The sequence below is a fragment of the Alteromonas sp. KUL49 genome (assembly GCF_006538345.1).
GTDB lineage: Bacteria > Pseudomonadota > Gammaproteobacteria > Enterobacterales > Alteromonadaceae > Alteromonas.
Genome location: NZ_BJKL01000013.1, coordinates 1 through 57,671, shown reverse-complemented (window position 1 = coordinate 57,671; position 57,671 = coordinate 1). Strand labels below are relative to the sequence as shown.

General features: G+C 44.9%; 51 protein-coding genes (1 of these 51 running past the window's edge). 34 read left to right on the top strand and 17 right to left on the bottom strand.

Going from position 1 to position 57,671, the window contains the following annotated elements:
* The 8 genes from EYS00_RS18430 to EYS00_RS18395 form a co-directional block, all read left to right on the top strand.
* On the top strand, window positions 1-81 hold the 3' portion of the coding sequence (locus EYS00_RS18430) for a Slp family lipoprotein (RefSeq protein ID WP_130639302.1). It extends 633 nt beyond the left edge of the window; the window shows 81 of its 714 coding nt (coding positions 634-714); its start codon lies off the left edge, out of view; its stop codon occupies window positions 79-81.
* Window positions 82-201: 120 nt separating this feature from the next.
* Window positions 202-1,041, top strand: coding sequence for an alpha/beta fold hydrolase (locus EYS00_RS18425; RefSeq protein ID WP_130639300.1), 840 nt, complete (start codon window positions 202-204; stop codon window positions 1,039-1,041).
* Window positions 1,042-1,157: 116 nt separating this feature from the next.
* Window positions 1,158-2,810: a long-chain-fatty-acid--CoA ligase FadD gene (gene fadD / locus EYS00_RS18420; protein ID WP_130639298.1), complete on the top strand. Its 1,653-nt coding sequence runs from the start codon at window positions 1,158-1,160 to the stop codon at window positions 2,808-2,810.
* Between the two features lie 58 nt (window positions 2,811-2,868).
* Window positions 2,869-4,044, top strand: a complete 1,176-nt coding sequence (gene rnd, locus EYS00_RS18415; protein WP_130639296.1) for a ribonuclease D — start codon at window positions 2,869-2,871, stop codon at window positions 4,042-4,044.
* Window positions 4,041-4,343, top strand: a complete 303-nt coding sequence (locus EYS00_RS18410) for a YcgL domain-containing protein (RefSeq protein ID WP_130639294.1) — start codon at window positions 4,041-4,043, stop codon at window positions 4,341-4,343. Before rnd ends, EYS00_RS18410 begins: the two co-directional genes overlap by 4 nt.
* Complete coding sequence (locus EYS00_RS18405) at window positions 4,340-5,323, top strand: lytic transglycosylase domain-containing protein (protein WP_130639292.1); 984 nt, start codon at window positions 4,340-4,342, stop codon at window positions 5,321-5,323. The genes EYS00_RS18410 and EYS00_RS18405 overlap by 4 nt, the downstream gene beginning before the upstream one ends.
* Window position 5,324: 1 nt before the next feature.
* Window positions 5,325-5,993, top strand: a complete 669-nt coding sequence (locus EYS00_RS18400; RefSeq protein ID WP_130639290.1) for a fumarylacetoacetate hydrolase family protein — start codon at window positions 5,325-5,327, stop codon at window positions 5,991-5,993.
* Complete coding sequence (locus EYS00_RS18395; RefSeq protein ID WP_130639288.1) at window positions 5,990-6,484, top strand: YcgN family cysteine cluster protein; 495 nt, start codon at window positions 5,990-5,992, stop codon at window positions 6,482-6,484. The genes EYS00_RS18400 and EYS00_RS18395 overlap by 4 nt, the downstream gene beginning before the upstream one ends.
* A gap of 17 nt (window positions 6,485-6,501) precedes the next feature.
* Here EYS00_RS18395 and EYS00_RS18390 read toward each other — a convergent pair whose 3' ends face one another.
* Genes EYS00_RS18390 through nhaB form a run of 3 tightly spaced genes read right to left on the bottom strand, consistent with a single transcriptional unit; the run spans window position 6,502 to window position 9,170 of the window.
* The gene (locus EYS00_RS18390; RefSeq protein ID WP_130639286.1) at window positions 6,502-7,053 is read right to left on the bottom strand and encodes a GNAT family N-acetyltransferase; all 552 of its coding nucleotides are present in this window, start codon (window positions 7,051-7,053) and stop codon (window positions 6,502-6,504) included.
* Window positions 7,050-7,577, bottom strand: coding sequence for a disulfide bond formation protein DsbB (gene dsbB / locus EYS00_RS18385; protein WP_130639284.1), 528 nt, complete (start codon window positions 7,575-7,577; stop codon window positions 7,050-7,052). The genes EYS00_RS18390 and dsbB overlap by 4 nt, the downstream gene beginning before the upstream one ends.
* Window positions 7,578-7,589: 12 nt before the next feature.
* Window positions 7,590-9,170: a sodium/proton antiporter NhaB gene (nhaB, locus tag EYS00_RS18380; protein ID WP_130639282.1), complete on the bottom strand. Its 1,581-nt coding sequence runs from the start codon at window positions 9,168-9,170 to the stop codon at window positions 7,590-7,592.
* 829 nt (window positions 9,171-9,999) lie between these two features.
* Between nhaB and fadR the strand changes: the two genes are divergently transcribed.
* From fadR to EYS00_RS18360, 4 genes are all read left to right on the top strand, one after another.
* On the top strand, window positions 10,000-10,710 hold the full coding sequence (gene fadR, locus EYS00_RS18375) for a fatty acid metabolism transcriptional regulator FadR (protein WP_130639280.1): 711 nt from the start codon (window positions 10,000-10,002) through the stop codon (window positions 10,708-10,710).
* 157 nt (window positions 10,711-10,867) lie between these two features.
* A complete protein-coding gene (locus EYS00_RS18370) occupies window positions 10,868-13,045 on the top strand; it encodes a S9 family peptidase (RefSeq protein WP_130639278.1) in 2,178 nt (725 codons plus the stop codon).
* Between the two features lie 128 nt (window positions 13,046-13,173).
* Window positions 13,174-13,539: a phasin family protein gene (locus EYS00_RS18365; RefSeq protein WP_130639276.1), complete on the top strand. Its 366-nt coding sequence runs from the start codon at window positions 13,174-13,176 to the stop codon at window positions 13,537-13,539.
* A 75-nt stretch (window positions 13,540-13,614) separates the two neighbouring features.
* Window positions 13,615-14,220: a hypothetical protein gene (locus EYS00_RS18360; RefSeq protein WP_130639274.1), complete on the top strand. Its 606-nt coding sequence runs from the start codon at window positions 13,615-13,617 to the stop codon at window positions 14,218-14,220.
* A gap of 34 nt (window positions 14,221-14,254) precedes the next feature.
* On the opposite strand, the gene EYS00_RS18355 is transcribed toward EYS00_RS18360, so the two are convergent.
* A complete protein-coding gene (locus EYS00_RS18355; protein WP_130639272.1) occupies window positions 14,255-14,755 on the bottom strand; it encodes a hypothetical protein in 501 nt (166 codons plus the stop codon).
* Window positions 14,756-15,196: 441 nt separating this feature from the next.
* Between EYS00_RS18355 and EYS00_RS18350 the strand changes: the two genes are divergently transcribed.
* The gene (locus EYS00_RS18350; RefSeq protein ID WP_165399427.1) at window positions 15,197-16,663 is read left to right on the top strand and encodes a diguanylate cyclase; all 1,467 of its coding nucleotides are present in this window, start codon (window positions 15,197-15,199) and stop codon (window positions 16,661-16,663) included.
* Between the two features lie 99 nt (window positions 16,664-16,762).
* Here the strand turns inward: EYS00_RS18350 and EYS00_RS18345 are convergent, their stop codons facing one another.
* Window positions 16,763-17,443: a hypothetical protein gene (locus tag EYS00_RS18345; RefSeq protein WP_130639268.1), complete on the bottom strand. Its 681-nt coding sequence runs from the start codon at window positions 17,441-17,443 to the stop codon at window positions 16,763-16,765.
* 420 nt (window positions 17,444-17,863) lie between these two features.
* Here EYS00_RS18345 and EYS00_RS18340 point away from each other — a divergent pair, with 420 nt between their 5' ends.
* Window positions 17,864-18,739, top strand: a complete 876-nt coding sequence (locus EYS00_RS18340; RefSeq protein ID WP_130639266.1) for an AraC family transcriptional regulator — start codon at window positions 17,864-17,866, stop codon at window positions 18,737-18,739.
* 29 nt (window positions 18,740-18,768) lie between these two features.
* Here the strand turns inward: EYS00_RS18340 and EYS00_RS18335 are convergent, their stop codons facing one another.
* Window positions 18,769-20,202, bottom strand: a complete 1,434-nt coding sequence (locus tag EYS00_RS18335) for a hypothetical protein (protein WP_130639264.1) — start codon at window positions 20,200-20,202, stop codon at window positions 18,769-18,771.
* Window positions 20,203-20,247: 45 nt separating this feature from the next.
* Complete coding sequence (locus EYS00_RS18330; protein WP_130639262.1) at window positions 20,248-21,726, bottom strand: DUF3336 domain-containing protein; 1,479 nt, start codon at window positions 21,724-21,726, stop codon at window positions 20,248-20,250.
* A 236-nt stretch (window positions 21,727-21,962) separates the two neighbouring features.
* On the opposite strand from EYS00_RS18330, the gene EYS00_RS18325 reads away from it, so the two are divergent.
* Genes EYS00_RS18325 through EYS00_RS18315 form a run of 4 tightly spaced genes read left to right on the top strand, consistent with a single transcriptional unit; the run spans window position 21,963 to window position 25,300 of the window.
* Window positions 21,963-23,171, top strand: coding sequence for a DUF445 domain-containing protein (locus tag EYS00_RS18325; protein WP_130639260.1), 1,209 nt, complete (start codon window positions 21,963-21,965; stop codon window positions 23,169-23,171).
* A gap of 8 nt (window positions 23,172-23,179) precedes the next feature.
* The gene (locus EYS00_RS21100) at window positions 23,180-23,527 is read left to right on the top strand and encodes a TetR/AcrR family transcriptional regulator (protein ID WP_242618829.1); all 348 of its coding nucleotides are present in this window, start codon (window positions 23,180-23,182) and stop codon (window positions 23,525-23,527) included.
* Window positions 23,482-23,853 (top strand): TetR/AcrR family transcriptional regulator, encoded by a 372-nt coding sequence (locus EYS00_RS21095; protein ID WP_242618833.1) that lies wholly within the window; start codon window positions 23,482-23,484, stop codon window positions 23,851-23,853. The genes EYS00_RS21100 and EYS00_RS21095 overlap by 46 nt, the downstream gene beginning before the upstream one ends.
* A 1-nt stretch (window position 23,854) precedes the next feature.
* A complete protein-coding gene (locus EYS00_RS18315) occupies window positions 23,855-25,300 on the top strand; it encodes a wax ester/triacylglycerol synthase domain-containing protein (protein WP_130639258.1) in 1,446 nt (481 codons plus the stop codon).
* 21 nt (window positions 25,301-25,321) lie between these two features.
* Here EYS00_RS18315 and EYS00_RS18310 read toward each other — a convergent pair whose 3' ends face one another.
* Window positions 25,322-26,080, bottom strand: coding sequence for a DUF1439 domain-containing protein (locus tag EYS00_RS18310; protein WP_130639256.1), 759 nt, complete (start codon window positions 26,078-26,080; stop codon window positions 25,322-25,324).
* Between the two features lie 179 nt (window positions 26,081-26,259).
* Here EYS00_RS18310 and EYS00_RS18305 point away from each other — a divergent pair, with 179 nt between their 5' ends.
* Window positions 26,260-27,891 (top strand): GMC family oxidoreductase, encoded by a 1,632-nt coding sequence (locus tag EYS00_RS18305; RefSeq protein ID WP_130639254.1) that lies wholly within the window; start codon window positions 26,260-26,262, stop codon window positions 27,889-27,891.
* Window positions 27,892-27,984: 93 nt separating this feature from the next.
* On the opposite strand, the gene EYS00_RS18300 is transcribed toward EYS00_RS18305, so the two are convergent.
* Window positions 27,985-30,072 carry a TonB-dependent siderophore receptor gene (locus EYS00_RS18300; RefSeq protein ID WP_130639252.1) on the bottom strand — a complete coding sequence of 696 codons (2,088 nt, stop codon included), beginning with the start codon at window positions 30,070-30,072 and terminating at the stop codon, window positions 27,985-27,987.
* 210 nt (window positions 30,073-30,282) lie between these two features.
* Window positions 30,283-31,050, bottom strand: coding sequence for a ParA family protein (locus tag EYS00_RS18295; RefSeq protein ID WP_130639250.1), 768 nt, complete (start codon window positions 31,048-31,050; stop codon window positions 30,283-30,285).
* Window positions 31,051-31,273: 223 nt separating this feature from the next.
* Between EYS00_RS18295 and EYS00_RS18290 the strand changes: the two genes are divergently transcribed.
* The gene (locus tag EYS00_RS18290) at window positions 31,274-32,380 is read left to right on the top strand and encodes a diguanylate cyclase (RefSeq protein ID WP_130639248.1); all 1,107 of its coding nucleotides are present in this window, start codon (window positions 31,274-31,276) and stop codon (window positions 32,378-32,380) included.
* 29 nt (window positions 32,381-32,409) lie between these two features.
* On the opposite strand, the gene EYS00_RS18285 is transcribed toward EYS00_RS18290, so the two are convergent.
* Entirely contained in the window at window positions 32,410-35,157 is a 2,748-nt protein-coding gene (locus tag EYS00_RS18285; RefSeq protein WP_242618828.1) for a choice-of-anchor B family protein, read from the bottom strand.
* Between the two features lie 73 nt (window positions 35,158-35,230).
* On the opposite strand from EYS00_RS18285, the gene EYS00_RS18280 reads away from it, so the two are divergent.
* Both EYS00_RS18280 and EYS00_RS18275 read left to right on the top strand, forming a co-directional pair.
* Window positions 35,231-36,082, top strand: coding sequence for an MbnP family copper-binding protein (locus EYS00_RS18280; protein ID WP_130639246.1), 852 nt, complete (start codon window positions 35,231-35,233; stop codon window positions 36,080-36,082).
* Window positions 36,083-36,122: 40 nt separating this feature from the next.
* Entirely contained in the window at window positions 36,123-37,193 is a 1,071-nt protein-coding gene (locus tag EYS00_RS18275; protein ID WP_130639393.1) for an MbnH family di-heme enzyme, read from the top strand.
* Here EYS00_RS18275 and EYS00_RS18270 read toward each other — a convergent pair whose 3' ends face one another.
* The gene (locus EYS00_RS18270) at window positions 37,194-37,799 is read right to left on the bottom strand and encodes a TetR/AcrR family transcriptional regulator (protein WP_130639244.1); all 606 of its coding nucleotides are present in this window, start codon (window positions 37,797-37,799) and stop codon (window positions 37,194-37,196) included. It lies immediately after the preceding gene.
* Window positions 37,800-37,918: 119 nt separating this feature from the next.
* Here EYS00_RS18270 and EYS00_RS18265 point away from each other — a divergent pair, with 119 nt between their 5' ends.
* Both EYS00_RS18265 and EYS00_RS18260 read left to right on the top strand, forming a co-directional pair.
* Window positions 37,919-38,785 (top strand): crotonase/enoyl-CoA hydratase family protein, encoded by an 867-nt coding sequence (locus tag EYS00_RS18265; protein ID WP_130639242.1) that lies wholly within the window; start codon window positions 37,919-37,921, stop codon window positions 38,783-38,785.
* A gap of 22 nt (window positions 38,786-38,807) precedes the next feature.
* Window positions 38,808-40,850: an NADPH-dependent 2,4-dienoyl-CoA reductase gene (locus EYS00_RS18260; RefSeq protein ID WP_130639240.1), complete on the top strand. Its 2,043-nt coding sequence runs from the start codon at window positions 38,808-38,810 to the stop codon at window positions 40,848-40,850.
* Window positions 40,851-41,127: 277 nt separating this feature from the next.
* Here EYS00_RS18260 and EYS00_RS18255 read toward each other — a convergent pair whose 3' ends face one another.
* From EYS00_RS18255 to EYS00_RS18245, 3 genes are read right to left on the bottom strand one after another with little or no spacing between them, the layout of a single operon-like run.
* The gene (locus EYS00_RS18255; RefSeq protein ID WP_165399426.1) at window positions 41,128-42,303 is read right to left on the bottom strand and encodes a TIGR02281 family clan AA aspartic protease; all 1,176 of its coding nucleotides are present in this window, start codon (window positions 42,301-42,303) and stop codon (window positions 41,128-41,130) included.
* Window positions 42,304-42,307: 4 nt separating this feature from the next.
* On the bottom strand, window positions 42,308-42,775 hold the full coding sequence (locus tag EYS00_RS18250; RefSeq protein WP_130639236.1) for a thioesterase family protein: 468 nt from the start codon (window positions 42,773-42,775) through the stop codon (window positions 42,308-42,310).
* Window positions 42,772-43,476: a hypothetical protein gene (locus EYS00_RS18245; RefSeq protein ID WP_130639234.1), complete on the bottom strand. Its 705-nt coding sequence runs from the start codon at window positions 43,474-43,476 to the stop codon at window positions 42,772-42,774. The genes EYS00_RS18250 and EYS00_RS18245 overlap by 4 nt, the downstream gene beginning before the upstream one ends.
* Window positions 43,477-43,678: 202 nt before the next feature.
* Between EYS00_RS18245 and EYS00_RS18240 the strand changes: the two genes are divergently transcribed.
* The 6 genes from EYS00_RS18240 (at window position 43,679) to EYS00_RS18215 (ending at window position 48,076) form a co-directional block, all read left to right on the top strand.
* A complete protein-coding gene (locus tag EYS00_RS18240) occupies window positions 43,679-44,245 on the top strand; it encodes an elongation factor P hydroxylase (protein ID WP_165399425.1) in 567 nt (188 codons plus the stop codon).
* Window positions 44,238-45,368 carry an ATP-NAD kinase family protein gene (locus EYS00_RS18235; protein WP_130639230.1) on the top strand — a complete coding sequence of 377 codons (1,131 nt, stop codon included), beginning with the start codon at window positions 44,238-44,240 and terminating at the stop codon, window positions 45,366-45,368. Before EYS00_RS18240 ends, EYS00_RS18235 begins: the two co-directional genes overlap by 8 nt.
* Before the next feature lie 30 nt (window positions 45,369-45,398).
* Window positions 45,399-45,698, top strand: a complete 300-nt coding sequence (locus EYS00_RS18230) for a YfcL family protein (protein ID WP_130639228.1) — start codon at window positions 45,399-45,401, stop codon at window positions 45,696-45,698.
* A 169-nt stretch (window positions 45,699-45,867) separates the two neighbouring features.
* Window positions 45,868-46,632 (top strand): FlgO family outer membrane protein, encoded by a 765-nt coding sequence (locus EYS00_RS18225; RefSeq protein ID WP_242618827.1) that lies wholly within the window; start codon window positions 45,868-45,870, stop codon window positions 46,630-46,632.
* 4 nt (window positions 46,633-46,636) lie between these two features.
* Window positions 46,637-47,380, top strand: coding sequence for a FlgO family outer membrane protein (locus EYS00_RS18220; protein ID WP_130639226.1), 744 nt, complete (start codon window positions 46,637-46,639; stop codon window positions 47,378-47,380).
* A gap of 3 nt (window positions 47,381-47,383) precedes the next feature.
* Window positions 47,384-48,076, top strand: a complete 693-nt coding sequence (locus EYS00_RS18215; RefSeq protein ID WP_165399424.1) for a FlgO family outer membrane protein — start codon at window positions 47,384-47,386, stop codon at window positions 48,074-48,076.
* 40 nt (window positions 48,077-48,116) lie between these two features.
* On the opposite strand, the gene mnmC is transcribed toward EYS00_RS18215, so the two are convergent.
* Entirely contained in the window at window positions 48,117-50,132 is a 2,016-nt protein-coding gene (mnmC, locus tag EYS00_RS18210) for a bifunctional tRNA (5-methylaminomethyl-2-thiouridine)(34)-methyltransferase MnmD/FAD-dependent 5-carboxymethylaminomethyl-2-thiouridine(34) oxidoreductase MnmC (protein ID WP_130639224.1), read from the bottom strand.
* Window positions 50,133-50,414: 282 nt separating this feature from the next.
* Here mnmC and fabB point away from each other — a divergent pair, with 282 nt between their 5' ends.
* Window positions 50,415-51,629, top strand: coding sequence for a beta-ketoacyl-ACP synthase I (gene fabB, locus EYS00_RS18205; RefSeq protein WP_130639222.1), 1,215 nt, complete (start codon window positions 50,415-50,417; stop codon window positions 51,627-51,629).
* A gap of 39 nt (window positions 51,630-51,668) precedes the next feature.
* On the opposite strand, the gene EYS00_RS18200 is transcribed toward fabB, so the two are convergent.
* A complete protein-coding gene (locus tag EYS00_RS18200) occupies window positions 51,669-52,361 on the bottom strand; it encodes a Crp/Fnr family transcriptional regulator (RefSeq protein ID WP_242618826.1) in 693 nt (230 codons plus the stop codon).
* Between the two features lie 124 nt (window positions 52,362-52,485).
* Here EYS00_RS18200 and EYS00_RS18195 point away from each other — a divergent pair, with 124 nt between their 5' ends.
* From EYS00_RS18195 to EYS00_RS18185, 3 genes are all read left to right on the top strand, one after another.
* Window positions 52,486-53,646, top strand: a complete 1,161-nt coding sequence (locus EYS00_RS18195) for a 4-phosphoerythronate dehydrogenase (protein ID WP_130639220.1) — start codon at window positions 52,486-52,488, stop codon at window positions 53,644-53,646.
* Window positions 53,647-53,699: 53 nt separating this feature from the next.
* The gene (locus EYS00_RS18190; protein WP_130639218.1) at window positions 53,700-54,716 is read left to right on the top strand and encodes an aspartate-semialdehyde dehydrogenase; all 1,017 of its coding nucleotides are present in this window, start codon (window positions 53,700-53,702) and stop codon (window positions 54,714-54,716) included.
* A 430-nt stretch (window positions 54,717-55,146) separates the two neighbouring features.
* Window positions 55,147-57,671 (top strand): FimV/HubP family polar landmark protein (locus EYS00_RS18185; RefSeq protein ID WP_278044816.1); only part of this gene is annotated, 2,525 nt, incomplete at its 3' end.

Here is a 57,671-nt window from a genome sequence, read left to right as displayed (position 1 = left end):
CCAAGGACGACTCGTTCTCAAACAGCGATACGGGTGTCTAGTTCCGCTAACCGTTCAACAAACAGGTCGGTTGAGCATTAATAGAGCTTGTGGCTCTATGTAAAAACGTAAAAAGGCGGCTAATTAATGCCGCTTTTTTTTCGATCAATAACAGTTGTGTCGATAGAGGCGGCAAGTTTTTGCCCTCAAAGAGTCGGTAGTATGAAAGAAGCAAAATTCCAACTGGGCAGTCAGGTATTTACTGGGCTAATCAGTGGTGAAGACGGCCCAGTGGTGCTGGGGTTACATGGTTTTCTAGACAATGCAGCGAGTTTAGTCCCACTACAAAGTTTTTTTGAGGGGTTTCAATTTATTGCGCTAGACATGGCGGGACACGGACACTCACAACACCGTGCTGATGGCGCTCACTACAATCAACTGGATTACGTTCAAGACCTCCATGAACTCATTACCCAACAAGAATGGCGTGATGTTATTCTCGTTGGTCACTCTTTAGGGGGAATTGTTGCAAGTATTTACGCAAGCGTATTCCCGGAAAATGTGAAAGCCTTGGTCAGTATTGATTCTTGCGGGCCTCTTACCCAACCTGAAACGGCTACCGTTGAGCAAATCCGATCGTCTATTTTAAGTCGCCAAGGAAAGTACCGCTCTAAGTTTGTGATGGTTGACCATGATGCTGCTGTAACCGCAAGATGTCGTGTTACAGATATGCGTGAATCCGATGCAAGTGCTATTATCAATCGAAGCATCGGCGTAAACGGTGCGGGAGAGTCTTATTGGCAAAGTGACTCACGGTTGAGAACAAAGTCGCCACTTCGCCTGACAGAACTACAAGCTGAGGCGATAGTTAAAAATATACAGTGTCCTGTTTTAGTGATTGGGGCTGATGCGAGTTTTAAACAATTAGATAAAGTGTATGAGCAACGAAAAGCGTGGTTCAAAAATGTGCAGTTTGTTCAGTTTGCGGGCGGGCATCATATTCATATGGAAAATACTCAAAATATAGGCGCTACAATTCGCCGTTTTGTTGACCAAATGTAAACCGCGTAGTTTATTTTTTTTACACATTAGATACTATTCACAAGTAATCAGACCAGTTGTGAGAAGGCGCGCATCATCAGGCGCGCTTTTTTCGAAGAATATGTATAGGAGGTTTTGTGAATAAAACCTGGCTCGAACATTATGACCCCCGTGTATCGCCTGAAATCGACGCAGATCGTTATGCTTCAATCGTTGATATATTTGAACAGTCAGTAGAGAAGCACAAAGATAGCGTTGCTTTTATCAACATGGGGCAATCTATTACTTTTAGCGAACTTGATACGCTCTCTGCCCAGTTCGCAGCATACCTTCAATCAAGTGGTTTGAAACGAGGTGATGCAGTGGCAATCATGATGCCTAACCTGCTTCAATATCCCGTTGCTATGTTCGGAATTTTGCGTGCCGGCATGGTGGTTGTGAATGTTAACCCGTTATATACGGCCCGTGAGTTGAAACATCAACTTAATGACTCTGATGCACAGGCGATTGTGATTGTTGAGAATTTTGCCTGCACCTTAGACGAAGTTCGAGCAGATACCAACTTAAAGCATGTATTTCTAACCTCATTGGGTGACATGCTCCCTGCGCCAAAACGCTGGATCGTTAACACAGTCGTTAAGCATGTGAAGAAAATGGTACCCACTTATGAACTCAAAGGGGCTATTCGCTTCACTAAGGCAGTGAAAGAAGGTCAATCCTTAACCTATACCCGTCCTGAAATCGTCAATAGTGATTTGGCGTTTTTACAATACACTGGTGGAACTACTGGGGTTTCAAAAGGTGCCATGCTGACTCATCGCAACATGGTGGCGAATCTAGAGCAGGTTGCTGGAATTCTTGAAACCGTTATTGATGAAGGGAAAGACTTGGTGGTAACGGCGCTGCCGCTTTATCATATCTTTGCACTAGTGGCGAATTGCTTGGTGTTTGTTAAGTACGGTTGTAGAAACCTACTTATAACCAACCCAAGAGATATGCCTGGTTTTGTGAGTGAACTTAGTAAGTATCCGTTCACCATTCTACCGGGTGTAAATACCTTATTTAATGGTTTGATCAATACACCGGGGTTCAGCGAACTCGATTTCACTAACTTCAAGTTTGGACTTGGTGGAGGTATGGCTGTACAACGTCCAGTGGCAGAAAAATGGGAAAGTATAACAGGTACGGTGCTACTCGAAGGGTATGGTCTAACTGAATGTTCGCCTGTAGTTTCGGTTAACCCTCCTCAGATAAAAGCCTATAAAGGCTCTATTGGCATGCCGGTACCCTCTACTGATATTAAGTTATTAGACGAAGACGGCAACCCAGTGCCAGACGGTGAACCCGGAGAGCTGTGGGTTAAAGGGCCACAAGTAATGAAAGGGTATCTCAATCGCCCTGAAGCTACCGCTGAAATCCTCAAAGACGGCTGGTTGGCTACTGGCGACATTGCTACTGTCGATGATGAAGGTTATTTCTATATTGTTGACCGTAAAAAGGATATGATCCTAGTTTCTGGGTTTAATGTTTTCCCAAATGAAATTGAAGAAGTTGCTGCGATGCATGACGACGTTGTAGAAGCAGCGGCCATTGGGGTTCCCCATGAAGTCAGCGGCGAAGTCGTTAAACTCTTCGTTGTATCTCAGCGTGATGATCTATCAGAGAAAGATGTCATTGCTCACTGTAGAAATCATTTGACGGGGTACAAAGTGCCCAAGCACGTTGTGTTTAAAAATGATTTACCAAAAACCAATGTAGGAAAGATTCTACGTCGGGAGCTTCGAGATTAACGTGTAACACGTACAAGGATCTTAGCAAAGCCGGCATTACGCCGGCTTTTTAATTATTATGCAATATCAACTGGTAACCACTAACGATCAGCTTGCGAATGTGTGTAAAACAGCAAGCGGAAAAAATGCCATTGCTCTCGATACCGAGTTCGTGCGCACGCGCACGTTGTCACCGCATTTAGGCTTAATACAACTGTACGATGGCGAGCAACTCGTCCTCATCGACCCCCTCAGCATTACCAATGTAATGCCGTTCATAAATTTGCTTGAAAACCCTAATGTTATCAAGGTACTGCATGCTTGTTCAGAGGATTTGGAGACCTTTTTAAGTGCATTTGATACCGTACCAACGCCCGTGTTTGATACGCAATTTGCCGCTAGCGTACTTGGCATGGGGCCTACGTTAGGTTATGCCAAGTTGGTAGAGACACTCTGTGACAAGACACTGGATAAAGGCGAGTCACGAACAGACTGGCTCGCACGCCCATTGCGTGAGGCGCAATTGGAATATGCTGCAAATGATGTGCTTTATCTTCTTCCTTGTTACGACATTTTAAATCAACGTATTCGAGAGAAAGGTAAGCTCGATTGGGTTTACCAAGAAATTGCGCTACTGGCAGATAAAAAGCGAGCAAAGATGCCAGAAGACTTCGCTTTCCTACAGATTAAAAATAACTGGCGTTTGTCCAGTGAGCAACTCACTGTGTTACAAGCCTTGGCTGGATGGCGTCTGGCGAAAGCGAGAGAAAAAGATCTTGCCCTTAACTTTGTGTTTAAAGAATCCCACTTGTTTGATGTAGCAATCAGGTTACCTTCTAGTAAGTCTGGGTTATCGCGAGTTCATGGTATACCTCCACAAACCATGCGCCGATACGGTGACACCATTGTGACTCTGGTTGAAGAGGGGCGACAACGCTTCGAGGCAACACCAGCCCACTTGCGGCTACCTCAGGTAAGACGCCTTATTGATGTGCCCAATTACAAAAAAATCTTAGCGGCACTTAAGGACGTTGCGACGAATATCGCTCAACAACAGGATGTAAGCCTTGAAGTGATAGCCTCTAAAAAGCAACTAAATCAATTGTTAAAGTGGTATTGGTTCCAGTGGGACGAGTGCCGTGTTCAAAGATTGATGCCTGACGTATTAGTCGGTTGGAGAGCGCCACTTTTCGTGAATGAGGTGGAGCGAATTTTGGGCCCGTTCCCAGTTATAGAATCGAGAGAATCAGTATGATTTGTGCAGTATACAAAACGCGAAAAAAAGCAGGAATGTATCTTTATCTTCCTAAAAAAGACCAGTTTGATTCAGTGCCCGAAGCGCTTATGAAGCAGTTTGGTACGCCAGAATTGGTGACTCTTATTGCATTGGAAAAACGAGAATCACTGGCGGGTGTAAGTAAAGAGAAACTCGTTGCGGCATTGGAAGAGCCTGGTTTTTATTTGCAGATGCCTCCCAAAGAAGATGACCTTCTTTTAGAGCACCGGGTCAGCAAAGGCCTTCCTCCTCGAGCAGACAAAGAAATCAAGCTATGACTAAGTGGTTTACCGCCCTCGCATTTCTTTCTGGCTTGTTTTTCTTACCTGATGCCGCAGGTGAGGAAAAAACAGAAGAAGGGTTTTCACAGTACGTCGCAAAATTGAAAGCGGAAGCTGTTGAACAAGGTTTCGACGCTAGCTTTATAGAGCGCACTCTCGAGAATATCGAGTTTAGAGCTACTGTTATCCGCTCAGATAGAAATCAACCTGAACGAAAAATTACACTAGATTCTTATTTAGCTAGTCGAGTACCTGACTGGAAGGTGCAGCAAGCGGTAGAAAAGCTCAATGAGCACAAAGTATTGCTAGATGAAATCGGTGCTAAGTATGGAGTGCAACCGCGCTTTATTGTCGCACTGTGGGGCAATGAATCTAATTTCGGCCGTATTCAAGGGAACTATGATGTACTATCGGCACTGGCGTCATTAGCCTATGAAGGGCGTCGCGAAACACTGTTTAAACGTAATTTTTTTGCCGCATTAACCATATTGTCTGAAGGCCATGCGAGCGTTGATACGTTCAAAGGATCATGGGCTGGTGCTATGGGACAGAGTCAGTTTATGCCAGTATCCTTTCTTCAGTATGCCGTTGATTATAATGGGGACGGTAAAAAGGATATCTGGGGAACACCTGCTGACGTATTTGCATCTATTGCTAATTATTTGTCGTCAGAGGGCTGGAGCGACGACATTACTTGGGGGCGTCAAGTCAAACTCACTCAATCTGTCGAGGCATTTGGGCTCTCTAGTACATTGTTTAAACCCCTAGCGCATTGGCATGCACAAGGGGTTACTCGTTACAACGGCGCACCACTACCGACTAACGATATCAATGCATCCTTGATCATGCCTGATGGTGACAAGGGGCGTATTTATCTTGTGTATCAGAATTTTCATACATTAATGAAATGGAATCGTTCACAGTATTTCGGTGTATCGGTGGGATACTTGTCAGACAGAATAAAAAAGGGGTTTTGATATGACCTATCTTCACAAAGATATATCTGGCAACGTCATAGATTTAGAGGTTGGCAAGGCGGTTTGTATTGGTCGTAATTACATGGACCATATCAATGAATTGGGCAATGCTGTACCCACCAGCCCTCTATTGTTCATGAAACCAAAAACGGCGTTCTGTGATTTTTCTTCGCCGTTTCCCATCCCTCAACATCAAGGTGAGTGTCATAACGAGCTAGAGATCGCGCTATTACTCAAAAGCAAGCTAACTAATGCGTCTTCAAATGATGTATTAGCAGCAATTTGGGGGGTAGGGCTAGGACTCGATTTAACACTGAGAGATGTACAACAATCGCTTAAAGAAAAAGGTCAACCTTGGGAACGTGCCAAGGCTTTCGACGATAGTTGTCCAGTGTCGAATTTTGTACCTATTGAGCAATTTTCTGACCTTCAAGATTTACACTTTTGGTTGGACATAAATGGCGAACGACGCCAAACAGGCCATACTGCATTAATGCTGACGAATATTGTTGATATGCTTTGTGTAATGTCACGAGCATTTACTTTGCTTCCTGGGGATGTTGTCCTCACGGGCACGCCTAAGGGAGTGGGCCCCTTATGTGTAGGTGATCATATTGACGCTAGCCTTGTGGATTTTATGACTCTTTCGACTTCGGTGATTAAAGAATGACAGATGCGTACTGGGAAACCAAAACCCTAGACAAAATGACAGAGTCTGAGTGGGAAGGAATTTGTGATGGTTGTGCGAAATGCTGCTTACACAAATTTATTGATGATGAAAACGTGGAAGAGCAAACCTTCACAGATCACTTGGCACCAGATGAAAATATTCATTACACCAATATCGTATGCTCGTTGCTTAACACTAAAACATGTCAGTGCACTAAGTATAGCGAACGCACAAAACTTGTTCCCGAGTGTGTAAAACTTACTAAAGACAACTTAAAAGACATTTTCTTCATGCCACCGAGTTGTAGTTATCGCCGATTATATGAGGGGAGGGGGCTTCCCAGCTGGCATCCATTGCTCAACAAAGGTAAAAAAACGAAGATGCATCAGCAAGGTATGTCGGTTAGAGGTAAGACAGTGTTTGATTGCGATGTAGATATCGACAAATTTGAAGATTACATTGCAGTTTGGCCGCTAGAAGATCTAGATTAGGCAGAGGGCATTAGCCTCTACTTGCTAACAATACTGTACAAAAGCGCGTCTCTTCCAAAGATGCGCTTTTTACAATAGCCTTCCTTAACTCCACCGATACGCTCTGTAACCCTTAAGCTCGCTTTGTTGTTGGGTTCGATAAAGCACTCAAGTCGATGTAGGCCCATTTGGTCAAACGCGAGCTTCTTTAATGTTTCACATATTGCACTTGCCAACCCTTTGCCACAGGCATCAGGACGCAACCAATAACCCAAATTTGCACATCGGTGCACTGGATGTATGTAGTTGATGATCCCCATCCCCAAACAGCGGTCGTTATGTATTAAAAGATAAGTCAGCCCGTAGCCTGACTCTCTCGCTTGTTCGAGTGCTTGGATACATTGTTTTGTCGCTGCTGGCGTCACTGGGCAAAGGCCAGCGCCAAGCCAAGGCTTCACATGGTGTGAAGACTGTTGTCCAGCCTCACATAGCGCATCAAGGTGCTTGAGCGCGATGCGCTGGACCGTTACAGGCCCTTCGGTGGTCTGTATAGGAGGAAGACGGGACGGAAGCGTGGATAAGTCTATCAAAAGGGTTTCTTATCGAGTAAACGGCAAATAAATACCACGACAAATACCGCAAAATACGCTGCAAAAATGTAGTACATCCATTGTGCCATACCCATATCGAGGAATTTCCACGAGTCTTCTAAACAGTCGCCTTCAGCGGCAAATACCGCTGGAAGCCATTCGTGTATTGCGAACCAAGAGGGAAAGTTAGGAACAAATTCGCAGGTTGCAAAAAATGGATTAGCGGCAGTGAGAATATCAACGTGCTCTCGCGCAATGATGAATCCCCAGCCCGATGAGACTGCCCAGCCCGCAAAGCCTATCAATCTTGTAAAGCTGTTATTTTTAATAAGGACAATAGCTCCAGCAGCAACCACCCCATACATAGCAGTACGCTGATAAATACACATAATACAGGGTTTTAGGCCAAGCCCGTATTGAAAGTAAAGTGCTGCTATTTCCAACCCTAATGCGGTGGCAAAAAGCACAAACCAAGAAGATTTGTGCTCTGCCCATGTGCTAATGCGAGTGACTACATTACTCATCAACAAACTGCCTTAGTGACTTGCACTACCACTGGCAGCTTCAGCTGCAGAGTGGTGTTCAATCAAGTGCATGTCATAAAGCATCTGCGTTGCATCACCAAGTACAAGATACGTTGCCGCCAAACCCACGATGGTTAGTACTACTGTATAAGGCAAGGCCATGTACACCATACGGCCGTATGACAAACGCAGTAGTGGTGCAATGGCAGACGTAAGCAGGAACAAGAAGGCTGCTTGACCGTTTGGCGTTGCAACACTAGGTAGATTAGTACCTGTGTTAATAGCCACTGCTAGCATGTCATATTGGTCACGAGTAATTTGACCTGCCTCTAAGGCTGATGTCACTTCAGTGATATAAACTGAACCTACAAACACATTATCGCTCACCATAGAGAGTACACCATTGGCCAAATAGAACATCACCATTTGCGTCTCGCCTTCGAAAGAAAGCACCCAGTGAATAACTGGTTGGAACAAGCCTTGGTCGATAATTACAGCTACCACACCAAAAAATACACACAGAAGCGCAGTGAAGGGAAGTGCCTCTTCAAAGGCTTTACCGATGGCATGTTCTTCGATAACGCCACTGGTCGATGTTGCTAATACAATAACAGACAAACCGATAAGTCCAACCGATGCCATGTGTGTAGCAAGACCAACTACTAGCCACACACCAATGAGTGCCTGCACTAGAAGTTTTGCTGTGTCGCGCTTACTACGGCCTTTATCCATGTGGTTGTTGTAGTCTTCTAGGATGTTTCTTACGGTTTCAGGTAGTTGGGCACCGTAGCTAAAGAGTTTGGCTTTTTCTAACACGACTGTGGTCATTAAGCCGAAAACGAACACTGGTAGTGTCACTGGCGCCATACGGATAAAGAATTCTACGAAGCTCCACCCTGCTTTATCAGCAATAATTAGGTTTTGTGGTTCTCCCACCATTGTCATTACACCACCAAGAGCGGTACCTACAGCGGAGTGCATCATCAGGTTTCTTAGAAATGCTCTGAAATTTTCAAGGTCACTTTGACGATCTTCTACTGCTGTGTCGCTAGTATGGTCATGGTCTGAATGGAATTCCTTACCAGAGGCTACTTTGTGATAAATCGAGTAAAACCCAAGGCCTACACTAATGATTACCGCAACAACGGTGAGGGCGTCGAGGAAGGCTGATAAGAACGCGGAGGCAAAAATAAACGAGAGTGACAAGACCAACTTGTTCTGTACCTTTATCACTAGTTTAGTGAAAAGATACATCAATAGGTCTTTCATGAAGAATATACCTGCGACCATAAATACAAGAAGTAGCACCACTTCGAGGTTAACTTCAATCTCATGCATCATGTGACCTGGTGTGGTCATGCCAATAAACATTGCCTCAATGAGCAACAAACCGCCTGGCTGAAGTGGATAGCACTTTAGCGCCATCGCTAACGTGAAGATAAATTGAATAACAAGTGTCCAGCCTGCAATGTAAGGGTCTACTTGAAATAAGAGGGGATTGATGAGTAGAAAAGCAATGATGGTCTTTTTGTACCAATCGGGCGCATGTCCCAGAAAGTTCTTATAGACCGCTCCGATCATCGAGGTTTGCATGGGTTCCTATTCCTTTTTGCAACAAGGTCGCTTGGAAGCGAACTTTATCTTCGGTTATTGCACACATAATTTAGCTTTGTTCGACGCCAGGCTATCGATATCAATGTAAATTTGCTGCTGTCTTTATAGTCCGACATCAAATGTACACGAATTTGGTGTGTTGAGGAAGGAATTCACCGCTCTCAATGAGGGTTTTAACACGTGTTATGGCTTGTTTTATTGACTAATGTAATACCGAACATAGCAATGCGTTATTTTTATCCATTTCACCTGCTTTTTTTGTGGTTATTTGCTGATTTTTCTGGAAAAAGTATCAAGTGGAAATCATTGAAGAGTGTAGTGAATTCTGCTGTATTTAGACAACTAACAAAGCCTGGCGGTGCTGAGTAGCGAAACCACACTTTGTTAGCTTGGGAAACATGCGACTAATCTACTAGATATTTTCTAGGGACTTTCTTTGCGTCGACGTAAAAGGTCGATTCCAACGAGACTTAAGCACACAAGGCTTACGCTCATAGGAGCTGAAGCTTCTATGGTATTAAACGTTATTGAAAAGTTGTCATATGCACTGGTATCCGAGCGGAAGGGTGCTCCCTCATTACCTGAGAAAATGATTAACCCCACTTGAATTTCAGAGCCAGTGCTGCTGATGTACATTGGTGACGAATTACACGTTGGAAACGACGCTGAACCTGCGTAAACTGTGCCCTGCTACTATCTCATCTGATGTGTTCAGTATCATTTGTCGATGAAGGATAGTTTTGATTGTGCTAGCTGATGCATCTGGTACAATCAGTTGAACAATAAAAATATGTGCAGGCGAGAAAGTATGATTTACAAGGCTCAGAGCCCAGCAGGGTTCGCCGAAGAATATATTGTTGAATCGATTTGGAGTGGACGTTTTCCTCCAGGCACAATTTTGCCTGCAGAGCGTGAGTTGTCTGAGCTCATTGGTGTTACCCGTACTACCTTAAGAGAAGTGCTTCAACGACTGGCCCGAGACGGCTGGCTGACTATCCAACATGGCAAACCTACAAAGGTGAATAACTTTTGGGAAACCTGCGGCCTTAACATTCTTGAAACCCTCGCCAGATTAGACCAAGAGGGTATCCCTGAGCTCGTCGATAATCTATTAGCTGCAAGAACCAATCTAAGTGCGGTTTTTATTCGCGGCGCCATCAGACATAACCCACAAGCATCAGCCGACATCATCGCTCGCTATAAAACAGTTGAAGAAGACGGTTTAGCCTTCGCACAATTTGATTACCAGTTGAGTCACGACCTAGCGCTTGCCTCGAACAATAATGTGTTTGTGCTAATGATGAATGGTTTTAGAGGTCTTTACTCTCGCATTGGTGGATATTTCTTCTCTCATAAAGCAGCGAGAGATGTTGCTCTAGCGTATTACGAAGAGTTGCTTTCTGCTGCGCAAGATGGCAATTACGACGCGGTGCCGCTAATCGTACGTAACTATGGTATCGAAAGTGGTAAAGTATGGCAGCAAGTGCGAGACAACATGCCGAATGATATTGTCGATTGATATAAAAGTCATCGTCATTCACCACTATTTCTAAAACCCCAGCGAACGCTGGGGTTTTTTGTTACTGATTGTTACAAGGGGTCTATATCTTGTAACACTAAATGAATTTCTGAGTATACTCGGTTGTGTTCCAATTCAATTACAACAAGGAATATCAATGAAAACTACATGGACAGCCCTAGCTGGCGTCATGTTCCTAGCGGCATGTACCCCCGAAAAGACAGAATCAGAGGTATCAGCGGTGGAAGAACCTTCCGTAGCACTTCCTGTACTTAATACTACTGCGGTTGCCCCAGTAGCGAAAAAAGTCCCTTACGAAATGACTGCACACGGTGATACCCGTGTAGATAACTATTATTGGATGCGAGATGACTCACGCACCGACGAAGAAATTCTTGGGCATTTAGAAAGCGAAAATACTTACGTAGAAACGGTGTTAGCACCGCTTAAAGAGCGTCGTGAAGCACTTTTCGAAGAGCTTGTAGCGAGAATTGAGAAAGACGATTCAACAGTACCGTACTTTGAAAACGGCTACTGGTACAACGCAAACTACTCTGGCGACAAAGAATATCCCGTTTACATTCGTAAGCCTTCACTTGATGCAGAAGATGAAGTGCTCCTTGATGTGAATGTAATGGCTGAAGGTCATGATTATTTCTCAATTGGCGGTATTGCTGTTAGCAAGAACAACAAGCTTATGGCGTACGCACAAGACACGCTGAGTCGCCGTATCTACACCATTTACGTACAAAACATTGACACTGGTGAGATGTACGATGATGTGCTTGAAACTACATCTGGCCAAGTGTTTTGGGGTAACGACAACCAATCTCTTTTCTACATAAAGAAAGACCTACAAACTTTGTTGGGCTTCCAAGTTTACCGTCATACTTTGGGTACAACACAGTCTGACGACGTTCTAATTTATGAAGAAACGGACACCACCTTCTATACCTATCTTGGAGAGAGCAAAGATAGAAGTGATATCTATATTTATCACAGCCACACCGATAAAAGTGGAGTAACGGTGATTGATGCAGATAACCCTACTGCACCCACTAAAACGTTTTTGCCTATCCAAGATGGGCATGAATATGACGTTGCCAAGTTAGGTGATGACTACTACGTGCGTACTAACTTAGATGCAAAGAACTTCCGTATTGTAAAAGTTAGCGGTGAAAACACTCAAGACACCAGTGCTTGGGTTGATGTGGTTTCACATAACCCTGACGTTTTTATTCAAGACATGACAGTGATGGGTAATCACCTAGTCGTAAAAGAGAAAGTAAACGGTATGCTGCGCTTGGTATCGCATAACCTGACTACAGGCGAGCACGTTACTATTCCTACAGAGGACCCTGTGTTTGGCGCTTACTTTACCGGAAATACTCAAGCAGATGCCGACCACGTGCGTCTCTACTACAGTTCATTGACTACACCACCAAGTATTTATGACGTAGACCTTAATACCCTCGAGTTTACGCTGAAAAAGCAAAATAAGGTTTCTGATGACTTTGATGCGGGGATGTACGCATCGGAACGTGTCATGATTGAAGCCCGAGATGGTGTGTCTGTTCCTGTTTCTTTGGTTTACAAGAAGTCTACATTCAAAAAAGACGGTACTAATCCCTTGTACCAATATGCGTACGGTTCTTATGGTGCAACTATTGAACCCACCTTTAGAAGCAGTTGGGTGTCGTTGCTGGATCGCGGTTTTGTTGTTGCTATCGCCCATATTCGCGGCGGGCAAATGATGGGCCGTGAATGGTACGAGACCGGTAAGATGGGTCAGAAAATCAATACATTCACTGATTATATTGATGTGACTAAAGGTCTTATCGCGCAAAACTACGCTGACAAAGATCGAGTATTTGCCATGGGCGGAAGCGCAGGTGGTTTGTTAATGGGTGCTATCGCTAACATGGAGCCCTCACTCTATACTGCAATCAGTGCTCACGTGCCTTTCGTTGATGTGGTAACTACCATGAGTGACGCCAGTATTCCCCTTACCACTGGAGAATATAGTGAGTGGGGTAACCCTGAAAATGCTGACGAGTATGCTTATATGTTGTCTTACTCGCCATACGATCAAGTTGTTGCACAAGATTATCCGCATATGTTGGTAACTACAGGCCTGCATGACTCACAAGTACAATACTTTGAGCCAATGAAGTGGGTAGCTAAACTCCGCGAGTATAAAACCGATGACAACTTACTCTTATTCCAAACGAATATGGAAGCAGGTCACGGCGGTGCGTCAGGTCGTTTTAAGCGTTTTGAATCTACCGCACTCGAGTATGCATTTGTGCTTCAGCTAGCGGGTATTACTGAGTAACGTTAAAGCGATATCGCGAAATTTATAGAAAAGCCCTCACTATTTTTGATAGTGGGGGCTTTTTAGTATGCGATTTCTAATTTAAAGGCCTATTCTGACAATGAACTAAACATCTATAGGAGCTCAACATGTCAACTACTGAGACCATCAAAGGTAAAATCAACGAAGCAGAAGAGTTTGCGCGTAAAATCTGGCTAGCTGGCTTGGGCGCTTACGGAAAAAGCGTAGAAGAAGCACAAGGTCGTTACGACAAGCTTAGTGAAGAAGCGACAAAAGTTTTCGAAGAGCTAGTTAGCAAAGGCGAAAGCTTGGAAGGCGACGCTAAAGACAAATTCAAAGCAACAACTTCAGATGTTGAAGCTAAAGTTGCTGACGTTCGCAAAAAGCTGGGTTTAGACGGTAGTGCAGAGTCCGCAGACGAGCGCATCGACGCACTGTCAGCAAAGATCGATGCACTAACAGAAGCCGTTGCGAAACTCGCGCAAGACAAGTAATCAAAGTATTACTGTCATTGAATAGTGAAGCGGCCAGTGGCCACTTCACTATGACTTTTCAAAAAGAGGTTACCTATGTCAGAAGCTAAATATTCACCATCATCAAGCAGCTGGTTGTCGGCCGGTGTTGGACTGATCTTTTCTCAAGTTGAAGACGCGATGACTAGCGTTAGCGAATTTTTGAACCAATCAAAAGAAACCTTTGAAGAACTTCAAGCACGCGGTGAAAAAATTGATGAGAAATTAAGACAATCTCGTCAATCCACGTCTTTTTTTAGTTTAGCTAAAGACATCGCCCCTAATGTGCCTAGCTTTTCGTTTCTGCCATGCCAAAGAGCAGCTGAAAAGCGCACTCAAGAGCTAGACGTATTGTCGAGTAAAGTCGATGCATTGATAGAGCAAGTAGCGCTACTAGCAGCAAAGCGCGCAGCGCAAAAGGTCACAGCTAAGCAATCGAAAGAAGAATCGAAAGCCACTCCCGTCACGCGTAGGAAACGCACAACGACAAAAGCGAGTGCAGCGGCTGGTTCAAGTGCAGCAGTAGAGAAGAAGCCTGCTACTCGAAAGCGAGCTTCAACGACTAAATCTACTACTTCAGCTGCGACAAAAACTAAATCTACGACTACGCAAGCTTCCAGCGCTAAAAAAGTAGCCCCCAAGCCCGAGAGTAGTGAAGACTAGAGATTTTCACAGAACTACATTACATATCAGATATCTACAAGCTAACAAGTGTCGAGTCTGAGTTTGTACCGAAGAGTCTGTCACAACAAAACTGAGCAAGTGTTTCTAGACTGTCTGACGCAAGAAACGGCATCGTAGCGAGTTCTGATAACTTCGACGCGAGATAGCGAGTTATCGTATTACTGGTTAAGAACGCGATGCCACCACATCCGTAGGTAGTAAGCTTGCTAATTTGAGTCTGAGAATATTCAACAGCCTCTGGAGTTGCCATAGTCGACTCTGAGGTATGAATAAACATTACCCAGTGTGTTAGTCGGTTAATGGCTTTTATCAAAGACTGGCAAAAAGACACAATGCCCTCATAGTTGAATCCCGCGTCTAAGAAACAGTGGACAACGCTTCCTCTCACATCGATTCTATAATCTCCATGCTCGCGGAAACTAAATTTTGTTGGTGGACGTTCCCTGTCGCCGTGTTGAGCATCGAGGGGCTCATCTAAATAATAAGATTGCCCAGTTTTGCTGTGCTGTATCATGGCGAATTACATTTAGGTCTAATACATGCTACGGAAGGCAATAATGCTCAGGAAATGCCTTTCGAGCTTCTAATTTTTAAAAACGCGATAGTAAGCTCACATTGTGAGGGAAATGTGAGCATTGAACTTACTAAGAGTAAATATAAATTAATGAAAATTCGCCTTTTTCGGTTGTGTATTTGATTTTTGTGATTTTTTATTCATTTGGTTTGAGTATTTGCTCGAGGGATTACTAACAGAAACATTGAGATATAGCGTTACGATATACTCTATTCTACGTCTAGTGCCAAAAAACAAGCCTTAAAACACTGCTTCTCCGAAACTCATGTTTCAGTACATTTTCACACCCACATAATTTGCTCACAAAATATTCATATCCTGATCGTGTAGTAAAAGGTGCTCTCTTTTGTGAGCCCTGAAATGAGTAAGTGGAGGTTTTATATGGACAGACGTTTAGATACTCGGCGCTATTTAAAATCTCGAGCTTTTTTGCTCGTGCTAATAGTGGCCCTCATATGCACATTCGTCATCACAACCATATGTGCAATAAACAACATAGTAGTTGAGCAAAATCAGATTCAGCAAAAATCAGTGACTCCTGTTTTCGATTTAGTTAATCGAGAGCTACTTAAACCTCTTTATCTAGCAGAGTCTTTCGCCAATAGCTTTGCACTTGAGAGTGAAATTTATGCTGAACATGTAGACGAAGATGCTTTGTTGAAAAAGCTTGAAAAGATGGAGAAACGTTTTGGTGTAACTGTATTCTTGGCTCTCGAAAAACAGAGACGTCAATACATGTCAGACGGGCGCGCCTTTGATCTCAACGAAGGTGAAGTGTATTGGTACTTTGAGGCCCTACAAGAAGATAAAGCGATAATGGCAGATCTGGGTCAAGCAGAAGATATCCACTTATTTTTTGATGTAAAGATTGTTGGTGAAGGCGAAAGCTTTTTGGGATATGTAGGGGTGGGTGAACCTATCGCCACTTTCCTCGACAAGTTTGATGAATACAAGAGCCAGTATGGTTATGATTTTTTATTTGTCGACGACAGAAACGAGATCGTGCTTACATCTTTCGCCGATCTGATCATCATTGACCAATTTGCGCCGTCTCTCTCTGACTTGGGAGCTTTTTCGAGTCGTGATATCGACTTGAGAAACCTCGATAGTGAGACCGTAGTGATGCGTAATGAGGAATATATGATATCAGAAATCGCTATTCAAGAATTCGACTGGCGATTGTTACTTCTGACCCCCACTGAAATGAGAAAAGCAACTGTCACGAAAACCTTGCTACTTAATGCATTTATGACGTTTGCTCTGGTAGCGAGTATTCTCGCGGCTAGCTATGCCTTGTTACTTCAGTATAAGTTTAGTTTAGAGAGTTCATCGTTAACCGACTCGCTGACAGGCCTATCAAATCGTTCTTTTCTTGAGCGGCAATACATTAGGCTGCGAAAGAAACAAGCCATGTTGTGTGTAGTGGTATGTGACTTGGATAGATTTAAGTCAATTAACGATACATACGGGCACAATGTGGGAGATGAAGTACTTAAGCATACGGCCAATATACTTAAAAAGCAGTTTAGGGAAGGGGATGTTGTTGGTCGTTGGGGCGGCGAGGAATTCGTGATTTTAGTTCCGTCAAAATCTGCCGACCTAGGTATAAAAATAGCGGAACGAACCCGACAAGAGTTGGCTAGCGCTCAGATATATGCTGACGGTCAACGTGTTCAGCTTACCGCGAGTTTTGGTGTGTGCTTTGGTTCAGCAGAAAAACCTATGGCTAAGTTAGTCGGTATGGCCGATGTTGCTCTGTATCAAGCTAAAGATCAGGGAAGAAACCGAGTCATTGCTAAAGACTTCTATTCAACTGTATCTATGGATAACTTTCGAGCCTCGGCATGATAATCGGCTAGATCGTTTGAGTAGAGCGAAGCTAAGGCTCTACTCATGTGTTCAGATACCGATAAGTCGTTGAGCAGTAATCTTGGTTGTCGTAGCTGATTACTTGGTTTTCTTACTGTACAAAGCAGAACCCATCCAAACAAACCATATAATTTGGCTTAAACCAAATGCATCTTTCAGTTCTGGTACTGACTGAATGAGTGTGAGTATGCCAAGTAGACCAACAAAGATGCTCATAAGACTTAACGGCTTTGAGAGTTGTTGGGTATTAAGTCCAAACAAACCGAGTAGGAATACCCACATACCGCCAACTAACTCTATGCCTCCACCCAAGCCATTAACTACTGTAGTGTATAAATAGAAAAGTGTTGTTGCATGGTCGCTTTGCTGCGTATGAAGTTTGACCATAGTATTGAGTCCAATGATTCCAATCATTCCGCTGCACATCATTGATACCACCCAGATGAACCCAAAAGCACTGGCAAGGTTGAGTAGATGATTCGATGTTGCACTTAATTTTGTATGAGTTGCTTGTACCGATACGAGTAGTATGGTTCCAAACACTAAATAGCCAATGGTGTAAGACAGAGAAAGTATGAATTGCTTGTTTGCGATATAGGCAATTTTGTCTGCTAACTCTCCGCTGTTGGGAAAAGCGAGCAAAACGCCAAAAATGATCAACATACTAACGTAACACAGTGACATTCCAACATAGGAAATTGCTCCCCATTTTATTATTGAGCTCTGTCCGTTATTTGTTGAGATTAAGTCATTGAGCATTTTCTGATTCCTCGCGATAAACTACAGATGAGCCGCAAGCATAATTAAATCAGGGGGTTGTTTTCGTCTTTCCCACGTAGCAAGGACAAATAATCGTATCAATATGCTATTTTTGTGACTGGTTGAGTAACGATGTGTGTCTATGTTTGATGTTTTAGTGGCAACAATGGCGGTTGCGGTGGCTGGGTTTTCATTTTCACTGCTACTTATCCAGAAACCATCTTCAGAAAAACTGCCTCTCATGTCAGTATTGTTGTGTTTGTTTTTCTATCCACAGGGCCAGTTGTTTTTGAACTGCTACCCCAAATCGTGCAGTTCTATATTTCGTTTTTGCCTTTGGTATTTTTTATTTTATTGCCCAGTCTGTGGTTCTATCACCAAGCACTCATTGCGCAAAGGCCATGGCAGTGGGACAAAAAAATGTGGCGTCACACCATCCCGTTGCCGTTCATAGGTATCCTAGGGGGGATGTTGTTTTTGCTACCGGCTGAAACATTCGAACAGATGTTTTTTTCCAATCAACAAAGTACTGGTCGTAACCTAGCCATTGTTTCAGCGTCGTTCTTCTTCGCAGTGGTGCTGTGGTGCGGATTGAGTTGTGTGTATTTAGCACGCTTAGCCCTGCTTACCAAGCGTTATCACATACAAGTTAAAGACGTCTATGCCAATGAAAAAGGAAAGCGGCTAGGTTGGTTAGTGGGCATATTTGTTCTTATCGTGTTTACCTGGGTGTATGCGTTTGTAGTGCTTCTTGTAGGTGACCGTCTAACCTCACTTGGCGTGTCTGAGTCGGGCGTGATTGTGCTGCTGACAACCATCGTATGGTTGATTTCCGCCAATGGATTGCGTCAACGGCCTGGGTTTGAAGAAGAATCTCCACCTGATGTCAGTACGACTGAGTCGATAAACACTGAAACCAGAGTCCAAAAGACCTACGAGCGTTCTGCATTAACGAAGAGTGACTTGATGCAAATCGCCGACAAACTAAAAGAGGCTATTCATAAGGAAGAGGTGCATCTGCGTGATGATCTTACGTTAGCCAAACTCTCAGAATGCGTGTCGGTACCGCCGCAGTACGTTTCACAGACTTTGTCTCAAGGTATGGAAACAAACTTTTTTGATTTTATTAATTCAGCAAGAATTGACAGTGCAAAGCAGCTGCTTATCGACAGTAAACTGTCGGTGCTCGATATCGCAATGACAACAGGGTTCAACTCTCGTTCATCGTTTTACAAAGCCTTTAAGCAATTTGCAGGTGAAACGCCAAGTCAGTACCGCAAAAACAATATGAGATAAGCTTAGCGTTGACCTAGATAAAAGTTCGATTAGTGATTTTTAGCCCACAAGTTTTGATGCTTTTTGTAGCTAAAGAAATCGTAGGGCTCCCAAAATCCGGGAACGAGCTGCTCTATGGCATCTGGCGTGAAATTACCTGACAGCTGACTCATGATTTCCTGAAGACGTTTTTTTCCAACGCGCATTAGCTTTTTCTTGTTGGCAGAGAAATACAGGTTTCGATTTTTGCTAACGACTTCCTGTGCACCGGCAGAAATGTATTTTTGATTGCGAGTAACGACTTTACACACAGGCTCCATTGGATGGGAGGGACTTAGCCCTATCACAACAGCACATTCAAACTGGTCTTTTTCTGTGCCGCGCTCGTTCAGTGGGATGAAAGTAATACCAAAACCTTGTGGGAAATAGCCCACCAGAGCATTAAAATCATCAGCCAGACGTTTGTTCAGTCCACCTTTCTTCGAGAGCTGGTTTATCAATAGATAACCTTTAGGTAACTGCTTGCGACTGTAGTCCTGCTTTGTCGAAAGCACCGTAGAGACGTAAATCTGGGGGATCTTAATGACTTCACCCAAGCCGGTTTTTGAGATGAACGCATCTTTTACCAATTGCTGCATAAACTGGCTAGCATCTTCATGCATCTTGATAAAGTGTGTGCGTTCGTCTTTGTTGTTACCGACGTAAGCTGGAATACCCAAACCTTCGCCTAGATACTTCATTGTGAAATGATAGTTGAGTTTCAACAGCTGTTTACGCTGTTCTTCTTCCAATAGGCGGAACTCATTTTGGTCATTATTTTCGCCGCGCAAGATAGTGATAGCACCAGGGCTCTGCAAGCCTATGTCTTGAAGTAGACTCGCAGTAATAAGGGGGATAGCAAGCTCAGTACGCCATTTTTCTTGCCAATATCTATTACCCCTAAAGCGCGATAGTGCCTCTCGGTATTTAGAAAGGTATTTGTGCGCGATAGTATCGTGAGACAGTAGCTTATCCACTAAACGCAGAGTAAGTACGGCTTTGTATAAAGGTTTGAATCGCTGGTGAACACGGGCGAAATTGCCTTCAGGGCCTCGGGTAAGTAGCATGATGGTACCGAGGAACTTGGCACTCATCTGCAGTGTTTCGTGCTCGTTATCGCCCTCAGTAAGAGTGAGCAGTTTCAGACTGACCGTTTCAATGCGGTCGAGTCTTGAAAGGCGCTCCTCTTCCATTTTACGCAGTGCGTCTTTGCGTTGTTTTCGTAACTGTTCACAGAGCACTTCGCGTTTTGGGTCATTTTCTATCTTGGCGAGACGCTCAGATATCACCTCAACGTGTTTTTCTAATTCGGGGGTGAGCGTGTAAAAATGTCGAGCATCTTCAAAAACTGAGCCATAGCCAGCGTCCTGCGGATACACCATATCCAATAATTGCTTAACTTGCTGTGTGTATATACTGTCGGGGTTTTGGCTTTTCGCGCTCACCGTGGTCCTATTCTTATTATGTTGGCTAACTTAATAATATTTAAATCAGTAAGTTAGTGCGTCTGAGATGGGGTGCCCCAACTCCCTCGCTTCTCGAAGTTTCAGTTGTTCAAGATAATATCGCAATCTTTCACTAATTTTGGTATTTCTTTTTATAACATCCATGTGAAACCAAGTAGCTCGCTCACCGTTAGTGATTAATTCTTGAATGCTTTCCCGAGTAGGGTTAGCCATTACATGGGAAATTTGTCGTAACTGCTTACTTGGCAGAATATTTATATTACCCACATATTGTTGCTCAATGATAGATCTCAACTTGTGAATTGCGAGCTTTGCACTTCGATTGTCGATAAGACGCTCTACAACGTCGATGGCAAAGACACTGTTTACTTTAGTCAATTGTGAAATATGCCTGAGAGTTGCATCCCACACATTTTGTGGGTCAATTCGGTTCTCTGAAATAAAGGGCACTGCCAGCGGGTTTGTTTGGCTAACAATACTGTGGTTAACACCGTACAAGCGGGCCAGACGTTCAAAGGGCAAATCAGCCATTAACGAACCATCGGCAAATCGCCTATTCGGGATGTAAGGAACGATATCACCTTTGGGTGTTTTAGCTCGTAATTGCACTGGACTAAAAATAACAGGCACGGCACATGATGCTCTCACGGCTTGCGTTATTATTGCGTTAGGTGAGGTTTTAGCATTGAGTAAACGGGACTGCTGATGAAGGTCGGCGGGTGATACCGACACCGTAATGTGCTTGCCGGTCTTCTTGTAAGCTTCTTCAAAGGTGGTTACATCAAATAACTCGATCAATGCGTTTTCAAGTACTGTACTATCAAAAAGGCTTTTGTTTCGCTTTATACCCGACCACTTGCGCCAGTGTTTAAAGGTGTCATAAATGTAATCGCTTGTGAGCGATGTTTCTAACTCTTGTTTCGAACGAGTGCCAATCATGGCGGCAATGATAGAGCCTGCACTTGCACCGGAAATTACAGAAGGGAGTAGGTCGTGTTCGTTGAGAGACTTAACGACGCCACAGTGGAAAAATCCTAAACCCGCACCACCGGATAACATAAGGCAGCTTCGGCCAAAGGCATGGGCTGTTTCTTCAAAAAATGACAGTTTTTCGTAAAAGTCTACTTCATTTTCATCGGCGTTAAAAATGTGCTCAAGTGCACTATCTACATGTTCTATAAAGCTTTCAATAAGCTGTTTAGTGCCAATTTTACAATGACTGAGCAAGGCTGGACTGGCTATATTGCCAAGGTTACCGTGAAGTCCCTCATGGATAATTGACATAAGTCCGTGAGCGTCTTGTTGACTAATTGCCAGCTGAAGGCGTTGAACTCGTTTTCGAATAAGGCGGTAGTCATAGTCTTTTGAGTGGTCCTTCGCTTTCCAATCATCTGCACCAGAGATTTTGTCGTGAGCAGCACACGCCTCGCGATACTCATCATAGGTTTGCGCATTTTCGATATCCTTCTCGAGCTTTTTTAGCCGTAAATCAAAAATAGCCATAATTTATACATCTCTTTTTAGCTAGGGCAAAACAGTGTAGGTTCAGCAAAAGACCAACCTGCTCCTGACAGTGTATGGTGGATTATTAGAAACCTCTACCTAGAGGTATTTACGGATTGCGATAAAACAACTATTTATTATCTGAGTAGTGACTATTTGGTTTTAGTCATTGACCAATTAACACGCACTCAGTAGCCTGAGACTGAATAAAAACAATAAGGTGTATTCGTTGTCACATGGAATGGAACCTAGAAACATTAAGTTTATTATCTATCCCCTTGATAAGTGCTGTCGTGGGGTGGCTTACTAATTATCTAGCCGTAAAAATGATGTTTTTCCCCATTGAATTCGTGGGGATAAAACCGTTCTTGGGTTGGCAAGGGCTTATTCCAGCGAAACGACGTGAGATGGCTGAAATTGAGGTCGAGCTCGTACTTGGCAAGCTATTGAGTGTCGAAGAGTTGGCGCAACGCATCGATGCAAAAGAACTTACGTTCGCTATTGAGCGGCGATTGAAACAGGTTATTCGCAAAGTGGTTAACGAAGTGATGACCGAGTCGGCACCAACACTTTGGGCGGCACTTCCCGTGCAGGGTAAGAATTTGGTCTATCAGCGCGTTGAAGCGGACATTCCTCACGTAGTTAGCAAGTTAGTCGATGATTTCCAGTACAATGTGTCAGAAATTCTCGATATCAAAGAGCTCGTCGTAGAACAACTCGTCAATTCTCCTGAACTTATCAACGAAATATTCCTCACCGCGGGCAGTAAAGAATTTCCATTCATTGTGAAATCTGGCTTTTATTTCGGATTTCTTTTCGGCCTACCTACAATGCTGTTGTGGTACTTTTTTCAAGCGTGGTGGATCTTACCCTTGGGAGGCTTATTAGTGGGTTACGCCACTAATTGGATTGCAATCAAAATCATTTTTGAGCCCAAACGCCCCAGAAAATTTGGACCTATCACCATACAAGGCATGTTTCTCAAACGACAAGATGAAGTGTCTGAAGTCTATGCTTCAATCATCGAAGAAAAACTCATTACCGCACAAAATATCACTCAGATTATCCTGAAAGGTTCGGGCTCTGCCCAACTTTTGGAGCTCATTGAATTGCATGTGAATGATGCCATTGAACGCTACGTTGCCGTTGCTCAACCCTACTTTGCACTGGGAGTGGGGTCTGATAACTATCACAGTATGAAAGCGCTAGCGGTTAAAAAAATATTTGATAACTCTGAAAAATACCTATTGTACGCCTATGATTATGCTAATGACGCGTTGCAGGTGGGTCATGATCTATGTGAACGCATGCAAGCATTGTCGGCGGAAGAGTTTGAGGGTGTGTTAAGACCCGCCTACAAACAAGATGAGTGGAAGCTCATCGTCACCGGTGCCGTGTTAGGCATGCTTGCAGGTATCGGTCAGTTGTATCTGGTGTTTGTTTAGGAGATGTTGTGAAGACCAAAGAGCGTATCTTATTGACGTCACTTGCCTTGTTTAATGAGCACGGCGAGAACGGCGTGACCAGTGTAGATATCGCTATGGAGCTTGATATCAGCCCCGGTAATCTTTATTACCACTACAAAGGTAAAGAGCAAATCATCAAAGCATTGTTGCAGATGCATCAAGCCCAAATGACTAAGATCCTCAAACCTTATCAGGTGGAATCACTGTCTGCGGAAGACGTGTTTTATTACCTTCATATTGTCATTGAACAACTCCATGTGTTTCGTTTTTTTATCGCAGCCAAGCCGACATCGGTGAAAAATATCCTTCAGTTAAGCGTACCCATCAAAGCATAACCAGTGCATTGGCGACTCAGCTAGGGGCTTTGTTCGAACAAATGGTTGCCAAAGGCATGTTCAACGCGTCCAGCGCTGAGCAGAGATTATTGGTAGAGCTAGTAAGTGTTATCCTGATGCAATCCTGTCAGCAAGATGGGGTTTACGCGCGTTTAGATGAAGAGGCTCAGCGCTATCATGCGCTGTCATTGGTGATGGTCAGTTTGTTGCCGCGACTCAATGTCTCACGGGAACATCTCGACGAAATATCCACCGCGATTGATTCTCACACTATGGCCAATTTGAGTTCACATGTGTCAACTACTATTACGGAACTGAAGGATTAGTATGGGTAAAAATTTGAGCTTCCTCGATAAGTCATTTTGGATTACCGAGTCAGACGACAACCCCAAACATGTGGCATGTTTACAATTACTAGAGATGCCAGCTGATGCAGACACGAAAAACTACGTTGTCGACTTACACGGTGAGTTTTGTCAGTTTACTCGAGCAACCTCGCCGTTTAATTGCAGTGTAAACACGTTTCTGGGTTATCCCACTGGTTTTAAACCGACAAAAACCATAAACGTTGGCTATCACGTACAGTTGCATCGCATTGAGGATATTACTGATCGGCAAGCCCTTGACGAGCTTGTGGCACAAATCCACGACCAGCGTTTAGATAAAGATAAGCCCCTGTGGCAGTATCATTTCTTATACGATGGCAAATCGAACACCTATGGCATATATGCCAAGGTGCATCATATGTATGGCGACGGCGCTACGTTAGTTCGTTGGTTTCAAGCGGGATACTTAGACACGCCCAACGAAGATACTTTCACTCCTGTATGGTCCTTGAAAAGGCTTAGGCGTAAAAAACGCGCTCCATCAAGTATGAGCAAAAGGTTTGGTGAGTGGCTAAATACTCTGCGGGCAGCAGTGGATTTGTTCGTCATTTTTATTCGTCTAGTACTTAAGCTCGTCAGAATAAATGTGCATTACATGCCTATCCCTTTTTCGGGCACAAAAACCGTACTTACGGGGCAAGTGAAGTCTGGTAGAGCGGTCACTACCATGGATATCGACTTCAAGCGTGTAAAACGCCTGGCGAGAAGAACCCGTTCAACAGCTAACGAAGTCTTGCTATGTGCTTTTGATATTGGTGTACATCGCTTGTTGCAAGATCACGGGCAGGTATTCAAAAAAGCCTTGTATACCAACATGCCAATTAATCTGAGAAAACCTGGCGAAAAGACCACAGGTAATAAGATAGCGATTGTACCGGTACAGCTCGCACATGGTGAGCAAGATCCTTACTTGCGTTTACGCCAGATTATCGTAAACCATCGCATTGTAAAATATGCAGCCCAGCACGCACGGCCAGCGGCATTTAGTAGTTATACTATTGTCATCCAATCATTTGCTCTAGTATTTGAGTGGATGCGGCTATCAAATATCGTCAAACCTATTGCTAATATTTTAGTCTCTAACGTGCCTGGTCCGTCTCACGCTCGGTACTTAAAAGACAGTAAATTGCTCGCGTGTTATCCAGTGTCGACCATGACGCCTGGCGGCGGTGTTAACATTACGCTCATGACTTATAACGGTGTGGCCAACATAGGTATGGTGTGTTGCAACAAAGAAATAGCATCGCTGCGACCACTTGCTGACTACGTGACAGAGGCATTTGAGATGTTGGAGAAAAGTGTTGATGATCCATCGTTAAACATCGAAGACATCGGGGAGCACAATGACGAAGTTCCTGTGTCTATCATTACCGAGCCTTATCACTAACAAACACTCAGTTCTGTCCGACTAGAAATAAAAGCGTAAACCCTCGGGTTCAACGCGTACGGATTTGCCCAGTCGCGCAAATAAGGCCTCTCTCCAGCCATCATCAGTAAGCGTGTAGCTGGTGGGTATTGTCTCGATATGTTGGGAGACAATATCTCGTATTTGCGGCGTGTGGTAATCAAGTACCGCCTGTTTTGAGCCTTTTAGATACAGCGACAAATAGTTAGATACTTGGTCTGCACTTCCACCACTCACCAATGAAAGCGCACTTTTCAAACCTCGGGTCAGTGGGTTATTGGTTAGACCGCCCTCACTAAAAGGTTTAGCGCCCAGTAAGGTGCTAACGGGAGACGGTACCAGTTTATCAAGTAAAAACTGAGTGTTTTTAATAAGTGCATAGTCGTCGTTAACGAGTGAAATGCCCTCTAGAATAATATCTTGGACACTCAGGCATTTTGACGCGGCTTCATAGTGTGGCTCGGCGGTGAGTGTTAAGACAATGTGCGCGCGGTAGATGCGATTTTCTAATACTGTGACGTTTAGCTCCCCCAGTAATTGAAGACCCATTTGATTCGATGTTGGCATCAAGGATAGCTTGCCCTGAATCAACGTAAGTTGAGCATTACCCATCGGAATGTCTACAGGTATAGTTAAGGGAAGCTGGGCGTCAATAAAAGGAGAAAGCTCTTCCAATGTGTAGTCGTCATAGCGAAGTTTACCTAGCTTAACTAAGACAATTCCAATCCCTAACTTACATTGTTCTTTGAACGACAGTGACATGTAATTTTCACAGCTACAGCGTAACGCCGCGATTTCCTTTCGTGTTGATGTTCTTCAATATGATTATCAAAAGGTATCACATAATACTAACTCCTTAGTGCAATAATTTGTTAATCTGGTCATACCACAACATTTTATTTACATACATGTGTAATTTGCCCAATCAGTTGGAGATGTGAATGAGTGACACAAGCAGCAATTTTGACTACATCATTGTAGGAGGCGGATCGGCAGGGGCAGTAATGGCAACTCGCCTGTCAGAGAATCCTGCAGTAAATGTGTTGCTGATAGAGGCTGGAGGAAAGGACTCCAACCCGTTTATCCATATTCCCTTCGGACTCTCATTGTTGAGTCGTTTTGATGGCATAGGTTGGGGATACCACACTGAACCGCAAACAGCGCTTCACGATAGAGAAATGTTTTGGCCTCGGGGAAAAACTCTCGGTGGTAGTAGCAGTGTGAATGCCATGTGTTACATACGAGGCCAAAAAGAAGACTACGATCTTTGGCAAGCCCAAGGTGCGGAGGGGTGGGGCTTTGATGATGTGCTTCCGTACTTTAAAAAGTCAGAAAATTTTGCACAGGGAGCTGACGAATACCATGGTGTAGGTGGCCCTCTCTCTGTAGAGCCGTTAAAACACAAGAGTGTACTGTCTCACGCATTCGTTAGCGCAGCCCATGCTGGTGATTACCAGATACTCGAAGACTTCAATCGTGATGATAGGGAAGGGCTGGGTTTTTATCATGTAACTCAAGTCAACGGCCAGCGATGTTCAACAGCAAAGGGATATTTGTCGCAAGCCAAACATCGCAATAATTTAACGGTACTCACCAATGTATTGGTTGAAAAAGTACTGATTAAACAGGGGCAGGCACAAGGCGTGCAAGCCCGAGTAAAAGGTAGAGCGCAGCGTTTTCTTGCCAAAAGTGAAGTGATATTGTGCGGTGGCGCTATCAATTCACCTCAATTACTTATGCTTTCCGGTATTGGCCCTCGTGCAGAGTTAGAAGAGAAAGGAATATTTGTACAAGTCGATTTGCCCGGCGTGGGAGAAAACCTACAAGATCACTTAGATGCTATTGTCCAGCATACCTGTGAGGCCAGAGAAGGGTATGCCGTTGCGCCAACCGCGCTACCCCAGTATGTCAAAGCTGGTGTGGACTACATGTTTAAACGCAACGGTATTTTTTCGTCGAACATTGCAGAGGCCGGGGGATTTGTGCGCTCATCGCAAGCCACATATGGCCCTGATATACAATTCCATTTCCTTCCCGCTATTCTTGAAGACCACGGAAGACAAGTGGCGTGGGGCTATGGCTATGGCTTACATGTGTGTTGTCTGTATCCCAAAAGTCGAGGCACGATAAAGTTACAAAGTAGCCATCCTGCTGATCACCCATTGATTGACCCTGCCTATTTAACCCATGAGCATGATCAGCGAGTTATGATTGATGGTGTAAGAATTGCGAGAAAGCTACTTAGCGCACCTGAATTCGATCGCTTTAGCGGTAGTGAGCGTTCTCCAGGTGATGATGTACAGACAGACGAAGAAATTGTGGAGTTCTTGAGAGAAAAATCAGAAAGCATCTATCACCCAATAGGAACCTGTAAAATGGGCGCGGAAGATGATGCGATGGCTGTCGTAGACAACAAATTGCGAGTACGAGGTGTGAAGGGGTTAAGAGTCGTAGACGCGTCTGTTATGCCTAGCTTAATTGGCGGTAATACCAATGCTCCTACGGTTATGATTGCCGAGCGAGCAGCGGAGTTCGTAAAAGCAGCACACGAGGGAATGACTGAGTCGGTGTAGCGCGCATTAATTTCAAAAGTAAAAAAAGCTTTTAAATAAAAAGGCCACTAACTATTAGTGGCCGTTTTTTAGTGCTAGTCAATAATCGATTTATTAGAAAGAACCGATAAAAGAAACCGTTGCATTAAGTGGTGCTGCCACTGTTGCTTGGTGTGTTGAATGAGCGTTCGGGAAGTATAGCTCATCAGTTAAGTTCTCAATATTAAGCTGGATGCGAAGGTCTTCTGAGTAATCATAGTACGCCGCAGCATCAACACGGGTGTAGCTCGGCAATACTGCAGAGTTACTGTTGTTGATGAAGCTTTCATCTTGATACGTTACACCAAGGCTTACACCCATAATGTCAGACACTTCATACGTACCCCAGAACGAGAAGGTGTTTTCTGGTAACTCACGAGGCGTAAGACCAGTAGGACCTGAGCGGTCAACAATTTCACCGTCAAGGTTACTGTAGTTCGCAGTGATACGCAGCGCATCAGTAACGTAACCTACCAATTGAAGCTCGAAACCAGAGATTTCAGAATCGATAACGTCAAGGGTTTCAGGATCATTGTCAGCCACTTGAGGAGAGCTTTGCTCGTTCTCAAAAATGGCTGCAGTGAAGCTCAGTCCGTCGGCAAAATCCCACTTCACACCAATTTCTTGGTTAGTAAATGTGTTAGGGTCTAGCGCGTCATTGTTACCGTTAATGTTCGCGTACTGCTCACCACTACGCGGTTGGAATGATTCGCTGTAGCTTGCATACAATGAAATGTTTTCTTGCGGCTTATAAATAAGACCAGCACGTGGAGATACTTCTTCGTCTTTGCGTGAGCGGAATTCATTTGCTACAACATTGAAAACGTTGATGTCGAAGCTGTCAAAACGTGCGCCTAGTACTAAGTCAAAGTTTTCAGATAGCTCAATTTCGTCTTGAATGTAGATTGACATAACATCGAGTGTTACGTGTGTGTCATCATTAACACTGCTGAAAGCGGTGGTTGTAGCTTCACCGGCTGCGTTCACACCTGATAGACCGCTAAATGCTAGCGGACGAGAAATGCTGAACGTTTCTTTGTCGTTACCTGTCGTAGAAAATACTGGGTTGTAACGATCCTGATCAGAGTTAGTACGGATGTATTCACCACCAACAATAATCGTATGACCAATACCACCTGTTTCATATTCGCCGACTAAGTTACCTGAGTAAATCGCACTGTCACGTTGTGTGTTATCGATGTAACCGTCTAAAGTAACAGTTTGTGCCGCTGCATCGTAACTTGCCGCATAAAAGTTTGAGTAAACTTTGTCGTAATCACCGTAAAAGGCGTTGAAGTTACCTTTTAGGTTGTCGTTGAATTGATGCTCAACATTCGCACGAAATACATGCGCTTCAATTTCGTGGTAGTTGTTTTCTGGGTCGCCAAATACGATGTCTTCCAAAGACTCATCGGGTTCACCATTTGCAGTGGCAATACCACGGTCAATAAAGCGTTCGTGATTAATGTATTCGTAAGAAACATCTAGGCGTGTGTCGTCGCTTAACTCAAAACGTGCTGTTGGGTTGAAGCCGTAGCGGTCGCCGTCGTAAAAGTCTCTGTGGTTTTCAAGGTGCTCGTACATTGCATTGATACGAACGGCTGAATCTTCATCGGTAACGATATTCGAGTCTATCTGTGCGCCAAAACCACCAAAAGAGTTAAGTCCGACTCTGTATTCATTAAAGTCATCACCCACAGTCGCTTTTTTAGATACGCGATTAAGAATACCGCCTGTACCACCACGACCGAATAATAGGGCATTTGGTCCACGAAGAATTTCAACCTGTTCAACATTATAGAGTGCTCGATAGTACTGTACGTCGTCACGGTTTCCGTCTAAGTAGAAATCGGCAGTTGAACGTACACCTCGGAATACTACTGAGTCACGGTGGCCTTCACCCTGTGAAGTATTGACGCCTGGAGTGTAGTCGATAATTTGTCCAACACTTTGAATACCACGTGCGATGATTTCGTCAGCAGTAATAATAGAAAGACTTTGTGGAACATCTAAAATTGGCGTAGGTGTTTTTACTGAGTTTGATTCGTTAACTGAAAGGTACTGTCCCTCTACAACAACTCGCTCGATGTCTTCCATATTATCGGCCGCAACAGTGTTACAGGCTAATAGCGCAGCGGCTATGCCGGATAATGCAAATTTCAAGTGTGTTCTCCAAATAAAGCGTATGTGTGTGTTATTAAGTGAATACTTTATATAAGCTTAATGGTAAGTATTCTCAATTGCGTTTGCAATAACAAATAGTCTAAATTTTCTTAAAACTAACCTTAGAACACACTGAAGTTCACTTTGGTTGTTTGCAAAGTGAACAAATTAAGAATGGCTTCTGGCAACTAGGCGTTATTGACGCGAAAATTACTCGGAGACTAACTCTTCGAAAAGCGTATTGAGCTGAACCGATACTTTATGCTTTGGATAACCGACTACCAAGGGTAAGGCTTCGGCGTGAGATTCTTTTACCTTAATTGCTGAGTTAATGCGGGTTTCAAACAGAGGAAGGTTTTGCGCCTCAAGGCTCTCGATGAGCTTTTTGGGATATTTGGCTTGGGTTGAAAACTGGTTGATGACAATCCCTGCAAAATCAAGATTAGGGTTATGATCAGACTTAAGCTCCATCACATTATCAAGGAGTCTTGATACCGCTTGCACTGAAAAGTCGTCGCAGTCCACAGGCACAATAAAAGCGTCAGCGGCGATCAGTGCTGCTTTGGTGTAAAAATTAAAATTTGGTGGCGTGTCGATAAAAATATGCTCAAACGTATCTAACTCTTTAAGAGTATCTCTCAATTTGAACATTTTGTAGCGACTTTCTAGCTCTCGTTCCATATCATTGAGGGCTGGTGATGCGGGTAACACGCTCATGTTCTCAACAGCAGTTGGGTGAGTGTAGGCTTCAGGAGGATTAGGCGTAGAAAACCAACCAACTACCTGCTTAAACATGTCAGCGACGGTCAGCGATTCTTCATTATCGGGTACAAAGCCACTGTAAAAAGTGCTGTTTCCTTGAGCATCTAAATCTACCAGCAACGTTTTGTAGCCTAAGTTTGCACTTACCGCGGCTAGGTTTGTACAAATAGTTGATTTTCCAACACCGCCTTTCTGATTAAACACGACCCATTTCATTGTGTCTTCTCCCTCAGTTCACATTCCTAACATACACTCGTCAAACAACATGTCACGCAAAAAATCTCCTAGTTTAAAAATTAATCTGATGTTTTTATGAGCAGTTTTATAGAACGGCGCTAAATCATCGTTTTCACGTTTAAAAGGTAGAAAAAGTGTTAATTTTTTGTGAGATTTTTTGTGTGTGTTACCTTTGTAATATGTCAAAACAGATTACCTTGAGATGAAAGAAGCAGATTCACTCAAAAATACTTTGAAGCTTGCAGGCAGGAGAGAGCGAGATCTAGAAAAGCGTTCTAAAAATGGGGCTTACATATATACGGCTATTTGGTTAGTCGTAGGACTTGGAACCCAGTTTTATCAGCGCTTTCCTCTGTTGTTTATAGCGATTCTTGCGCTATTTGTATTTTTGGGGTTAGGTCGTCTTCTCAGCCACAAATACTCTGAAGAACTCAGAACCAAATACAATCTGCTGTGGAATTTTACTATCTATTTCAATGCACTGGCACCTGTGCTTACTTTGGGCGTCATATTTTCACTTTCGGTGGTGTCTACGACGTTTGAGCCTTTGTTCTTGTTTTTGCTCATTTGTATGTTTGGCGTGCTTAGCGGCGGCATTGTTAACTTTGCCCCACGATTTGATGTATCGGCTAGTTTTGTTTTGGCATTGCTTGTTCCAGCGTTTATTTCGCTAGTATTTTTCTCGACCAATCGTCTTATCGAGGCGGTACTTATTTCAATATACGGCACCTACATGTTTTTACTGGCGCGAAAAATGAACAAAGAGTACACCACGAGAGTTATGCAGCAGCTTCAACTAGAGCAGTTGAATAATCAAGACAGCCTCACGGGCATTGCAAATCGGCGGTCTTTTGATAAGTCTTTTGTTGATGTTTGGGGTATTCGAAGTCGGCCCGATGGCAGAATAAGTTTGATGTTGATAGACATCGATTTGTTTAAGCGAGTTAACGACACTTATGGTCATGCCGTTGGCGATGACGTTATCAAGAAAGTGGCAAAGGCGATACGAGAGGTGTGTCGGCGTGAATCAGACATTGTAGCGCGCATCGGTGGTGAAGAGTTTGCTGTGCTTATCTCTACTAAAGACCAAGACTTTATTTTGGAGCTTGCGGAACGAATCCGCTCAAACATTGAGAACATGCAAATGCACAGTGATACAGATTCATTTCAAGTGACAGTGAGCATAGGTGTGGCTACCTTGGAGCCCTCTCGAGAGATGGCTCCAAAAACACTATTTACGCTAGCAGATTCAAATTTGTACGTCGCTAAAGAAAGCGGCCGTAATCGTGTGGTAGGGGGAGTCGATTAGGCCGTTAATACTGTGCTCTTAGTAATGATTTACAGAGCATCTCTGCGCTTGCGTCTGATACCTGTGATAATACACAGCGCTGTCAGCCACCAATAATGTAAGCTTCCCCCCGAGCTGCTATCACTACTCGGCTCTGGGGTAGGCGCTGTAGTTACTGGAGCATTAACCGTTACAGAAACCGCATCTGTAGTACTCACGTTAAAATCATCCGTTACCGTTAATTCGAAGGTAAGTGTTCCCGCGGTACTAGGTGCAGTAAAGTCAGGGGTAAAGCCATCTGCGTTGTTTAATGTGACGCCAGTACCATCAGTTTGCACCCAGCTTATAGTGAAAGGCTTGTCTTCCGGATCTGCGCCTGTTCCTGAGAGTGTGACTGTTTGTCGAGTGTTTACATTGGCGTCACTGCCTGCGTTAGCCGTTGGCGGTTGGTTTGCTTCATCGTCTCGAAGTATTACCGTTAAGCTTGAGTCAGTTGCAATTATACTATCGTCAGTTGCAGAGAGGCTGAGGGTGAATGATTCATCGCCTTCATTTTCATTGTCGTTAATAATATCTAGCGTGATTGACTTGTTTTCATTATCCCCATCAGCCCAAGTTAGTGTACCGGCACCCAAATCAACATCGGAGTCAACACTGGCTGATCCACTAGAAATACTGTAATTAACGACAATTTCAGAATCTGTTCCACCACTGCGGATAACGTTAAAGGTAACTGTACCATCAGTTTCCTTTATTTCGGCAGAACTTTGCTCAAAGCTCACTATACCACGTTGCAATCCGTCTCCTTCGATGGTGACAAACGCAGTGTTTTGGCGGCTAAGTACTCCTCCTGAAGGATTAGAAAGACGAACAAAGAACAATTCGTCCGGTTCTTGGTTTCGATCATTTACCAGGCTTAAAGATATGAATTTTGAATCGCTGTCATTGCTCGCCCAGGTAACAGAACCATTCGAGATAACCACGTCCGTATTGCTTGCTGAGCCATAAATGACGTGATAGTCCACCGTCATTGCACCATCACCTGATTTATCTATTTGTAAAGACAAGTCAGAGCTCTCTTGTCCTGTAATGCTTACTTCAGCAAAACCTACAACATTGTCACTAGCCAGCGAGGTTTCATCGCTAAGTACGTACAGTCCTCCTTGAATATCGCTAACCAATAGTATTCCGCTGGGAAGGTAAGGGTACACACCCCATGCACCGTTGAATGAAGCGTTGTTTGAAGCACCAAAGGTATCAAAATAACCCACCTCTTGAGGGCTGAGTGGGTTACTGATGTCCAATACGGTTAAGCCCCGTTCGTAATTGGACATGTAGTAACGATTACCGCGCACGAATCCGTTGTGATCGATAGCGCGTGTAGGGCCAACCCACGACGAAACAAGGGTTGGCGCATTGAGATCACTGATATCGAAAAAATGAACGGTGGTATTGATGCCCGAACGCTGTTCGTCCAGTTCGTCGTGTAAAATCACGTACTGCTTGTCTTCGCTCCACCAACCTGAATGCACATATTGCGCGTTAGGATAAGTCTCGCTGCCCAGCTCAGTCGCATCAGATGAGAGAGTGTGGTCCCATAGCCTAAGTTCGTCTTCGTTAAAGTCCAGTATGACGTTACAGGTACCATTTTGCGCGTCTACACAGTCTCGGTCGGCGCGTAAATCATCGATAAGTAGTGACGATGTATCGTGAGAATAATCACGGGCTCTGTTACCCGTGGCGAGCTGATAACTAGGTGACGGTGAACGGGGATTACTTAAACTGAAGCTGCGCCATGCACCACCGAAGTTCTCTGTTCCTGCGGCGTGAAGCAATGCAGAGCGGCCGGGAAGTACCGTATTGGTGGTGTAATCTACATTGCTAATATAAACATTGTGTGCTCGTTGATCCTCTGTCGAGCGGGTCTCGAGCGAAATACTGTTAGGCAAATTACTCAGATCGATGACTGTCAGTCCTTCGGTCACGCTATCTGCCCCAGCATAGGCATAAGCTTTCCAGCGTTGCTCCGACGAAGAGTAGTATTGATAAACTTTGATGTCTCGCCACGTGGTAGGTTGCCCTGACACTGAACCTACAACCTTAGGGGACGTCGGATCCGAAACGTCTACCACAGCGATTCCTCTGAGTAATCCGATAATGGCGTACTCACGCATATCATTTAGATCGACATGACCCCAAATGTCGTTTGCAGCCCCGCTATTCGTTGGTAAGTCAGATAAGGGGAGGTGACTGAGTAGTGATAAGCCCATACATTCAAAGCCTGCTGAACTCCCATTTTCACACGGAGATGCAGAATGAGCACTACTCATTTGCTCAATAGATTCAAGGCTCAGCGATAGATTATTCGTATCAATTCCTTTGCGGTCGGTTATGACCGTAAACCCTTTTTGATAAAGCACGTCAACATATTCAGGTGGCACGCCTACAAGTACCGAGCTGAAGCGGTCAGGCTGCTGAACTTGATAATTATCTAATGTATCAAAGCCACCGAGAACGGGCTGAAGGTCAGAGACTAAGTACAAAAGATCCTGCTCGTTCATGATAGGATAGGTGCCTTGTGCAACAAGGATTTTGTCTCCTTTATTGGCTTGCAGAACAGCATATGAGATGGACTTACAGGGCCTAAATCGATTGTTACATTGGCCTTGGTCAATGCCTTGTTCGGCAACAAAACGTGACTTCTCTTTTTCACTATGAGCGTGTGCAACTTGACTACTCACACTGGTAGCCAGCATCATTAATAAACCAAATGCAGTTCTGCGGTTGAAATTCAGCACGAGAGATCCTTATCAGTAGAATTGCCGTTTCAGCATCAAGTAGTGGGTTAACCTAACAAGAAATGAAGGTAGGATGAATAGCTGGCGAAAAAAAGGTCTACTAGGAGTGTCAAGTTTTCTGGCTTTCCTCATTATCGTCACGCTTTCTGGGTGCTCGCCTGCATCGGTGAACGACGATTCTACTCAATTTTTTTCGTTAAGAGTGCATCCCTATGCTAATGGTGACCTAATTGGCTGCGACTACGCGTTAACGCTTTCTGATAGTTCCTGGGCAATAGATAAGCTTGCATTCTTTATTTCATCTGTGGAGATAAAAAGCAGATCCACAGGTCATTGGAGGGCCATCGAGTTAAAGACAAACCAATGGCAATCAAATGGGACTGGACTGCTGTGGTTTAACACCCGTTGTGATCGGCAAACACCACAAAATAAAGAGTTAGCGTTGGTGATTTCCCATGAAGATTGGAGGAAAGCATCTGCAGTGCGCTTTGAGCTCGGCGTACCTTTTTCAGTGAATCATTTAAATCCAGTGACTCAAGAATCTCCACTCAATGTTCCTGACATGTTTTGGACATGGCAAGCAGGTCACAAGTTCTTTCGGTTAGATCTCATGTCTCAAAATAAAGGTGAGAACAAAGCTTGGTCTTATCACCTTGGAAGCTTAGGGTGCAAAAGTGCATCGAGCCTTCGAGCACCTTCTCAGCCGTGTAAAACACCCAATCGCTTTTCCGTTGAAGTTTCACTCGATACAAGCTTAAACGAGTTTGTTTTTGATATGGATAGTTTGCTGTCGGGTGTTCAATTGAACTCACAAACGAGTTGCATGTTTCATTCTGCACAAGAAAGTAGTTGCGACCAATTGAGTCAAAATTGGTTGAGTAGACCCATCTTTCGTCAATCACAAGGTCAGTTGCCCAGTGATTAGGTACAGACTAATACCTCTCTTTTTATTGGCTTTAGGGTTGATGACAAGCTGTCGCCAAGCACCCGACCCCTATATTTGGAATATTCCTGCTGGCTTCCCCGTGCCCCATGTTCCTCAAGACAACCCCATGAGCTATGCCAAAGTTGGGTTAGGCAAAGCCTTATTCTTTGAACCTGCACTCTCGGGCAATGGGGCCATGAGTTGCTCTACCTGCCATATTCCTGAACATGCGTTCAGTGAACCTAGACAAACTTCGTCAGGTTCAACAGGGCAGCAAGGTCGTAGAAATGCCCTTGCCCTTGTTAATGTGGCGTATAACGGTCATTTGACTTGGGCTCACGATGGTCTGGGGACCATCGAACAACAATTGTTGATACCGCTGTTCAATGAGCATCCAGTGGAAATGGGCGTTACTGGCAACGAGCAGAAGATACTGGCCCGATTTGAAACCGACGATTACCACGACCTCTTTGATGCGGCTTTCGGTGATGATGCCATAACATGGGAACGTATCGTTAATGCCCTTGCGAGTTACGTGCGGAGCTTGACGTCGTTTAATTCTCGTTTTGATGATTACGCTTATCGCCAAGACGACAATGCGTTAACAGCGTCCGAATTGCGCGGAATGGAGTTATTCTTCTCGGAACGTTTAGAATGTTTTCACTGTCACGGTGGATTTAACTTCACCCAGTCTAGCCAGCATGTCAATCAGCAATTGGACTTGCGTCCATTTCACAATACAGGGCTTTACAACATTGACGGTAAGGGAAGCTATCCCTCTTCAGATATTGGACTGGCGCAGATTTCCCAAGAGTCTGCTGATATGGGGAGGTTTAGAGCACCAACACTGAGGAATATTGCTCTGACGGCGCCATATATGCACGATGGCTCTTTATCCACCCTTGAAGAAGTCATCGCTTTTTACGAGGCCGGCGGTTTGGCGGATGGAGTGAATAGCCCCATAAAAAGTCCGTTCATGGGAGGTTTTACGCTCACTAATGAAGAAAGAATAGATCTTATTGCCTTTTTGCACAGCCTGACAGATGAGAGATTTGTTGAACAGGGAATACAACATTCTCCTGTTATTCCCCCTAGGGTAAATATCGATTGACTAGTCAGTGTCACGCATAAACAAATCCGCCGCACAGTCGCACATGTCGTCAATATGGCTGCGGTCTGCATAAATTCCGTCGATTAACAATCTTGCTATGCCGTGTAAGGTCCCCCAAGTGACTTGAGAAAGTCTTAATGCTTCTTGATTGTCTGGCAGTAAGCCTTGTTCTTGCCAGTAACGGGTCATGGTGACTTGAAATTGAAAGCAAGGGTAGGCTACTGATTTTAAGTCGTCTGTTGCGGCGTCTTGTTGCCATATGGTGCGACCGAACATAAGTTCATACATTTCAGGGTTATCCGCCGCATAGCCGATGTACTCATGAACGAATTGTCTAAAGCGATCTTTTGCTGGTACGTGGGTTTGGTCGAAAATCCGCTTTGCTGTGGTATGCCACTGACAGAAACCTTGGGCTGCAATGGCGCTGAGTAATGCGCTTTTATCTTTAAAGTGATGATAGGGTGCGGTACGTGAAACTCCCGCATCTTCTGCTAACTTTCTTAATGACAAACTATCAATGCCGTGCATTGCAATGCGGTCAGTGGCTGCTTTTAGTAAAGCAGAGCGCAAATCGCCGTGATGATAGTTTTGAGCGGTGTTTGTCATAAGAGCCGTGAATAACGTATTACTACTTTGCCTAATAGATTACGTTTTATCTTGACAGTGTCAACATTGCCTTTTATCTTGACGCTGTCTAGTTTGCAAAAATGTTAACAGAGGTCGATATGGACGCACAAAGGATCTTAGAAGAAAAGCAGTACACCACCCTTGAGGTTTCTCAGCGGGGTCACATTGCACATATTGTGCTCAATCGGCCAGACGCCATGAATAGTATGATTCCAGCCTTTTGGACTGAACTGCCCGATGCGGTACGTACAATTGACGATGAAGGTATCGCAAGAGTGATTGTTATCTCTTCGACCGGGAAGCATTTTTCCGCGGGTATGGATTTGTCAGTATTTACCAATATGGCAAAGGACTTTACAGGAGATCCTGCCCGGCGAGCAGAGCGCATGCGTCGATTAGTGATGCTATTGCAAGACACCTTCACCGCTATCGAACAAGCTCGTATGCCTGTGATTGGCGCGGTGCAAGGGGGCGCTATTGGTGGTGCGGTGGATTTACTGTGTGCCTGCGATATGCGTTACAGCACAGAAGATGCATTTTTTACCATTAAAGAAACTCAAATAGGCATGACCGCAGATGTAGGAACGCTACAACGTTTACCTAAACTTATTCCCATCGGCATAGCCAAAGAATTGGCCTACACCGGGCGTAATTTTGGTGCCCAAGAAGCCCAATCTTTTGGCTTTATCAATCAAGTATTCTCAGACCACGATGCGCTGATAGATGGCGTAATGAAAGTGGCACAACAAATAGCAATGAATTCTCCTATGGCAGTTTCTGGTACCAAAACCATGCTCAATTACGCTGCTGAGCATACGGTGTCAGAGAGTCTGACCTACATGGCCACATGGCAAGCCGGTATGTTCCAAATGGAAGATATTCAAACCGCTATGCACGCACAGAAAACGAAATCCATTCCTGAATATCCGCCGCTCCATGGCGGTATTCACAAGATGAAAGATTAACAGGCACAATTTAGGATACATCATGAACCAGACCGTTACTGATCATCCCGTATACCCGCATTTATTCAGACCACTCGACCTTGGTTTTACTCAGTTGAAAAACCGTGTATTGATGGGGTCGATGCATACTGGGCTAGAAGAAATGCCCAAAGGCCACAAGCACATGGCGGCGTTTTACGCAGAACGCGCACGCGGTGGTGTTGCACTTATCGTCACCGGTGGTATTGGCCCAAATGAAGAGGGTTCTACCCACCCCAATACACACAGGTTAAATACCGACGAAGCAATCCGAAACCACAAAGAAGTCACTGACGCGGTGCATATTGCTGGTGGAAAAATCTGTATGCAGATTTTACATACCGGCCGCTATGCATACAGCCCTAAATTGGTTGCGCCTTCGGCAGTTCAAGCACCTATCAATCCTTTTAAGCCCAAGGCATTGGAAGAGGACGAGATTGAGCAACAAATCCAAGACTTTATCGATACCTCGCTGCAGGCTCAGCGTGCTGGGTACGATGGTGTGGAAATCATGGGTTCTGAAGGCTACTTCCTCAACCAGTTCATTGCTAAACGGACTAACCACCGTGACGACGACTGGGGTGGTGAGTACGAAAGTCGGATTCGTCTACCTATTGAGGTAGTGCGTCGTGTCCGTGAGGCAGTGGGCACTAACTTTATTATCATTTACCGTTTGTCCATGTTGGATTTGGTTGAGGGCGGCTCAAATTACGAAGAAGTGGTACAGCTAGGTCAAGCGATAGAAAAAGCCGGTGCGACCATCATCAATACGGGTATCGGCTGGCATGAGGCTCGAATTCCGACCATAGCCACTAAAGTACCTCGCGCAGCTTTTACGTGGGTAACCGCTAAGTTCCGTGACGCCTTGTCTATTCCTGTCATTACCTCAAACCGAATTAACACGCCAGAGGTGGCCGAAGAGGTCTTGGGTCGAGGTGATGCAGATATGGTCTCTATGGCCCGTCCGTTTTTGGCCGACGCAGACTTTGTGCGCAAGGCCCAACAAAACCGCAGTGACGAGATAAATACCTGTATTGGTTGTAATCAGGCGTGTTTGGATCACGTGTTCAACGGCAAGCTCACAAGCTGCTTGGTCAATCCTCGCGCTTGTCACGAACTTGAGTTAAATGTTACTCCCGCTGAAACCAAAAAACGCATTGGCGTAGTGGGGGCCGGACCTGCAGGTTTAGCCGCTGCAGTCACCTGTGCACAGCGGGGCCACGACGTAGTTATTTACGATGCTGCCAGTGAAATTGGTGGGCAGTTTAATGTAGCTAAACAAGTACCGGGTAAAGAGGAGTTCTACGAAACTTTACGTTACTTTGGTCGCCAAATCGAACTCCACAACAATATCACCCTTAAGCTTAATACTCATGTTGATGCGTCCGCGCTTAACGACGAAGGGTTTGATGACGTGATTGTTGCTACAGGCATAAAACCTCGCACCCCAGCGATTGAGGGGATCGAGCACGAAAAAGTACTCAGTTATCTTGATGTTCTCAAACACAAAAAGCCCGTAGGAAAGTCTGTGGCTATTATTGGTGCTGGTGGCATCGGTTTTGATACGGCGGAGTTTTTGTCTCATGGTAAAGCAACGCCAAGCCAAGATATTCCTGCGTTTATGAAAGAGTGGGGTATCGACATGACCTTAGAAGCTCGTTCAGGCATTGAAGGTATTACGCCAGAACCGGAAGCTTCGCCACGAGACATTGTGCTCATTCAGCGTAAATCTACCAAAGTGGGTGCAGGCTTGGGTAAAACCACCGGCTGGGCACACCGCGCTGGCCTGCTCGCTAAAGGCGTAAAAATGGTTGCTGGCGCAAGCTACGACAAAATCGACGATGAAGGACTTCATATAACCGTTGACGGTGAGCCTCGCGTGCTACCCGTAGACAATGTGGTGATATGTGCAGGCCAAGAACCCATGCGCGATATTGTTGATGGACTAAATAGTACTTACCACTTAATTGGTGGGGCTGATGTAGCAGCAGAACTCGACGCCAAACGCGCAATCGATCAAGGTACAAGACTTTGCGCGACCCTTTAATCGCTTTATAGAGTATTTTGAGAGGAAGTAAGGGACTTTTTACCGCACGCCAGGCCCATCCATGGGGCTCGGCTTCGGTATCCATACCTCAGACGGCGGTAAAGATTCCCTTGCTTCCTCTCTGATATCTCAACGTATTGCTCAATTGAAGGAATAACGCTGTGTTCATGCGTGCTGTAAAACGTATACCGCTTCCTCTAAGCGTTGCCTGTTCTCTCTTGATAGATGCCAGTTCTCTCTTGATGTATGACTGATACGTACATGCCTAGAACGTCCTTTAACGCTCTCGAAGTACCAAAGTGCTCTCTTCTGGACGGATAGAAAAATCAAATTGCCCTAGAATGTTCATCCCAAGTAGGCCATCTGCATTAGGTAGAGCTTCTTTGGGAAGTACGAGTGCTGACACTCCCTCAAATTGATACGGCCCCAAATAGAATGCAGGTATCTGAACCATGGGAGCATTGATTGAGCCAGATGCGGTTTGCACATCAAAATTTCCAATAAATGTCAGTCGTCTAAATCTACCCAAACGTGCAAACATATCTTGCGTAATTGCCGTGGTGCTTGCCCCGGTATCGAGGATCATTTGCGCTCTGTTGTTAAGCATCTTTACGTCGATGCGGTACTGATTTCCACGTCGCTCTAAATCGATGATAGTAGCTTCGCTGTCGTCAAAGAATGGCGTGGTTTCTGTTGATTGATAATTGTCATTGGCAGCGACTTCTTCGCTATTATCAGCATAAGCCTTGTTGCGAATGCGCATCGCCTCGTAATCATCTAGAGGAAGCGCTGCCAGAACGTCTTCCATCAAAATGAGTTTTTCTTGCATAGCGTAGGCTCTTGCCAGCGACAGGATATAACTGCGATGTGTAGGCAGACGTTGGAATAAAGGCTCACATAGCTGTGCGAGCAGATCCCAGTTGCCGGAGCGAATGAACTCTCTTTCTGCTTGCTCATAACGCGTGTTGATTTGTGTGACTAAACTTTGATGAACATCATAACTCAATGATAGCTCTAGTAAGTCGTATAAATGCACCAACGCATCGGGAAGGGGGCGAGTGCGAAGTTGCAATTTCGCCTCAATTAGCAGCAGATTTTCGTCATTGGGGTATTGTTTAAGAAGTACTGATAGTCGTTCTGTAAGCTCACCATAGCTCCCTTCATTCAAAAGGTTATCCAGTTCATCCAGGGAATATTGCCCTTCGCTATCACTGGCGTTATTGGCAAGGGTATCGTTTGTTCTTGGAGAGTTTTCAGTTGCCGTATTGTTTTGAACTGTGGGCGTTGCGACGTCGTTAGGCCCATGCTCTGACATGACCTCTGTTGGTAATGAACTAGTCGTAGATTCGCTCATTGCACTCGATATGTTGGCGTCGCGTAACACAAGCCAAAAGTACACGTTAAGTGACACAGAAATTACGAGGGCAATCACAAGTACCGAACGCGTGTTCACAGGGTTATTCCTTAAATAGTCGAGCGTCACCATACACTGATTTAAATAAATCAGGCATACGTTTGGGCATTCCTGTGCTTAAGCTAACACACACAAAGGTGGTTTGTGCTTCGAAAACGGTTTTCTTTCTACGAGTGCAAATAAATTGAAATTGTCTTTTTAAACTTAATCTACCATCGTATTCGGTGATCCAAGTGCCGCACAGCAGCTCATCATTTTCATGGGCAGCAAGGCAGTAATCTAATTCATGACGTTTAATGACCATGCCTCTGTCCAGCTTTTTATAATCGTCGAAGTGCAAACCCAGAGCATTCGAGTGTGCCCAGGCAGTGGCTTCGGCTTGTCGCACATATGCGACATTGTTGACATGTTGATAGTGGTCAATGTCATCGCTGTCGATATGCCATGATTTAATGAAGGGATCGGTGTATCGCCACGGCAGTTCAGCGGCTTGCGCTGTTACACTTCTCATGCCGTAACGTCGGGTAATGGGTTTTCATCGGGAAGCGGGCTTTTTTCGTCTAACAGTATTGTCATTATCTCCCGCTCTTTAGCAAGTACAGGATCGATAAAGCTGTGAACATCGCCTATCGCTTTGAAGGCTTTAAAACCACGTTCTAAAAATTCGTGTAGCGTTAATAAGCCTGCCATTTTTGCTGGGCGCCTGGCCAAGGAAATCAACATTCCAATGCCTCGCATTTTAACTACACCATCTAATTGAGCACCCAAATGCTCTATGATTTCTATTTGCTTGGTGCGAGTCTCTTGTGTGCCGACTTCGCGATAGGCTTGTGCATAACTGTGCCTGGTAATTGGTGTATCCCCGAGCGCTTGTGCCATCTTCATATCTAGCTCGAAGGAGAGGGCATTGAGTGCCAAGGCATCTTCCATAGCAAGCATTGCTGACTGGGGAAGTACACTGGCAAGCTTTGGGATCACGCGAGCAATATCTGCATCTCGTTGACTGAAATCCTTAGGGCCGTAGAGTTCGTCTACGAAAAACTGCATTGCATTTTGATACCTAGATTGCTGTGCAAGGTCTTCATGGGTTACCAGTAAACGTTCACATTGCCAATTTTGCAGTGAGTGAATGACTGGTAATATTCCCAGTGCGCTTGCCATATCACGCTGGGCGTTCACTCTGTGAATATGCTTTACAATGTGCTGAGTCACAATAATCGACTGCTCTTACTTACTACATGAGGCGATAGCTTGAACTAACCACCACTGGGTTTCAAGTTGAAAAGGCCTACATCGTATTGCCAATTCTGGTAAACTCCCGCGAAATTTTGTACTCCACTGGCTTAGTGAAAACACTTTGTGGACGATGCTGACCAGTACATTGGGCTTTTTTTGTAACGAGTTTCGAAAACCTATGACCGCAACACCGTCAAGCTTGGACAAAGACCCTCAAGTCGAGGTGCTTATTCGTTTATTCAATAGCGAGTTTTCTGACTTTAATACGCGCCTTGTTTTAGGCGAAGACGAGCCCATCTATCTGCCAGCGAATGATCAAACGCCCTACCATCAAATTGTGTTTGCCCATGGTTATTTTTCTAGCGCGCTTCACGAAATAGCACATTGGTGCATTGCCGGCGCAAAAAGACGCTTACAAGAAGATTATGGTTACTGGTACTGTCCCGACGGACGTGACGAGTTACAACAAGCTGAATTTGAAAAGGTTGAGGTGAAACCTCAAGCGATAGAATGGGCATTCACTGCTGCCTCAGGGCGAAAATTTCAAGTGAGTACAGATAATCTCAACGGTGCTGAACCCGATAGGGAAGCATTTACTGGTGCTGTAAAGGCTCAGTTGGTGGCATATCTCATGGGAAACTTTCCTCCGCGAGCATGGCGTTTTATTAACGTGCTAAAAGGTGAGTTTCAAGGTAACTTGCCGGCGTTTGAGGTTACCCAGTGTGAGGAGTTAGCCAATGAGTAAAAAGGTTTTTAAATTAGGCGTTGTGGTTAATCCATTTGCCGGTATTGGCGGTGCACTAGCGCTAAAAGGTAGTGATGGTGCTGACATTCGGGAAAAAGCATTGGCCATGGGCGCAGAGAAAAAAGCCAACGAGAAAATGGCAAAAGCGCTCACTATTCTCGAAGGGTTAAACGAGCCTTTTCACATCTACACCGCCGCAGGAGAGATGGGCGAAACCCTGTGTCACTCACTCGGTTTACCCGCCGATGTGGTTTATCAGCCTTCACAAGAACAAACTGAAGGTGAAGATTCTGAAAATGCTGCGAGGGCATTAATGGCGAACGACGTCGACCTCATCTTGTTTGCGGGTGGTGATGGAACGGCTCGTAATATCTGTAGTGTAGTCGGCAATTCGGTACCTGTATTGGGTGTGCCCGCTGGTTGTAAGATTCATTCAGGCGTGTATTGCGTAACGCCCTCTGCCGCAGGACAAGTGGTTGCTCAGATGATTCAAGGCGAACTTGTCAGCGAAATGGATGCGGAAGTTCGAGACATTGACGAGAATGCCTTTCGTCAGGGTAAAGTGATTGCAAAGCACTACGGTGAAATGCGAGTGCCTGCCGAGCTTACCTATGTGCAAGCGGTAAAAATGGGCGGTAAAGAAGACGAGTCATTGGTACTCGACGATATTGCTGCCACGGTGACTGAAATGATGGAAGATGCGCCAGACACCTATTTTGTCATGGGGTCGGGCTCTACGGTTGGGGCTATCATGGAGCACCTAGGTCTAGATAACACCTTGCTTGGTGTGGATATTGTCAAAGATCAACAACTGGTAGCCAGTGATGTTACTGCCAATCAGCTCTTAGCGCTTTGTGACACCCATCCAGTGAAAATAGTACTTACTGTGATTGGTGGGCAAGGGCACGTACTGGGAAGGGGTAATCAACAACTTAGTCCAGAATTTATTCGCCGTGTTGGTAAAGAAAACCTTTGTGTGGTCGCTACTAAACAAAAGCTGCAATCGCTCAATGGGCGTCCATTGCGATTAGATTCTGGTGATAGCAGCCTAGACAACCTTTTAGCCGGTCAGTTTTCAATAATTACAGGCTACAGAGACAAAGTATTTTACTACGCAGAGTAGTCGTAACGAGTAACAATTAAGGAATCAATTATGCAACCCCCAGCGTTAGCACCAGAAGTATTTGTTGAGCAAGTTTTAGCGATTGATGCCGCGCTTGATGACGTTGTTAATCACGGTAGTGATGACGATCTTTTTATTGCGAGTTACTTACAGGGGCACTACGCCGTTATTGCGCGCAAGTTAGAAATGAGCGCAGATGCGTGCTTAGATTTGTTAGACCACGATATGACAACGAGTTTGCAAAACGCGTTTGACAACAAAGAAGTTGATGAGACGGATGCTGATAAAATTCAGTTATTGTGGGCTCGTTTATTAGACCAAGTACGATAGCGTAAGTAAGCTACACAAACATACTCACAGGCAAAGCATTGCCGCTTTTAGGTTGATAACGACAAGGCAATGCCGACATTGCCGTTAACAATGTTGGCTCAATAGCAGACTCCGTAATATTAGCCCAATAGCAAAAGTCAGTAACAAAGAAAGCTGAGTCAGCAAATTTGTGGCTCAACTCAATGGTACCTCGGTCTATGGTACGATTTTTGCCTCTCCCATCATAAGTAAAGCCGATTGGATGTCACATTCCAATGAAAGGCAAGTTTTTGACATGGGTGAGTGTATGGGTATTTTCCAATTACCAACGAAACATAGTGCGCGTGGAATAGCAAAAAGCATCGCAATGGCTGGCGTCATTGCTGTTGGTATAAGTGGCTGTAGTTCGTTTGATTCAACATCAACCACAAGCGTGTCTGTACCACCCCCTCCATCGTCTTTGGGAAATGTTGAGTACGAAACGTATCTATTAGCAAATGAGCTTTTTGTCAATGTAAATGCTCCACAAGGTGCGCGATATGCTGTAGTTGGTTTTGTGCCAGCTGATACCATGAAATACAACGGTGAGGAACAGCATCCAATGATGATGTTAGGGCATCAATTGGAACAGGGGTTGATCACTGAGGCGACAAAACGAGGATATGTTACTCAAGAGTTTAAGCTTTCGAACGATATAATGATTAGTGAAGACAGTGATCGAGTATTAACGAGAGACATCGAACGATTATCGGCGCTAGAACGAGTAGATTACTACGTCACAGGCACTATGCTTCACCAACAAGGCGGTTCAATTGTGAACGCCAGAATTATTAATGTTCAAACCAAAGAAGTGGTGGCCGCGGCAACCCGATTTTTTCCAATAGATTTGTTTTGGGAACAAGAACAAGTAACAAGCCGAAACGGTATGTTGTACAGAACCGAAGGTACGAGGTAAGAAAATGAAAAAGCGTTTTTTGGCGATGTCTTTGAGCGTTGGCATGTTATTAAATGGTTGTGCTGTGGTGTCTGATGACGGGCAAATGGCACAAGGTCCCGAAACGCGTCAGTCACCTAATATTGTAGACGTTACTGCTCTTGATAGAGGCCCTGTACGTTCTGAAAATAATGAATCCTCAGGTATGGACGCATTTGGTGCGTTAGGTCAGCCCCCTATCTATTCAAGTGTTCAAGGTGCTTACACCGGCCGTCCGTTAACCAAGCACATTGGCGACTATGTTAAAAATATGACGCAAGACCTCATCGCTAACATGGAATATGTCAATGAGGGAACGCCTGTAGGCGTGACACATTTCGCATTACTAGACAGCGATTTGCAGCAAACTGATTTGCTCGGTAAGCAAATGGCAGAGTCTTTTGTACACGAGCTTCATAAATTTAGAGTTCCAGTCATCGACTTCAAAGCAACAGAATACATTCGTATTACTGAAGGTGGCGATTTTGTCCTGAGCCGCGACTACCTAGAACTAAGCAGCAGCTTACCTATCGAATATGTACTTACAGGCACGATGACGAAACATCAAGGTGGTGTGTTGGTCAACGCGAGGATCCTAGGTATAGACTCGCGCGCTGTGGTTGCCAGTGCACAAATGCTAGTGCCGTTCTATGTGGTTGATGCATTGATTCCAAGCGACGGCTCAACTAGAGGCACCGAGCGCGACGGTGTTTCACTGAGCAGAGGGTAAAGTATGGCTTTCAAACGCACTGGTTTTGTCTCTGCATTGATGCTTATGGCCTGTCTATCAGGGTGTGCTATGTCACCTGAATTCAGCGCCTTTTTCGTAGAGCCTGAGCCAGAACCTATGCAAGAACCCATGTATCCGGCCAACCCGTCTGGGTTTGTTTACACACCAGATTCACGAGACCAAGAGCACGCCCATTTGTCGGCTCAAGAACAAACTTATCGCGATCCGCTACACAGTGGTTTTGCGCCTAGTCAGACCCACAAACGCTTGAATGATTATGCCTCTCAGTTGGCCATGGATTTGATGGAAAATGCTACCCAGCTTACTCAGGACGACCTTGTTGGCATTACATCATTTGTTCGTTTTGACGCAACACTTTCAACCTCGACTGTGTTAGGGAATCAGCTTTCAGAATATTTGATTGCTGAGCTGCAAGATTTCGGTGTGTCTATCGTCGACTTCAAACTAGCGAATGGTATTACCGTGTCACCTTATGGCGATTTTGCGATGTCGCGAAGTGCTAAATATCTTGCCAGCGAATTGGCGATGGATCACCTTGTCACCGGGACTATTATTGAAGATGAACGCGGTCTACGAGTGAACGCGCGTATCGTGTCTCTAGAAAACAAGCAGGTGATGTCGAGTGCAAACATATACATACCTGCATTTATCGTCACGAGTTTACACAAATCCTAGCAAGTGAAAGCGCTCCAACGCTGCAACGTCTCCAAGCCTGCTATTCACCGCGGATGCAGGCTTTCACCATAAAGCGGGCGGGGTTTACTGCCTGGCTTAAATCTTCATCTAATGGCAAGGGCTCGTGACAGAGTTCACTAACTAAGGTTTCCGCCATCAACGGACCTGTGGTTAACCCTCGTGAACCTAAGCAAGTCAGTGTGCTCACTCTAGCATTTGGCAAAATTGGTGTTGTGCTTAGCGGCTTACCTCGATTTAGATCTGAATACATTGGTTTGATGTCGTCGAAGTTATGTAGGTTACCCACCAGTGGTTGATGATCGGGAACACCAAGCCTGATTGCGGCTCTTGCTTTTCCGTCATGCTTTAACGCGCTCCCAAACGCTGCTGATGCCATGGCAAGCTCATGGGTGCAAAGATTCGCCTCGCTCTCTTCAGTGCGCACGTCTGTGGCCATATCATTTTTAACATAAGTAGAGCCAAGGGCATGTCGACCATTTAGGGTTGGGGTTAAGTACCCTTTGTGACACAACACAGTGTTAAGTTGATTGAGAGGTGTTTGGGTTGGAATGGCCTCTACTTGGCCTCGCACTGGACGCAGAGGCAATGAGGCAAATGCCTGTTGTGATACAGACTGAGCACCTGTTGCAAGCACTAAATGGCTTGCCTGTATTGTTGTTTCTTTGTTTTGCTGTTTGACGCTAAAAGTTACAGAAACTTGCGAATCTTCTTCGATGTGGTCTTGATATACATAACCACTGCATTCCGTAACTTTCGCAATAGACTTGGCAAGCTCAATGGTGGCCCTGACTAAGTCCGGTGGTGACAACCATCCTCCGTGTTCTATTAACAGGCCTTTGAAGGGAAGAGGGATCCCAGCTTTTTCGGTAACTTCGTTACTTTCAAGTAAACAAGCAAGTTCTGTAGGCCAAACGTTTTGACTGGCAAGCTTTTCTATTCGTTCTTGTGCGTTGTTATTAAAACCAAGTAGCACAACACTGCAAAAGTCGTGTGCCAAATCACCATCATTGGCAATGATATGATCGTACTGTCGGCGGGCGTAAAGAAATCCGTGGGCTTGAATACGGCTAGAAATACTGGCTTGTGCGTGCAACTGAGGATAAAAACCACCTTGAGGGTTACCCGAGGCACCGGTTGCAAGCTCGTCTTGGTCATAACATAGGGTAACGTCAATCCCTCGCTTTGCTAAAGACAGCACTGTGTTAGCCGCGGCTAGCCCAGATCCCACGACTACTACGTGGTCGTTTGGCTTCAAAGCGCTGTTTGCGTATCGTTGAAGCGGCCCTTGTACTAGAGCGCTGGGTTTCTTATCTAGTGTCCCTGTAAGCATGTCTCGCTTGCGGCCAAATCCATTGCGTTTTTTAATGGTAAAGCCTGCGGCAGCTAACCCTCGCTTCACAATACCAGCCGCAGTGAAGGTACCAAATGTAGTGCCTTCTTTGGATAAACGCGTCATTTCGCTAAACAGAGCGTCAGTCCACATTTCAGGGTTTTTACTGGGGGCAAAACCATCGAGGAACCAGGCATCAACTAACCCGTATTCAGGGCTGGACCACTGGGGGAGGAGCTGATGAACGTCACCAAACCATAGGTCTAGTCGTGTATCAAAAGTGGGAAACTCTAAGCGATGACAACCTTGGAGACTAATAGGATAAAGTGCTGAAAGACATGATGCTTCTGCTTGCAAGGCTGGAAATGCTTCTAGTGCCTTAGCCATATCGTGCTGAGACAAAGGAAACTTCTCTGTACTTAAAAAATGTAAGGAGCGAAGCGGATGGTTGGGGTGCTGCTGTTTAAACTTGGTAAATTCAGCCATAGCGACAAGAAAGTTTAGCCCCGTGCCAAAGCCAGTTTCTGCAATGATAAATGTGGCTTGTGTCCATGATTCCCAGCGTTCGTGTAAATCGTTACCGGCAACAAATACATGTTGGGTTTCATCAATACCGCTGTCATTTGAAAAATAAACATCGTCAAAATGATCGGCCACCGGTGTGCCGCTGTCATTAAAATGTACTTTTGCTTGTTCAGACTTCACTTTTTACTACTACCTAAGTTTTAGCATCAAAATATGTGCACTTTTTCAGCAACTGGTTTACCCTTTGGTGAACAAGTGTACGCTGAAATTTGCGGGTCACGGCTTTCGTGGTACATTGATGTCACGAAAAGCGGTAACCGAGCAGCGTATTATACCTGTTACTGATAACAATAATGAATGATGTGGTACTTTTCTGGTCTATGTTTCTCACTTGAGGCGCAAAGCTGACCACTTTAACAATCAAAACCGTTACCATAGCCGCATCAACGCGAAGGGGAACCTATGAGAAGAGCAGTAATAACCGGGCTAGGCATAGTGTCTAGTATCGGAGTGAATAAGCAGGATGTGTTGGCATCTTTAAAATCTGGTAAATCTGGAATAACACATTCAGAGCAATTTGCTGAAATGGGCCTACGCAGCCAAGTGTGGGGCAACATTGATATCGATTTAAAAGAGCACATTGACCGTAAAGCTATGCGTTTTATGGGCGATGCTGCGGCATATGCCTACGTTGCTATGCAACAGGCAATTGAAGATTCTGGTTTAGAAGCTAGCGACATTTCAAACGATCGCACTGGTATTATCGCTGGCTCGGGCGGTGCATCATCTGATAACCAAGTGGCATCTGCTGACATTCTTCGTCAAAAAGGCGTTAAACGCGTTGGTCCCTATATGGTACCACGTTGTATGGCATCGACAGTGTCGGCATGTTTGGCAACACCGTTTAAAATTCGCGGTGTGAACTATTCAATCGCGTCAGCCTGTGCAACTAGCGCACACTGTATTGGTAACGCTATGGAGCTTATCCAGTTAGGCAAACAAGACGTTGTGTTTGCAGGCGGTGGTGAAGAACTCCACTGGGCACTTTCAAGCCAATTCGACGCGATGGGTGCGCTAAGTACTAAGTACAATGACAACCCAGCTTTAGCTTCACGTACTTACGACGCTGACCGTGATGGTTTTGTAAGCTCTGGTGGTGGCGGTATGGTTGTTGTAGAAGAACTCGAGCACGCGCTTGCTCGTGGCGCAACGATCTACGCCGAAGTTGTTGGTTATGGAGCGACGTCAGACGGTTTTGACATGGTAGCGCCGTCAGGCGAAGGGGCAGTACGTTGTATGCAAATGGCTATGCAAAACGTAAATGCACCTATTGATTATTTGAACACCCACGGTACTTCAACGCCAGTTGGTGACGTAAAAGAACTTGCTGCTATTCAGGAAGTCTTTGGCCAGTCTGGTGTACCAATTAGTGCGACTAAGTCACTGACAGGTCACGCATTAGGAGCGGCTGGTGTTAATGAGGCGATTTATAGCTTGTTGATGATGGAAAACAATTTCATAGCGCCGTCTATTAACATCGATACCCTAGATGAAGCAGCGGCTGGTTTAGATATTGTTACAGAAGCTCGTGAAGCGACACTAAACACTGTGATGTCTAACAGCTTCGGCTTTGGTGGAACTAACGCTACGTTGGTGATGCAGCGTTACCAAGGCTAATTCGCGAATTAGTTCGCAGTGCCGCTGAATTAATTATCGTTATTGAACCTGACCAAAAAACGCGTTGGGTTCAATAATGGTAATCTTTCCGTACGTCAATTTTACCTCGCCAGTTTTCTCCATGGCTTTAAGTAGCTGATTTACCGTTTGTCGACTACTGTTGATCATCTGCGCTAGCGACTCTTGTGACAGTGACAGCGTGATAGACTCGCTTTTACACATGTGTTGCCCGTAGCTTGTTACTAGCATGAGTAAACGCTTTTTCAATTGCTCTTCAATACTTAACCCTGTGTGTGCATTTATGAATTGAAAGGCACTACGTACACGGGTGCACAGCAGCTTGGTAAAGAAGGGGTAAAAGTCTGGGTGAGATTCTAACAGCGCCCTGAACTTTGCTTTGGGGATAAAAGCGATAACTGTGTTGTTTTCACCATAGCTATCATGGGTTCGTGGCTGATCATCAAACATGGATATCTCACCAAACCAAGTGCCTGCATCCAGCAAAGCGAGGAGTAGGGTTCGACCATCGGTACAGTGATTAACTACCCGCATTCGCCCTTCGCACACACCGTAAAACCCCGTACCCTCGTCGCCTTTAGCGTGGAGCATTTGCCCCTCAGCTAAATGTTTTATGTGCGCATTGGCAAGCAGAGTGTGTTGTAGCGGTTCTGGCATACTGGCAAACCACGGGGAGCTCATAAATGCGGAATGGTAGTCAATTGCGGTTTTCATAGGTATGCCATTGCTGGTGATTGGTGCCAGTTATAATGAGGTTTTTGCCCGGAGTAAAGTATGAGGGAAGGTTAGATGTGATTTCAGGTGATAAAATACAGGGAAATAAGATAAAATCCCGCCCATGAAAATACTATTTGAAGATTCTATCCCTTTTGGTCGCGAATACCTTAGTGAACTCGGGGACGTTGAAGCCTATCGTTGGCAATCGTTAACGCCAGAAGCACTCAAAGATGTTGATGTGCTGGCTATCCGCTCAACCACTAAAATTACCCCTGCATTACTACAGCATGCAAACAAACTAAAGTTTGTGACCACTGCAACCGCAGGAACAAATCATATTGATAAAACCTACTTAGATGAGCGGGGCATTTCTTGGAACTCTGCGGCTGGCTGTAATGCAGTTGCTGTTGCAGAGTACGTATTGAGTACAATTTTACTTGCTCACAAAGCAAAAAAGCTAAGTATTGAAGATATTACTGTTGGCATTGTCGGTGCAGGAAATGTGGGCACTGCACTCAGCGGTTTGTTGACTGCGGCTAACATTCCCCATTTATTATGCGACCCTCCATTGCAAGATGCTGGAGACTCTCGGGACTTGGTAAACATGTCACAAATTTTAGAGTGTGACGTTGTATCGCTTCATGTGCCTTTTGTTGCTGGTGGAGATCATCCCACAGGCAACCTCATTGATGGTAAAGCGCTTGCTGGCTTGAATGACAATCAACTGCTGATTAATGCATGTCGCGGCGAAGTCATCAATGAAAATGCGTTGCTTGCGCGACTTAGTCAAGCAAACGCGCCCACCGTGGTACTCGACGTTTTTGACAACGAACCAAACATCAATCCTGCTGCATTGGCTCCAACCTGGTTTGTCTCTCCGCATATTGCAGGTCACTCTGTTGAGGGTAAGGTCCGCGGAACGCAAATGGTGTACGAGCAGATTTGCGAATTTGCAGGGATAACACCGTCAAAACGGTTAAGTGATTTCCTGACTACCCCAGCGCCAATGACAGTTCATTTAAACAACCCCAGTGCAGAGCAGTTGTCATCTGATGATCTAGTTGCACTGCTATTGGCTGTTTACGATGTGAGTGATGACGATAAACACTTTCGAGAACAAGTAGCCGAAAATAATCAATCGATTGGCGAGACTTTCGCGCACAGTCGTAAGCATTATCGAACTAGGCGGGAGTGTTCTGCATACACCTTGATGATTGATGACAAAACGTCAATGGGAATTCGTCATCAATTAAACGCACTAGGGTTTACACTGTCCTTGTAGAGTAAAACAGTACAGTAAAACGTTTTTATATATTATCCGGAGATAAATCCACCATGTCACAAGCATTCGATGTTGCCGTTTTGGGCGCAACAGGATTAGTTGGACAAACTATTATCGACTTACTTGATGAGCGGGGCTTTCCTGTAAATCGTCTTTATCCCTTGGCAAGTAGTCGTTCTGCTGGGAGCACCGTCACCTTTAAGGGCGAAGATATTGAAGTGCTCGATGCAGACACTTTCGATTGGTCTGAAGTTCAATTTGGCTTCTTTTCTGCGGGTGGCAGCGTATCGGCAAAATTTGCCCCATTAGCGGCGGATTCTGGCTGTATTGTTATCGACAATACCTCTCAGTTTAGATACAACCCTGAAATTCCGCTTGTGGTACCAGAGGTTAACCCTCACGCATTGGCAGATTTCAGAAGTACCAACATTATTGCTAATCCCAATTGTTCCACCATTCAAATGGTTGTTGCGCTTAAGCCCATTCACGATACAGTGGGTATTGACCGTATAAACGTATCTACCTACCAATCGGTGTCGGGTGGCGGTCGCGAGGCTATGGAAGCACTTGCAAAACAAACCGCAGATTTGCTTAACGCTAGAGAGCTCAAGCACGAACCTTTCAGTCGTCAAATTGCCTTTAATGTCATTCCACAAATTGACGAGTTCCAAGACAATGACTACACCAAAGAAGAAATGAAAATGGTGTGGGAGACGCAAAAGATTCTAGGGGACGACAGTATATTGGTTAATGCCACTGCGGTCAGAGTTCCAGTGTTTTATGGCCATGCAGAGGCTATTCATCTTGAAACTCGCATGCCAATCGACGCTGAACACGTAAAACAGTTGCTGGAAGAGGCAAGCGGCGTAACGCTGTACGAGGACGCTAAACAATTTCCAACTCAGGTAAGCAGTGCGAGCGGGAATGATTTGGTCCACGTAGGACGCGTCAGAAATGACATTTCTCATCCTCAGGGCCTAAACCTGTGGGTGGTGTCTGACAATGTGCGTAAAGGCGCGGCAACCAATAGTATTCAGATTGCCGAAACTATTATTCGAGATTATCTCTAGGCAATATTCGTGTCGGGAGTGCTCAACTCACTCCCGTTAAACGTCGCTCTAAGGTTTTCTGCAAAAATCGAATTGTCGAATCTTTAAAAAATAACTTCCATTTCTGCAAGTTAGCGTGCTTTTTGCATAGTCATTAACCACAACTACAAGTAAATGGCGAAATCTGGCGCACAAACTAGATCGCCTTGCATAACTGGTTTATAGTTTGGATAGCGGGTACGTGTAAATACAATGTTGACTTTTGAAGGTAAATGCCTATTAATCAACGTTTTATCGTTACTTTTTACTGATATGGATGAGTATTCATAACAAAAAGCGTACCTGACAAAAATAAAGGTCAAGCGTCAATTTTTTGTTGAACGTTAATCTTGACCATCAATACCACCAAAAAATGCGTGGTGGTTTGACGCTTAGGGCATATAGGATCGCTATGAAATTGCATTTGTCGGGCTTGCTTGCACTCACATTATTAATGGCGAGCCCCTTTTCTCTCGTGGACGCGCAAGAGCGTTCAACGGTGCTAATGGGGCCGAAAGATGCCACTAGCCAATATTCAGGTTTAGAATACGGTCCCATCGACGAACAAGACACTTTGTGGCGTATTGCCGACCGCTACCGTCAGAACAATGCCCTGTCTGTCTACCAAGTCATGGTGGGCATCTATGAACTTAACCCCAATGCCTTCGAGAAAGACAATTTAAATCTCTTAGTTGAAGGTCAAATGCTTCGTCTACCTTCAGAGCGCTATATTGCAAGAATCGACGCCGAGGACGCCAAGCTTAAAGCAGAGAAAGACGACCGAGATTTTGCCACTATGCAAAATGCGCCTGGCAGCAGTGTAAGAAATATAAAGCCGCCGTCGCCCTTGGTTAATCAGAACGACCTGTCACAAACCCAATCGGATATCGAAGAACAAATATCAGCGCTTGACGAAGAACAAACTCGCCAGTTCGATGAACTTCGTATGCAATTTGCGGCGTCTCTCGACAACGTTCAAGCCTTACTTGACGAAAACCGTCGATTGTACGACCGCGTAGATGCAGTTAACGGTGAACTGGAAACCCTTAGAAATCAGGTTGAAGGCGACGTTCAATCTCAGCTTGATACACAAGTAGCACTGCAGCAAGAACTATTAGATATGCTTAAGGCCGAGCAGGCCCAGCGAGCTGCAGAAGAAGAAGCTTCGATTCTAAATGCATTGAGCAGTCCCATCGCTCTGATAAGTGGCACTGGACTAATTACGCTGCTTTTCATGGGACTATTGATCAATTGGCTGCTTAAACGTAACAAAGCAGAGCCAACGCCACAACCCGCTGCACAGCCTGCCCATGTTGTTGATGATATGCCGTTACCGGACGGCGATGTTCCTGACTTGAGTTCGCCGCTGACGCCAACTGACGAGTTAGACACACCCGATCTCTCTGATGATGAATTGTTCAACGACGACGATTTACTCGATGACGTGCTTACCTCTGAACTCGAAGAGTCTCTCGATTCAGAGTTAGATAGTTTTGCCGATCTCGAAGACGACATGTTAGTGCCCGACGATGATTCATCAGATGAGTTTGAGGCTGGCGCCGATGCCCTAGACCAGAATGAACTTGACAGTTTGTTTGATGACGAGGATCTCTCCGACAAAGTACTCAATGACAACAGTGAGTCTGATTTAGATGGTATCGACCTATCCGGTGAAGATGATGTCTTGAGTGATTTAGACAATAGTTTCGAAGACGCATCTGAAGTATTACAAGAAGATTCAGACGAGGTCGCAACCGATAGCGACATCGACAATATCCTCGAAGCAGAGGCGTTTGATTCTGATGAAAATGAGATAGTTACCGACGACGATATTGATGCTCTGCTTGACAGTGGAAGCATGGATGAGCCAGATGACGAGGGTACGGTTGATTTAGAAGAGCCCCCAGAGTTTGTTACTCCGCCGCCAGTTGAGGAGGAAGAGACTCCTGAGATCAGTATTGATGATTTGCTGGAAGAACATACACCTGAGACCTCGCTCACTGATGAGCTAGACAGTAAGGATGAACTGATAAATGAAGATATGCTTGAAAAGCTTGATGATGAGATAAATCAGCAAAATCAAGATATCGATCGCATCACTGATGATTTGCTGGGTGAGATAGAGCAAATCGAACAGATGGGCGATATGGCCGCGATGATGGACATGGCGGGGCCCGAAGATGAAGAAGAAATCACTTCACCACAGCCATCACCTCAAGGTATTCAGGATTTAGACGCCATTGCCGATGATCTCGAGTCCATTGACGTGGAAGATATGGCAAATGCTGATGACTTTGTAGATCCTATCTCAGAAGACTTAATCTCTGAACTTCAAGCAGAAGCCAAAGATGACGTGTTTGGTGATGATAATGACGATGTCACATCGTCTACGCCAGATCCAATCGAAGCCGTAGAGACTTCAAACGAGACCATAGATACCGATACTTTCGATAGTGATGACCTCACAGACGACTTACTCGCTGAGTTGGAAGCTGAAGAGGAAACCAGTCAAGCGGAGTTGGATGAAATTTCTGATGCTCTGGTCTCTGAGTTGGAAAGTGAACTTGAAGCCTCTGAGGCAGAACTCGATGTGCCTGAATCTATTGATGATGCACTAACCGACGAGTTACTCGCTGAACTCGAGTCAGAAGAACAAGACGCTATTGAACAGGTGGATGATCTATCGGATTCGCTGATAGCTGAATTGTCAGGTGAGGAAAGTCTCGAAGAGGATGAAATATCCGATGGTGTAGATGAAGAAGTTCTTGACATCGATACCACTCAGGACGACGGTCTTGCAGAAGCAGAAGCAGAAGCAGAAGCAGAAGCAGAAGCAGAAGCAGAAGCAGAAGCAGAAGCAGAAGCAGAAGCAGAAGCAGAAGCAGAAGCAGAAGCAGAAGCAGAAGCAGAAGCAGAAGCAGAAGCAGAAGCAGACCG

Bases quoted from the DNA above. Each gene is read 5' to 3' on its own strand.
- rnd (WP_130639296.1), top strand. From the start codon at position 2,869: ATGCAATATCAACTGGTAACCACTAACGATCAGCTTGCGAATGTGTGT.
- EYS00_RS18315 (WP_130639258.1), top strand. From the start codon at position 23,855: ATGGGTAAAAATTTGAGCTTCCTCGATAAGTCATTTTGGATTACCGAG.
- EYS00_RS18340 (WP_130639266.1), top strand. From the start codon at position 17,864: ATGTGGCGTCACACCATCCCGTTGCCGTTCATAGGTATCCTAGGGGGG.
- EYS00_RS18235 (WP_130639230.1), top strand. From the start codon at position 44,238: ATGAGTAAAAAGGTTTTTAAATTAGGCGTTGTGGTTAATCCATTTGCC.
- nhaB (WP_130639282.1), bottom strand. From the start codon at position 9,170: ATGCAAACCTCGATGATCGGAGCGGTCTATAAGAACTTTCTGGGACAT.
- fadR (WP_130639280.1), top strand. From the start codon at position 10,000: ATGATTTACAAGGCTCAGAGCCCAGCAGGGTTCGCCGAAGAATATATT.
- EYS00_RS18305 (WP_130639254.1), top strand. From the start codon at position 26,260: ATGAGTGACACAAGCAGCAATTTTGACTACATCATTGTAGGAGGCGGA.
- EYS00_RS18275 (WP_130639393.1), top strand. From the start codon at position 36,123: ATGACAAGCTGTCGCCAAGCACCCGACCCCTATATTTGGAATATTCCT.
- EYS00_RS18345 (WP_130639268.1), bottom strand. From the start codon at position 17,443: ATGCTCAATGACTTAATCTCAACAAATAACGGACAGAGCTCAATAATA.
- EYS00_RS18405 (WP_130639292.1), top strand. From the start codon at position 4,340: ATGACTAAGTGGTTTACCGCCCTCGCATTTCTTTCTGGCTTGTTTTTC.
- EYS00_RS18290 (WP_130639248.1), top strand. From the start codon at position 31,274: ATGAAAGAAGCAGATTCACTCAAAAATACTTTGAAGCTTGCAGGCAGG.
- EYS00_RS18200 (WP_242618826.1), bottom strand. From the start codon at position 52,361: ATGAAAACCGCAATTGACTACCATTCCGCATTTATGAGCTCCCCGTGG.
- EYS00_RS18355 (WP_130639272.1), bottom strand. From the start codon at position 14,755: ATGATACAGCACAGCAAAACTGGGCAATCTTATTATTTAGATGAGCCC.
- EYS00_RS18195 (WP_130639220.1), top strand. From the start codon at position 52,486: ATGAAAATACTATTTGAAGATTCTATCCCTTTTGGTCGCGAATACCTT.
- EYS00_RS18230 (WP_130639228.1), top strand. From the start codon at position 45,399: ATGCAACCCCCAGCGTTAGCACCAGAAGTATTTGTTGAGCAAGTTTTA.
- EYS00_RS18350 (WP_165399427.1), top strand. From the start codon at position 15,197: ATGGACAGACGTTTAGATACTCGGCGCTATTTAAAATCTCGAGCTTTT.
- dsbB (WP_130639284.1), bottom strand. From the start codon at position 7,577: ATGAGTAATGTAGTCACTCGCATTAGCACATGGGCAGAGCACAAATCT.
- EYS00_RS18395 (WP_130639288.1), top strand. From the start codon at position 5,990: ATGACAGATGCGTACTGGGAAACCAAAACCCTAGACAAAATGACAGAG.
- EYS00_RS18260 (WP_130639240.1), top strand. From the start codon at position 38,808: ATGAACCAGACCGTTACTGATCATCCCGTATACCCGCATTTATTCAGA.
- EYS00_RS18190 (WP_130639218.1), top strand. From the start codon at position 53,700: ATGTCACAAGCATTCGATGTTGCCGTTTTGGGCGCAACAGGATTAGTT.
- EYS00_RS18265 (WP_130639242.1), top strand. From the start codon at position 37,919: ATGGACGCACAAAGGATCTTAGAAGAAAAGCAGTACACCACCCTTGAG.
- EYS00_RS18365 (WP_130639276.1), top strand. From the start codon at position 13,174: ATGTCAACTACTGAGACCATCAAAGGTAAAATCAACGAAGCAGAAGAG.
- EYS00_RS18325 (WP_130639260.1), top strand. From the start codon at position 21,963: ATGGAATGGAACCTAGAAACATTAAGTTTATTATCTATCCCCTTGATA.
- EYS00_RS18240 (WP_165399425.1), top strand. From the start codon at position 43,679: ATGACCGCAACACCGTCAAGCTTGGACAAAGACCCTCAAGTCGAGGTG.
- EYS00_RS18425 (WP_130639300.1), top strand. From the start codon at position 202: ATGAAAGAAGCAAAATTCCAACTGGGCAGTCAGGTATTTACTGGGCTA.
- EYS00_RS18370 (WP_130639278.1), top strand. From the start codon at position 10,868: ATGAAAACTACATGGACAGCCCTAGCTGGCGTCATGTTCCTAGCGGCA.
- EYS00_RS18295 (WP_130639250.1), bottom strand. From the start codon at position 31,050: ATGAAATGGGTCGTGTTTAATCAGAAAGGCGGTGTTGGAAAATCAACT.
- EYS00_RS18250 (WP_130639236.1), bottom strand. From the start codon at position 42,775: ATGAGAAGTGTAACAGCGCAAGCCGCTGAACTGCCGTGGCGATACACC.
- EYS00_RS18220 (WP_130639226.1), top strand. From the start codon at position 46,637: ATGAAAAAGCGTTTTTTGGCGATGTCTTTGAGCGTTGGCATGTTATTA.
- EYS00_RS18410 (WP_130639294.1), top strand. From the start codon at position 4,041: ATGATTTGTGCAGTATACAAAACGCGAAAAAAAGCAGGAATGTATCTT.
- EYS00_RS18270 (WP_130639244.1), bottom strand. From the start codon at position 37,799: ATGACAAACACCGCTCAAAACTATCATCACGGCGATTTGCGCTCTGCT.
- EYS00_RS18360 (WP_130639274.1), top strand. From the start codon at position 13,615: ATGTCAGAAGCTAAATATTCACCATCATCAAGCAGCTGGTTGTCGGCC.
- EYS00_RS18400 (WP_130639290.1), top strand. From the start codon at position 5,325: ATGACCTATCTTCACAAAGATATATCTGGCAACGTCATAGATTTAGAG.
- fabB (WP_130639222.1), top strand. From the start codon at position 50,415: ATGAGAAGAGCAGTAATAACCGGGCTAGGCATAGTGTCTAGTATCGGA.
- EYS00_RS18330 (WP_130639262.1), bottom strand. From the start codon at position 21,726: ATGGCTATTTTTGATTTACGGCTAAAAAAGCTCGAGAAGGATATCGAA.
- EYS00_RS18215 (WP_165399424.1), top strand. From the start codon at position 47,384: ATGGCTTTCAAACGCACTGGTTTTGTCTCTGCATTGATGCTTATGGCC.
- EYS00_RS18280 (WP_130639246.1), top strand. From the start codon at position 35,231: ATGAATAGCTGGCGAAAAAAAGGTCTACTAGGAGTGTCAAGTTTTCTG.
- EYS00_RS18310 (WP_130639256.1), bottom strand. From the start codon at position 26,080: ATGTCACTGTCGTTCAAAGAACAATGTAAGTTAGGGATTGGAATTGTC.